Origin of the sequence: Chlorobium phaeovibrioides, from assembly GCF_003968655.1 — a bacterium.
Lineage (GTDB): Bacteria > Bacteroidota > Chlorobiia > Chlorobiales > Chlorobiaceae > Chlorobium > Chlorobium phaeovibrioides.
The window spans coordinates 57,672-111,579 of record NZ_RXYK01000006.1 but is presented as its reverse complement, the minus strand read 5'-3'; the positions used below and the strand labels follow the sequence as shown (position 1 = coordinate 111,579).

Genomic DNA, 53,908 nt, shown 5'->3' with positions numbered 1-53,908 from the left:
CTACTACGGTGTCTACCGTATGTGGGAATGGCTGGTAAAGGACAAAGGCTACAAGGTCAACATCAAGCGGGTCAGACACCTCTGCCGCTTGATGGGGTTGGAGGCCATAGGACCCAAACCGAACACATCGAAACCGCCCCCCCCCATTACTCTCCCAATTAATCTCCTCCAGCTGCGCATCATCCTCCAGCGCAATGCTCCCACTCACCGCCTGCAGCTCCTTCTAAAACATCGCGCGTTCTCCCCCCTGACCCCCGCCCCAGTGATCCGCTGTAATAAATTTTTGTAGTTGAAGCAGATCCTCTGTATATTACAGCAACATCAGGAGTGACCCCAATGCGGGGTCCGCCAACCGAGCCGAAGGCCGCGGTGGCAAGCAGCACAGCAGATGTGCCCGAAAGGGAAAACGCTGAAAACCGCATGATGTTCTTGCGGTTTTTCCATTTTCCGGACTCCTGGTGGCATTTCGCAACCTAAACGGAGACCGTCATGATCACCAGATTACCCAACACCCCCACCGGGGAGGCGCTTCTGAAAAGATGCTCCACGCCTGTAAGAAAATTGACCCCGGAAGAAGTGTCAGCCAAGCTCGGCGGAGGCGTTATTATTTTCGATCCCTACGCGTGGATTTCCCCCCCTGACAAAAAGCCGTTGCCAAAACCCAAGGGTTCGTCGCTGCCGGAGGGGACAAAGGCGAAGAAAAAAGGAGGTGGGAAATGATAGGAGCGATAGCCGGAGATATCATAGGCTCAGTGTATGAACACCGGCCTATCAAGACGAAGGAATTCCCCCTGTTCCATCCCGCATGCCGGTTCACCGACGATACGGTGCTCAGCGTTGCAGTGGCGGAAGCCATCCTGACGGATTGCGATTACCAGAGGGCACTTCTCTCCTTCGGGCGCCGTTACCCCCACGCCGGGTACGGGGAGGATTTTTCAAAATGGCTCCGTTCCAGCAGCCCCTATCCCTACAACAGCTGGGGGAACGGTTCGGCCATGCGGGCGGTGGCGGTAGGGTTTGCGTTCGATACTGAAGACGAGGCGCTCGAGGAGGCCCGCCAAAGTGCCATCGTCACCCACAACCACCCCCAGGGAATAAAGGGAGCGCAGGCAACTGCGCTTGCTGTTCTGATGGCGCGCAAAGGGGAGCAGAAAGAAGTTATCCGTATGAGGATGATGGATCTGTTCCACTATGATCTTTACAGAAGTGTGGATGAAATCAGAAAGGAGTACTCGTTCGACATCTCCTGTCCGGGCACGGTGCCGGAGGCCATCATCTCCGCCCTCGACTCGACGGACTGGGAGGATGCAGTGCGAAGCGCCGTGTCGCTCGGCGGCGACAGCGATACTCTTGCCTGCATAGCCGGAGCGGTAGCAGAGGCGCTCTACGGTGGGGTCCCACAGGATATCCAGAAGAGGGCGCTTGAGATGCTGCCCACAGACCTGAAGGATGTTCTCGTCCGGTTTGCCAGTTGCTCTGAGTTTCCGAAAGGCCGTCCGCTTCTGAATACTGTACTGTATCCCGATCCTGACAGCCTGTACAACCACGCACTGTCATTGTCGTACGAATACGCTATGCAGCGGAGAATGGAAGATGATCTCCTCTCAGTGCAAGGCGAAGAGGGCAGTGTCGGCAGAGAGAGCGAAACAAGTCTGTACTGGAGAGCGGTACGGCTTTTCAAGCAGCTCGTGCCGGCTGCCCGGGGATGGTCTATGGATGAGATTGCTCATAAGCCTGAATGCACCGGGGTGCTTGAGGCGATATGCGAGGAGCTCGGCAGCGGGAGAGACAGGGATTCAAGGGGGTTCGGCCGGAAGGGCGAAGCAGCGGGCCTTGTCGAGTACCTGTTTCTGGAAACACTGTCCGGAATGCTCAGCGGGGACGAGCCGAACCTCGGTGGGTACCATGAGGTGAAGCTGGTCAACGGGAAACTGAAGCTGTTCACCTTCCCTGAAGCAGTCAGGATACACTGGCCGACAAGAGAGGCTCGGTATGGGAAGCGGTTCGGTGAACTCCCTGTGTGGGTCTATGATCTGCATCCCCAATTGCGCATAGATCTTGTCCGTTTCAGTCTTGAAATCAGTCTTGCCCTGCCGGACAGCCTGCCGGAGTTCCTGAAGGGCAATCCCCCGTTCAGGCAGCGGCGCCCTGTCTTCCCTGCACTCGTCGCTTTTGAGGCGGCAACGAGCGGATGTACAGGGAACTGAATGAGGTAAGCATATCAACCGCCCGGCGGGGGTCCTCGTTCAGGGGACGCCCTCATCAATCAATAACAACAAAGAACAGATCATGAAAACAAAGAAAGACAAGACAAAAGACACACCAGCCGTAAACGCCGGTGAAATGACGATCATCACCGCACTCGACATGTACAATGACGGGCTGGAGTCGTTCAGGGAAAAAACGCAGAAGGAGAAGTGGGTGGTTGCCATTGAGGGATACTGGAGGGAGGGCATGTATCATAATGGCTATATCTCCTATTACATCCAGGAGTATGCTCCGGGAAGCTGGGCGATGAAAACAGTCTCACGCAACACCATGCTGGACGATGTCACTGAAGAGGATGTAGAGGAGGGGCGGCTGAACGACGACCAGGCACAGGCACTATGGGACCGTACCCTCGAAGAGGCTCAGAATGACCGCTGCGACGACATCGTGGCCGTTGCCCTGGGGGTAGCTGAGGGAATGCCGATAAAAGAGGTTGCCGAAAAGCTCTACGCTGCTGCAATGCGGGCAGAATGCCCGCATGTGAGGGAAGTCAATGGCGGGCTTATGATGAGCTAATAGAGGCTATTGAAATCATAGCGACCCATTCAATAGCCGCAACCATTATTGGATGGTTACGGAAACAACACACAAGAACACAAATAAAACGCCACATGTCACCATAGATACATCGGCTCACACTGACAGCTTACAAGAGATGACTCACCGCTGGTTAATGGGGTTGAGTGGGAGAGCGGGTATTGTCCTTTACAGAAACAAGAGGCTGTTGCTATCCAGGGAGTGCGAAAACCGGTTAAGGGCTTAGATACTCCCTTTATACCTTTTGCGTGAAGTCACGAAATTGGTGTACCTCAATGCTCGGATCTCAACGGAATAGCTGGCGCCAAGATGTGGGCACCCCCGCCTTAGTGACGACGAAACAGTTACTTAAGCTGCTAATGACGGGGTGACGCTGGATTTGAAAACCGGGGGCCTTAATGCACTCGCCTCCATTGTCGCCGACCAAAACAAAAGGTCGCACCGGCAACGCGGGTGCTGCGAGGGCTCAGTCCCTCTCCTGAAACAACATTTTTGTTGAGCGCCTCTGGCGCAGTGTCAAACATGAGGACTTGTACGCGAAGGGATACGGATCCCCGGCAGAATTACAGCAGGGATTAACGGAGTATTTTGTAGATTACAACAGTGTGCGTTCACATCAGTCTCTGGACTACAGCACTCCGGATGAAGTGTATCGTTCAGGCCAAGGCGGCGGGGCCCACATCATTGACAAGTACCGGCTCAAGAACGAGCCACAGGAAGAGTTAAATGAACAAGAGGGGCAGCGCCTTTCTGCTGCATAAACAGCAGGTTGCCAACTTAAACTCAGGCCCTTTTTGTCTTATAGGACGGGGTCCACTAAAAACTGTTGCGGCGGAGTTGCTGATCGATGTACTGAATGCGAATCAGCGGGGGTCTCGACTGCTTCATGCTGCTATCATTTCTTGATTGGTGAAAATAGTCAGGAAAACGTGATGATCCTGACCCTGCGACAGCTTTTGTCCTACCCTTGATCTTATTATTGAAATAAACCCTTTTCCTCGCTAAAAAAACTGACTGGATCAAAATTTCAATGATGAACAACAACGCGATAACCCTTGAAGCGCTTAAAGCGCTTATTGAGACGACTGAAATGCCGGTAATCCTTCTGGAAGGGCGCCGTTCCATTCCTGAAGAGGAGTATGAGATGGCCGTTGCTGTTGCAGGGTTTCTTGCAGCAAAGTTTCCAAAAGTACGGTTCCGTTCAGGGAACGCTACCGGTTCCGACGAGGCCTTTTCAAAAGGTATTGCAGCCGTTGATTCATCCCGCCTGCAGGTCGTTGCTCCCTACAGAAACCACCGAAAAAAGGCACGATTTGAGGGTGCTGCTTACCAGTATCCTGAGGTGCTTTCACCTGATCAGGTTGAGCAAATCGTAGCCAAAACCATTTTTGCCTCGCCAAAATGCTCATCATTAATGGGGCAGCTTGGGAAAACCGGTCAACTTGCCGCAAAAGCCGACTATTTGCTCCGGGATACGATGAAGGTTGTCGGCTTTTCAGATGAGTTTCCAAAAGCCACTGCTGCACTTTTTTATGTCGATCCGGCCTCGCCAATGGATGGCGGCACAGGTCATACCATTCGTGTCTGCCAGAAAGAAGGCGTTCCAGTGGTGTTTCAGCATGAGTGGGCGCAATGGATATCGTAGATGTTCTTTTCGTAACTTTAATTTTCATTAATACTTATATTATATCGTCATTCTCATAAGTGAGGAAAAGACCGAGGAATATGTATCAAAGAACCGGGGTGCCCTATGTGTTAACATAGATGTCGCGTCCAACAAGGAGGCGACATCTATGTTAACACATAGGGCGCCCTCTACACGCGCCCTCAGGCTGCAGGGAGCATGGGGCGGCCGGCAACCGGTACTCCGGAGCCGGATGCGCCCGATGCGACAGCCTCGCTCGGAGCGCGGAGTGCGGGATCCGGCCTCGGGCGCCAAAAATGCTTCCATCGTCTGAAGAGCTTCGCTGCGGTGCCGGAGCGGAGGACCTGGGGGCGCCAGCCCCAGGTCCGAAGCGGAGGCGGGGTCTTCCCCGCGAAGGGAGGCAGCCTAACGGCTGCCGTCCGGAGCTCTTCTCTGCGGAAGCCGGGCCGCGAAACAGCCCCGGCCCTGAGCTTGCGGGCTCTGTCCGTCTTGATGGAGCCCTGTCCGCCCTGCCGCTTCAGCCAGCCACCTGTCTCATCCGTTAATGCGCGGAAAGGAGGTGCGGCATATCAAGCAGATTTCCTGAACGGTCACTTCGATTTTCTCAGACGAGCGTTCGACGCTGCAACGCATCTAACAATTCAAATACCTTATTGGATATGCCGCACCTTTGGTGAAAATCTTAGCGACAGACTTGTAGTTGAGGTTCTCGCGGACTTGCTTTTCTGCACGACAGCCATCAAAGCCCCAACGAGTTCTTCCTTTTACTTCAACCTCAAACCAGCGATCAATCTTATACACTTCACGCGTTAATCCACGATATGCAGCTATTGCATATTGGGCTTTTTCTTTTCTATTACCAAGAACCCAAGATTTCCTAGTGGCATCGTAAAGCTCGTCTTCCTTCATTTCACGTCGATATAGCTTATTAATATTTATAAGTATTGAAGGAATATCGGTTGATAGTTTTTCAGCATCATATCTTGCAGAAATCTCCTCTACTGTTAAGATCCCATAATCATTTGAATGATGCCCACCTTGAAGGTTTAACAGGTTTTTCCGACCTACAAAGTCTATCAATGAAGCCTCAATTTCAAATGCTACATCCTCCTTAAGGCCATGCCTTAATATGTAGTGTCTTGGTTTTTTTCCAGTATCAATAATTTTTCGGATAGTATCTAACTTTTCAGTTCCGCCATCTGTCTCAATTGCACACTTTAGATGACTAAACACACGATTACCGTTACCTTTTCCGACATAAAAAACATCACCAGTATCTGGGTCTTCAAGAAAGTAAACGTAGTAATCAAGTTTTTCAATAGCTCTTTGGCTAAACATACCTCTCTCCTTTTTTAAGTTATAACCGGCGTGATTTTTGGATGATGTCGCGAAACGGATTTCCAATAAACTACAGCCCGCTTCCGGTTGTTTGATTTGCTGACTGTACATTTTACGAAGTTTCTGCTGCTCTCCCAATACTCTTTTTCTTTCAGCGATAATCCCTGCGGCAAGGTCCTGATGCATCTGTTCCGGGGTCACATATCCGATGCGTGAATGGTAGTGTTCCGTGTTATACCAGCGGAAATACTCCCCGAAAAAGTCCATGACAACTCCTTCATTCAAGTGCGAAAACCTGCCCGGATATACCGGTACCCGCTTGAGACTGCTGAAGAACGACTCGATGTCGGGTAACGGCGGCGCATTGCTACGCCACCGTTACCCGACGCTGAGTCGCTGTTCAAGACGATGAAGTACTAGTGTCACCTATCCGAATGCCTTCAATACGCTTGAAGATGCCCGCCGCTGGATGGGCGACTTCGTGCACTGGTACAACAACACCAAGCACATGCACTCATCGATCGGTTATGTGACACCGCACCAGATGCGATACGGTCATGCAAGTGCGATCTTTGAGCAGCGGAATGCAACCTTACAGCGAGCCAGGGAGCTCAATCCGGAACGCTGGGGAGCAAGGCCTGCAAGAACGTGGGAGATCAACCGGGAAGTGGTGCTGAACCCGGCTGAAAAGTGAATGTTTTTTTTCAAAAAAATGCGACATCTTCGTTGACATTGTCCGCCGCCTTAGCAATTGTAATAAGTCAATGCTCATAAGTCCTCCTCCCTGTCCCTGCGGGACTTCTCCATCTCCTCTTTTTTATCGTACTCCTCCCGTATGGACTCATAGGTCCTGCGAGTAAGTGCCACCGCCGCAATCTGCGAGATATGTTTTCTGAAAAGGGTTTGTCCACTACCGAACATATTGAGAAGCATGGCAGGGGAAGGATTGATGTCTTCGGTATCAAGAACCTCACGGTACTGGATCCTTCCGCTATCCGTAAGGATTAGCCGGCCCTGATAGGAGAAATGTTCGTTAATGTAATTGAACAGCAAACACGCATCCACGGACTTGCCTTCAATAACATTGAAAGAGGTATACAGACGAAAGGTCAGAAGATCGATATCCTTCTTCGCCTCCACATAAATGTCGAATATCTGGTTCTGGATGCCAATGTGTGTTGCTAGACTGCTATCGCCCGTCTCCAGGTCAAGCTCGACATTGTCATCCCATTCAAGCTCTTCCACAAACCCTTCTATTACTTTGACCAGTTCCATGGCAGCCTCCTCCGTGTGTATTCATATCAGTTGATAAGTGGCAGTCATTAGGGCAGAAAAGAATCCATGTAAACCCACTGTCTTTCGTGAGTAATCCACTATCTTTCTTCTGCACCCTCATTTTTCAGCCGCCATACATCAAGGTAACGCCGTATATGGGACAATGGCTGTCCAATGCCGTGGAATTCCACGGGCCGGCTGAACGGCACGGGGTGCTGAAAGGATGCTTTTACTCAAACCCGGAGACCCTCATGGGATATGTCGACAAAAACATGATGGAAGGTGAAGTCCTGTATGCCAGTGGCCGCCTGCACTGGATCATCTTTTCCAAAGCCATCGCGTTCTCTGCTGCAGCGGCCGTCCTGCTGCTCTTCGCACTTGCCCTCCACATGGGCGAAAATCAGGATACAGCGCAAGGGACCTTCACTCTTGGGTTCATCAGTCTCCTTCCGGCAATCTGGTACGGCATTGAGGCCTTGATCCGCCGGCAGTCAACCGAACTTGCCGTCACTTCAAAACGGGTGATCGCAAAGTTCGGGTTCATACGCCGGAGCACTATTGAAATCAACCACAGCAAAGTTGAGAGCTTCCATGTGGACCAGAGCGTGCTTGGCCGTATGCTCGGGTTCGGAACTCTGAACATCAACGGCACGGGTGGCGGCATCACCCCCATACCCAACATCACCGATCCACTGGGGTTCCGCCGTCGGGCAATTGAGGCTATTGACGATTCACAAAAAAGAAGCAGCGCCTGAAGGCGGGTTGGACAGTCTTTGTCCCATACGCTGACGCATATTGTATCCAGAACCCCTTAACACAAGACTGGAGAGGATTATGGGACTGGACATACATGAGCTGCTTACGACAATGGCCGGAGAAAAACCGGAAAACAACACGAGGCGTGACGCGGTCCGCGAGTTGGCGCGCAGCTGGAGCCGTGACCCCGCAATGCTGGAATGGATGGCACAGCGCAGGGAGTTTGAGTGCGAGCCATTTGTAAGAAAGCTGGCGGAACAGGAACTATCCCTCTCGGATGAGGTGATGGGAGGAACCCTGGCATGGCTGATGAGAAGAGCATTTTTTGACGCACAGGAACGGGTACGGCGCGACGCACTCATCGAAATCTTACGGGGGTGGGGGCACCGCCCCAAGGTAAAAACCTGGGTAGTGGCGATGACTGAAGAGGCGGAAAATCTCCATATCCGCGAAACCCTGCTTGAGCATACGATGATGATGGAACATCTGGATAAAAGCACCCGGAAGGCGGCAGAGAAAAAACTGGCATCATCAAAGGCGGAACGCAGACGCCACAGTAACCTTGAAGACGGGATTGGCACAACCGGCACCGCCATCGAAACGGAAAAGGGGGGTACGGCATCCCCTACAGAACTTTTATTCTCGAACAACTGACCATTTCTTGCAATGATCCACTTCCTTCTCACGCCCGACGCACCTTCGGCAATGAAGCTCCGCCGCTCGCTGGCTGAAAGTGGCGCCCTGTCCGGCGTCATCGCCGGAACCTGGCCGGAACTCATGGCGCAGGCCGAAGGCTGCGTCGTCCTCCCCCCTACCGTAACCGACTGGGAGGAAAAACTCAATATGGGGGTATGGAATGTACCCGGTGCGTTCTGGAGGCGCTCGCTTGAAGCCGTACTGGCTGAAGAAAAGAAATCCATCACCGCCCTCATCGGCAGCCACCTCGCCATGCTCCTTGAAGCTGCAGGTACTGCCGGAAGAATAGAAGGGGTTGACCGACTCAGCGCAAACCCGCGCCTCCAGAAGCGCGTGGAAGATCTGGCGGCACTTCATGAAGCGATGGGCCACGCCCTCCCGCCTGCGCTTCAGCCTATAGACCGGATTCTTAAAGCATCACCGGAACGAACCATCCGCCGGATGCGAGTCTACCATGATGAAGGGTGGCTCAGTACCGATCCCTGGCAGAATGCATTGATGGGGCACCTCAACGGGTCAGCCGGCGAAGTGGAGGACCCGCAGCTGAGGAAAGCGCTGGAAAAGAGCGTGGAGGGCAGCCGGGCCCCTTCCGGTTCGTCGCTCAGGGTGATGCAGGAAAAGCTCTTTACTCTCCCCTCCGAAGGCAAAGCACTCCTTGACGGCTCACTGCAGTGGTTGAGGGTCCGTGACGGGGTGCAGGAAATGGAGGTGGCGGCAGGCATGATGCAGGAGGCGGTGAAGCAGAATCCGGGTCTGCACTATGCCGATATGGCGCTCCTCCTGCCGTCCGACATGGCATACTCGCACGCCGCACGGGAGGTGTTTACTGCGGCAGGCATCCCTCTCTCGGGTCTGCGGGATGCATACGACACCCGTGACCTTGGTGGTGAGGCTGTACTGAACCTCCTCTACTGTCTTGAAGATGTCCCTCCTGCCATGGCCATGGCCGCCCTGCTCTCCTCCCCGCTCATGCCGTGGAGTACCGTAGAAGGGAACCGGCTCGCACAGGACGCCATAGATATGAGGAATACCCTGAAACTCTGTGAAGCGCAGGGTGAAAAAGCACACCGGATGCTGGAACTCGTAACAGGCGGCCCTGCCGATGCCGACCATCTTAAAGCGCGCATGAAGGAATTTGCGGGCATGCTGGATGAAGCTGAAGAACTGAAATCTCATCGTGAACGGGCCGGGCAGCTGCGTAAAGCCATTGCGGCAGAGCTTACAGCCAGTGCCGGCCCGGTGAAATGGCAGGAGCTGAGAGACATTGTCCAGATCACCCCGCAGGCTGCACCGGCGCTGCCGGAACCGACGAGGGAGGGAGTCGCGGTCTTTTATGAAGGGCAGGAACCGTGGAGAACAGTCCGGCAGCTTTACGCTGCGGGCTGCTCGGCCGGGCACTTCCCTGAAGCTGCTTCGGCCTCGATCATCTTCACCGATGAAGAGCTTGAAGAGCTGAAAGCGGCTACAGGGATGGATATGGAACGCGCCGCTGTTCGCGGCGAACGGAACCGCAAAAGGTTCCGCCGACAGCTCACTTCCGCCACGGAGGCAGCAGTGTTTCTGGTGCCCGGTCGGGATGCGCAGGGGAAGTCACTGGCACCCTCATCAAGCATCACATTCGCTGAAGCGCTCTTTGAGACAGGCAACGGTCGGGGACTTGTGCTCACCCTTGAAAGCAGCCTTGAATACAACATGGCTGGCGGCCTGCCGGAGAAACCCGGTAAAGAAGGTGTCCCTCCCCGCGAACTGGTACCCGAAGATCTCGACTTCAAGAAGAACCTCCTTGAAATAGGAATGCAGAAGGACGGCACCCTGAAACCAGAGTCGCCGAGCAGGCTCGACACCCTCCTTGTCTCCCCGCTTGCATGGCTGTTCGAGCGGCTTGACATAAAGGCCCGGGAATGGGCACCGGAAAAGCTGGACCCGCTGAAGATGGGAACGGTCGCCCACGCCGTCTTCGAGCACCTGTTCACGCCGGAAGGGATTGCCGGCGCTGAGGGGATAAGAAACCTCCTGCCGGAGCTCTATGACAACGCTGTCAAGAAAACCTGCCCGTTCCTCTTGAGGCGGGAGTGGACGGTTGAACGCGAAAACCTCATGCAGGGCATCCTGAAAGCCGCCCTCGAATGGAGCGAAATACTTGAAGCCATGCAGGCCCGGGTGGTGGAAACCGAAATCAGCCTTGAAGGCACTCTCAGCGGGGTACCGATCCACGGCAACGCCGACCTGCTCCTTAAACTTGACGACAACCGGATGCTGGTGGTGGACTACAAGAAAAGCAGCAGCGGAAGCCGCGAAAAACGGATGAATGCCGGCTGGGACCTCCAGGCCGAACTCTACCGGACCATGATAGAGACCGGAGGGCCCGAGAAAGAGAAAAAGGTCAGCGGGGAAGCTGCGGAAGTACTGGCCCGGTTCAAGAGCGCCGGAGAAATCGGCACACTCTACTACCTCATGAACGACCAGACCGCCCTTGCAGGCACAAAAGGGTGGTTCAACTCAGTCAGCGGGCTCAATGAACTCGGGACAGCAACCTCGAATGCCGCATGGGGCAAAATCCAGGAGCAGCTTGAAGCACTCAAGAAGGGGCTGGTAACGATGAACACCACGGAAGATGAGAAGACATTTAAGAATATTGGAATAACGCCATACGCGATCGAGAACAATCCTCTTGTCAGACTCTTCATGCACAATGAAACAACCCCGACTGAAAAGGAGACCGTCAATGAGTGAGCTGCCGATGCTGACCATCCACCCGGCCGGTGCGGGATCAGGGAAGACCTACAAAATACAGAAAACACTCGGAGAGTGGGTTAAAGAGGGAAAGGTTGCCCCCGAAAAGATTGTTGCGGTGACCTACACCGAAACCGCTGCAGCGGAACTGGTTGGCCGCATACGCGAAGAACTTGTGCAGGAGGGGATGCTCGATGAAGCCTTCAGGCTGGAGAGCGCCTACATATCCACAATCCACGGGTTCGGCAGGCGCATCCTGCAGGAGTTTGCGTTTGATGCGGGCATCTCCCCCACCCTCCGCAAGATCAGCAAGGATGAGGAAACCATGCTTGCCGGAAAGGTGCTTGCCGGATCTCCCTCTGCGGTGGGACTGATGGAAACACTGGAAGAGGACGGGTACGGGTTCAATTTCGGAACGAAAGCAACGGCCGAGGACGGGTTCCGTAAAAGGCTCCTCAACATCACTGATCAGCTCCGTTCACTCAGCGGTGCCACATCCCCTGAATGGCTGGAAGAGCGCACAGGGAAAAAAATTGCGGATGTATATGGGGGAATTGAAGATGCCGAAACCCTTAAAGCCGCCCTGCTGAGGGCTGTTGAAAACACCCTGGAAGCATTTCCCCTCGACATCTCCAACACATACGACTTAAAGGCTGGGCCGAAAAAGAAGGTCTGGAACAACTATCGGCTCTTGAAAAGAGCCTCACGGAGCACCACCCTCGACACCGACTGGAAACTGTGGCATAAGCTGTCCCAACTGCACTTCTACAAAAAAGACGAACCCCTCCCGAAGGACTACAACGACCACATCGTCAAGGTAATCGCAACAGCTGAACGGCTGGTGTATCACCCCGGGCCTCTTGCAGATGCACAGGAGCATGCCGCCAGGCTCTTGAGGGCTGCCGGCGAAACCCTGGCCGGCTACGAAAAAGAAAAGGGGAAACGGGGCCTGCTTGATTTCATGGACATGCTCTCCATATCCTACAGACTCTTCAAGGAACATCCTGAAGTCCTTGCGCTGTTCCGCCGGCGGATGGAGTGCCTGGTCGTGGACGAGTTTCAGGATACCAGCCCCCTGCAGTTCTCGCTTGTCTGGTCGCTGAGGAAAACGGAACCCACAGTACCGGCCATCGTCGTGGGCGATGTGAAGCAGGCAATCATGGGGTTCCAGAATGCCGATGAGCGTCTCTTGGCAGAAATGAGCAATAAGTATCCAACCAGCCCCCTTGAGGGCAACTGGCGCTCTTCACCGGAATTGATGAGGTGGATCAACCAGGTCGGCGGCGCCATGTTCCATGAAGGATACACCGCTCTTGAAGCGAAAGCCGAATTCAGAAGCACCATGAAGCCGCTTGAAATCATAGCCGCAGCGGAACCGCTGAAGGAGGCTGCCTGGGCGTCCTATACCGTCAACAGGATTCAGGAACTGATTGCCACAAAGCAGCAGGTCTGGGACAAGAAACTCAATGTGCACAGGGATATACGCGGTGGAGACATCGCCATCATCTGCTACAAGAACAAGCGCCTCACATTCTATGCGGAAGCACTCCGTAAAGCAGGCATCAGGTGCCGGCTTGAGGAAGAGGGATGGCTGGACTCCCGGATCGTACAGCTTGCATGGCACTGCCTTGCCTATGTGGCCGACCCCGGCGACCGGCATGCCGCGCTGTACCTTGCATCCACGGAACTCGGCACAGGCTCCCTGCAGTCGGCACTCACCGGACTGATGGAGCGCGGAGCGGTGGGAGACCGCATCCTGGAGAAACTTGAGGGCGTTGCTGAAAGACCGAAAGACAGGACCGTGGATGCGATCCTCGACGACATCGTCACAACTCTTGACCTGTATGGCACTATTGCCGGATGGCCAGACGGTGCGGAAGCACGGGCCGACCTGCTGAAACTGCAGGATGAGTGCATTCAGTTCATGACCTCAAGCCGTGAAGCCCTCTCCAGCGGCGGGTACTACGGCTCCGGCATAAAGACATTCCTTGCATGGCTGAAGGCGAAGATGGAAGCGACGGACAGCGCCGGAAGGGAAAACAACACCCGTCCTTCCCCTTCAATCATTGATGAGGAGGCGGTGCAGCTCATGACCTGGCACAAGTCGAAAGGCGGCGAATGGCCGGTTGTTGCAGTCTGCGGCATGGACGACGGCGAGTTCCCCCGCCTGCCCAACACAAAGGTTGATTATGATGACTTCAGCGACCTTGATACAATCATGGATCATGCCTGGGTCAGGATACACCCGAAATTCCACTCAAAAGAAAAAAGCGACACCTTCGTGGAGGATCTCAAGCCGGAATCACACGAAAACTCCAAACGCCTGCTCTATGTGGCACTGACCAGAGCACGCGAAAAAGTCATCCTTGAATGGCCGGAGTACCTGCCAAAAACCAAGGGAAAGTGGCAAGGAACCTACTGGGCAGAATTCTGCCGGGCAGCAAAGGCAGAGGTTACACCTACAGGCATGAGTATAGAGGGAATGGAGTTCAGCTGCCCCGTCTCGACCATCACCCTGAAGACAGGCATTGAGATTGAAGCTGCGAGCACGGAATCTTCCCTTCCCGTGTTCGGCCGGCGGGCTATCAGGCGCAGCACAATGCCGGAAACGCTCACGCCAGAAGCGGTACGGCCATCTTCACTGCATAACGACTCCGGTGCAGCCGGAACACCCCGTGAGGATATCCAGTACGGCAACGGGTTCTCCATCGATATTCCGGGTGTTGACGACCCGATGGAAAAAGGAAAAATCCTGCACCGTGCGTTCGAACTCCTCTCAGGCCATCCGGAACGGGAGGAGCTTCTTGCCGGGGCTTTTGAGGGGCTGCTTGCCCCCGGGCAGCTCAAGCCGGTCTACGAGGCCGTCAGGGCGTTTGATTCGTGGCTCGGCTCCCGGTTCACCGCCATAACGAGGCACGCGGAACTGCCGCTTCTCGCTCTCGACGCATCAGGATCCGTGGTGGCAGGGTTCACCGATCTTGTGGTGGAGACAGAAGACGCGCTCTGGATTGTGGACCATAAGTCCGATCAGGTAAAAACCGACGAACTTCTTGAAGAACGATTCAACATCTATCTGCCGCAGCTCCGCTGTTACGCCGACGCACTGGCTGCAGCAAGGCCCGACAAACCGGTAAAAGGGCTTATGCTGAACTGGGTGAGCTTCGGGAGGGTGAGCGTGGTGCAATACAGCACTAAATAACCGTGTCCGTAAGATATCGATAAAGATTATCCTCAACAGGTTTATCCAACTTAAGGTGTCGTCTATAAACGGATGATTACGAATAATGCCATAGGCGTTGGCGGCCAATTCATTAACGGACGGCGCACCGCCATGTAGAAAGCTCACCCTGAGCGTTCCTGTATTCCGTCATAGCCTTTTTGGAGAATAACGCCGGTGGAATTACCAATCTTTGTGACTGTTGCGCGCATAAAAAGCTCCGTTATGTTATAACACAACGGAGCCTTTGTCAAGAATATTTTTCTTGTCTTGTCCATCGCTCTATGTCAGCAAAGAGAGGGCAGCTATATGCCGCTGAGTACCCGTCCCTTTACTTCACAGGCTTCGCGGACTTCTTCTTCGGTAAAGAGTTCGTCGTTGTCCTGGCAGATGAAGTCGCCGTTGACCACTTCGGGGCATCCGGCCAGCGAGGTGAGGCGGTTGCCGGAGCAGTTGAAGTTTTCTACTTCGGCGGGGGCTCCTACCAGCGAGGTGAGCTCGTTGTTGGCGCAGGAGTAGTTGCCGGTGACAAACGCGGGGCCACCGTCAAGAGAGTTGAGCATGTTGTCGGAACAGTCGAAGCTGGCTGCAACTTCCATGGGGCCGCCCTGCAGGGTGGTGAGCTGGTTGCCGGAGCAGTTGAAGTCGCCGACTATGGGAGGGGATCCAATGAGGGTGCTGAGGAGGTTCCCGGAACAGTTGATGTTGATGTATGCTCCTACAGGTCCGCCTTCAAGCGACTCGAGCATATTGTCGGAGCAGTTGAAGTCCCAGCGGACTTCCTGTGGGGCTCCTTCAAGGGAGGTCAGCCCTTTGCCGGAGCAGTCTATGTTGCCGTCCCCTGCTGTGGGACCCATTGCCTGGGCGAATGTGAGTTGTTCAGTCATGGTTCGTGCTATTTGAATGGGGGAGGTTGGCTGAGCTGCAAGGGTAAGTTACGGGATTGAGGGGACATCCTGAAAAACCAGTATTGCTTTTCCATGGCAGAGGTGGGTGGATTGCTGGTTGCGAAGAAAATCGTTCAATGAGTGTACAGCGTTCCCCCTTGTTCATGTGTGGTAGCGTTTGCGGAGGCCAAGCTTTTCTATGCGGGTGTAGAGGGTTTTGGGATGGATGGAGAGGAGTTCTGCGGCTCCGCCTTTGCCGCTGACGCGGCCTTTTGCCTGGTCGAGGGCGTCGAGAATGAGGGTGCGTTCCATTTCACGGACCTCTTCTTCGAAGATGGCCATGCTCTGTATCCCCTTTGCGGGGTTGGGGCTGAGAGCTGCCAGGTGGCGGCTGCGGGGGGTGAGGATGGTTGAGAAGTCGAGCACGGGGCCGTCAGTGAGGATGACTGCCTGTTCTATGGCGTGGGCAAGTTCGCGGATGTTGCCTTTCCATTGGCGTTCTTTGAGTTCCTGCATGTCGCGCTCACGAATGGGGCGGTTGGGACGGCCGAATTCGCGGGCGAACTTCTGGGCGAAATGGAGGGCGAGCATGGAAATGTCGCCGGTTCTGGCCCTGAGCGGAGGGAGGAAGATGGGGAATGCGTTAAGGCGGAAGAAGAGGTCGGCGCGGAATCGTCCGGCTGCCACCTCTTTCTGCAGGTCGCGGTTGCTTGCGGCTATGACGCGGACATTGACGGGAATGAGCTTGCCGCCTCCGAGGCGTTCGATTTCGCGTTCCTGGAGAACCCGGAGCATTTTTGACTGGAGCTCAAGGGGAAGCTCTCCGATTTCATCAAGGAAAATGGTGCCACCGTCGGCGAGTTCAAATTTACCGATACGCCGGCCAGTGGCGCCTGTGAAGCTGCCTTTTTCGTGACCGAAAAGTTCCGATTCAATCAGGGTGGCGGGGAGTGCGGCGCAGTTGACCCGAACGAGAACCCGTTCATTGCGGGGGGAGAGGGTGTGGATGGCACGGGCGAACAGCTCTTTGCCGGTACCGGTTTCGCCTTGAATCAGAACGGTGGCGTCGGTTGGGGCCACCTGGCTGACCCGCCTCAGAACGGCTGCAAGGGGGGCGCTGGTGCCAATGATTTCTTCAAAGTTATGAACGGCGCGGATTTCTTCCTTGAGGTAGGTGCGTTCCCCCTCCAGCCTCTGGCGGAGAGTGTCAATTTCTTCAAAGGCGAGCAGGTTCTGCAGAGCAAGGGAGAGCTGGGGAATGATGAGGTTGAGGGTAGCGAGTTCCGCCTCTTCAAAGGGTCTCCGGCTGCTGGAGATAATAAGGCCCGCATGGCTTCCGGGTGCGTCCCAGAGCTGTGCGCTGATGATGGTACAGATTCCGTAGCGCTCCTGTACTTCGGCAACAAGCCGCGACTCACGGGCAAGCTGAAGGAATCTGTCGCCGGAGTATACACCCGGATGAGCAATAAGCTCGCGGCTTTCACGCATGGCATCTTCATCTCCTGTGTGGCTCAGGCGCTCCTCCGTACTGACCGAAATGAACCGCCCCTCCTCATCATGCATGAAGTTGTCTGCCAGGCGGGGAGTACCGTCATCACCAAACACCCTTATGCCGAGATAGACGACCGGCAGAAGCTTGCTGATCTGCTCGCAGACGGCAAGAAGCATCTGGCCGCGGTCGCGGATGGTCATCAGGGCGTTGTTGACGGCAAGCTGCATGGCAGTTTCTGCCTCCCTTTGACGGAGTTCATCATAGGCAAGGGCGTTGCTCACAGCCATAGAGATGGGGGAGGTGACGGAAGCAAGCAGGTCGCGTTCTGCCTCACTCCATGCCTTTTCCTCACGCGATACAAAGTTGAGGAACCCGATGACCTCACCACCCGAAAGGAGGGGAGAGAGCACAATCTGGCGCATCCCGGCGTCGTAGAAGATTTTCAGAATCGGATAGGAATCGTTGCCATGGCGGCGCAGCTCGTCGCCGATGCTGACGGTTGCCACGGCTGGCTTTGCGAGAAATGGCTCAAACCATGAGCCGGCAAGTAGCCGTTTCTCGTTTGCGAACCCCTGAGCTATGGGGAAGAGGAACATCTCGAAAAAAACGCTGACATACCGGCGGTCTTTATCAATGGTGACGATGACGGCTGAATCAAACTTGAACATCAGCCTGAGCTTGTCGGTAAGGGTGTGGAAAAGCTCTTGCGGGTCGCGCACGCTTCCGACTGCATCGCTGATGTACTGGGTCAGCCGGCGGGATTCAATGAGGGAGGGATCAGTCATGGGCGGAAGCAAGATCTATTTATTCCGGATTTTCAGGAACACCGTTTACAGAATATTCCGAATATTCCAGACTTTTCATAACAATAAGAATATCAGAAAAAGTATCAACTGCTTTCTAATGAATATGTTATATTAATACTTTGGATGTGGCAGGTATGGCACGGGAATTGCACCGTATCTACTGCACCCTTAACAACGCAGAGGCCATGAAGCTACGATTCACTACGGCACTGATACTGATTGCGGCATTCGCCCTTCCAACGGCGTCTCATGCCGCCACCTTCACCCTCAATAATGCATTGCAGCGGGTTCGGGAGAACAGTCCCCGCCTGCGCCAGGCACGCGAAAACCTCAATGCCGCAGAAGCACGGACTGAAGGGAGCAGAAGCGGCTGGTACCCTCACCTTTCAGCAATTGCCGATTACAGCTATCGCGACCCGATTTCCGAGTACCAGGGGATGAAGTTCATGCCCGCCAACAGCTACAACGCCCGAGTTGGCGCGGAGATGACGCTGCTTGATTTCGGCCGTACAGCCAAGGGCGTCTCCATAGCGCGCTCGAGTGAAAAAGCAGCCGGCCTTTCCCTCTCCCTCACTGAACGGGACCTCGCCTATACAACCATTCAGGTGTTCCATACCATGCTCTTCCTCCGCGAAGCTGTGCTTGTGCAGGAGAAAGAGATTGCCGCGCTTGAGAAAAACCTTGAGTATACGCGGACGCGGTACCGCGAAGGGGTGGCAACACGCTTTGATTTGCTCTCCACAGAGGTTCGGCTGGCCTCGGCTTTGACAAAAAAAACAGATCTGGAGAGCGAGCTGGCCAATCAGTCCATAGCCCTCAGCCGGCTTTGCGGCTTACCTGAAGATGAGCCCGTCGGGGTTGAAGGATCGTTTGCTTCCGTTGAACAGGGAGAGGAGGAATCGTCGTTTGTTGTCTCCGCTCTCGAAAAACGCCTTGAACTGAGGCTTGCCGGGGAACATGAGCGCACGGCCATCAGAAAGACTGAGCTTGCAGAAAGGGCCTGTCTTCCCGTTATCACCGGGAACCTCTCCTGGGGAACCGCCAACGGCTTTCTGCCCGACCTTGAGGAGATGCGCCCGAATACAGCGGCAGGCGTGAGAATGGAGCTCCCGCTTTTTACCGGGTTCGCCATCCGTTCTGAAAAACGCGCAGCACTTGCCATGCAGCGGGCAGCCGGGGCCGAACGGCTCGATACCGACCAGCAGATCCGCCAGGAGGTTCGCCAGTCACTGAACTCCCTGAGGGCCAGCCGCCAGAACATTGCCACCACAACCCTGCAGGTGAAGCAGGCTGAACTTGCCGCAGAGCACGCCCGCACCCGGTACCGCAACGGACTTGCCACTGCGCTTGACCTGCTTGATACAGAGGCCTCGCTTGCCGAGGCGGAACTCTCCAACCTGCAGGCCCGCTACACTTTAGTTATGAACACCTATGCCCTTAAACGGGCGGCGGGAGAACCGCTTGAACCCATTCAGCAACCCGACCAGAAAACACCATGAAACCTCAGGAAAAACGAATACTTGCTCCGGTTGATTTTTCAGCCGACTCGCTCCATACAATACGATACCTTGCCGAGCACCATTCCACAGGAACACGGCTGACCGTGCTTCATGTGGTTCCCGATGAGATGCGGGGTGACGAAGATACGATGCTCAGAGAGCATCTTCTTATGTTCTCGCAATACTCAGGAATCCTTGCGGATTCAGGGTGTGATGTGCGTTTTGCAGTTGCCTATGGCAATCCCGCAAAGATGATTCTGGAGAATGCCCGCAACGGGGGCGCCGGAATGATTGTTCTGGGGTCGCACGGAAGCAGCCGCCTGCTCCGGCTTCTTGTAGGAAGCACAACCGAATCAGTCATGCGCCACTCTCCCTGCCCTGTTCTGGTACTGAAAACGCCGGAACTTGAGACAGAAGAGGACGACTGCCCGGACGAGGAGACGCGCGCAACAATCAACGCATAAGCACCTATGGAAGAAGTACCTGCCGGCAAAGGTTCCGGCTCAAAGCCCCCCGTCAATCCCATGCGGTACCTGGTTCTTGGAATCCTGCTTGCAATAGGGCTTGTGTTTGGGGGAATGAAGCTCTACCACTCTTTTCTCTATGAAGAGACCGACAACGCCCAGATTGAGGGGGACATCTATCCTGTAATTTCCCGCGTGCCGGGCAAGGTTATTGAGGTCATGGCGGAGGACAACGGGAAGGTTGCCCGGGGAGACGCCCTCATCAGGCTCGACTCGCTTGATTTTGTGGTGCGGCGCGACGCTGCCGTGGCTGCACTTGAAAGCGCAAAAGCCTCTGCCGAGGCCGCACGGGCGGCAATAACGGCAGCAAAGGCCAATGAGCGAAAACTCCAGGCCGATCTTCGCCGAAGCCGGAACCTGCAGGAGCAGGATGTTATTTCAAAAGCGGAGCTGGACGCGGTCACTGCGGGAGCAACCGGCTCTTCAGCAGAGCATGCTGGAGCTTCAGGGCAATACCGGGCAGCGCTTGCTTTGGTGAAGGTGCGCGAGGCGGAGCTTCAGAACGCACGCCTGCAGCTTTCCTATACAACCATCACCGCTCCGGCAGATGGCCATGTTGCCAGAAAGAATGTGCAGCCCGGGCAGTTCGTGCAGCCGGGTCAATGGCTCATCGGGCTTGTAGGCAGCAGTGAGCTCTGGGTGGTGGCCAATTTCAAGGAGACGCAGCTCACCAACATACGCCCCGGCCAGAAGGTCGACATCAAGGTTGATGCCTTCCCCGGCAAATCGTTCGAGGGACGCGTGGAGTCAATCTCATCGGGCACCGGCTCAAAGTTCTCCCTTCTCCCCCCCGACAATGCAAGCGGCAACTTCGTGAAGGTTGCCCAGCGGGTACCGGTAAAAATTGTGTTTACGGAAACACCCGAACAGCCTCTTGCCGCAGGAATGAGTGTGGTAGCGGATGTCAGGGTGAAGTGAGGACTCAGCCATGAGCGGAGCAGCTGCAGCCGGGGCATACGAAGGCGGACACACTTACGAAACCGGGTTCCGGAAAACAATCATCACCATTACGGTGATTGTGGCCGCAATGCTGGAGCTGATTGATACCACAATTGTCAATGTGGCAATCAGCCACATCAGCGGCAACCTCGGCGCCAGCATTGAGGATGTTTCGTGGGTTATCATCAGCTACGCAATAGCCAATGTCATTGTCATCCCTCTCTCCGGGTTTCTCGGAAACCTGCTCGGGCGGCGCACCTACTTCATTGGCTCCATCCTTCTCTTTACTTTGGCATCGCTGCTCTGCGGCATAGCCGACAACATCTGGACGCTGGTCTTTTTCCGCTTTATTCAGGGCATAGGGGGCGGGGCGCTTCTGCCCACATCCCAGGCCATTCTCTATGAGACCTTCCGGCCTGAGGAGCGGGGAGCGGCCACAGGCATATTCTCAATGGGCCTTGTGCTCGGCCCCACCATCGGACCGCTTCTCGGAGGATATCTGGTTGATTACCTGAGCTGGGAGTGGTGCTTTTTCGTGAACATTCCTGTGGGGCTTCTGGCCTCGTGGGCTGCCTTCACCTTTATCCGTGAACCGAAGGTATCGCACAAGGTTAAAAAAATCGACTGGGCAGGAATAGGGCTGCTGGCGGTGGGCATCGGGTCTCTGCAGTTCATTCTTGAGCGGGGGGAATCAAAAGACTGGTTCGCAACACCCTACATCACCTGGTTCACCATTATCGCAATTGTCTGCCTTGCTGCTTTTGTGTGGTGGGAGCTGCACACCGAGCACCCGGCGGTGGACCTCAGCGTGCTGGGGCGAAGCAAGAACCTGGCCATTGCTGCTGTGCTCACCTTCATTGTGGGTTACGGCCTTTACGGAACGCTGTTTGTGTTTCCGGTGTTCGTGCAGCAACTTCTGGGCTTCACGGCCGTTCTGACCGGCCTTGTGCTCTTTCCCAGCGCCATGCTGACGGGGGCCATCTCCATGCCGCTGGGCATAGCCCTGCAGAAGGGGGCATCGCCGAAACTGCTGATGGCATTCGGGATGGCGGCCTTCATGCTCTTCAGCTGGGAGCTTGGGCAGCAGACCATGCAGTCGGGGGCTACACAATTTTTCTGGGTGCTGCTGCTTCGGGGGCTTGCTCTCGGGTTCATTTTCATTCCTGTCACCATGCTGGCCGTCACAGGTCTGCACGGGCGCGACATCGGCCAGGCCACGGGGTTGAACAACATGGTGCGCCAGCTCGGAGGCTCGTTCGGCATTGCCATCACCAACACCTACATCGCCAAACGGGTGGCCGCCCACAGGGTGGATCTCATCAGCAGCCTCTCCCCCTTCGACCACGAAGCAGTCCTCCGTCTTGACGCCATCGGCCAAACCATGCAGACAAGTGGAGCACTCTCGCCCGTTGATGCCGGCTATGCAGCAACGCGCGCGCTTGAGGGCACGGTGATGGCCCAGAGCCACCACCTTGCCTACATGGACGCCTTCATGCTGATTGCCGTCCTGTTCCTCTGCTGCCTGCCGCTCCTGTTCTTCATCAGAGAGGAGAAGGGTTCAGGAAAGGGAGCAGGCGGGGGTCATTGACGGCAGGCAGGGCCGGGGAGCGTTTTTCAACCGGATTCTGCCTTGCGGTAGCGGTCGTAGTCGGCGCGGACGCGGGGGCTGTAGAAGATTATGGCGATTGCTGCTATGAGGGTAACGAGGCAGCCGATGCGGATTGCCGGCCCGGTGCCGAACTGCTCTGAGAGCCAGCCGACTTCAAGGTTGCCGATTGGCATAAACCCCATGAAAACCATCATATAGAGGCTCATCACCCTGCCGCGGTACCGGTCGTCAACGGTTCCCTGCAGGGTGGCGCTCATTGTAGCTACTGCTGCCACAAGGCCGAGGCCACAGAGGAAGAGAAAGAAGTAGGCGAGGGGGAGCCAGGAGGTCCAGGTGAAGGCGGCGAGGGAGAGGGAGAAGAGAATGGTGCCGCCGGAGATGAACACCATGCGGTCGATGGTGCGGGAGTACATGGAAACAAAAATGGTGCCCAGTACGGAGCCGAGCCCGGAAACGCCGTAGAGGTAGCCGAGGCCGGTGGCGTCCATCTGGAACGAGCGTTTGGCGATAACCGGCAGCATGGTAACATAGGACCATGCAAAAATGGAAATGATGGCAATAAAGATGACGATGGTGCGGATGATGGGGTGGTTGAGCGAGTAGCGGAGACCCTCGCGGATAGCCTCAATCGGATGAACCCGCTCGCCCTCAGGGGCCAGCATGCCGGCGGAGCGGATGAGGAGCAGGGAAACGATGACGGCCAGAAAGCTGAACCCGTTTGCAATGAAGGCAGCTCCTGTTCCGGCTGCCGCAATGATGAAGCCGGCAATGGCGGGACCTATGACGCGCGAGCCGTTATAGATGGCGGAGTTCATGGCTATGGCAGAGGAGAGATGTTCCCGCTCGACCATCTCGCTGAGAAAGGCTTGAAGGGCGGGCACATTGAGTGCGTTGACGCAGCCGAGAAGGAAGGAGAGGATGAGAATGACGGGCATTGTCACCGTACCTGTGAGAACGAAAATGCCGAGTATGAAGGCCAGCATCATTGCCGCTGTCTGGGTCCAGAGCAGAATGGTACGGCGCGGGTAGCGGTCAACAATAACACCGCCGAAGAGTGAGAGAAAGAGTGTGGGAAGGGTGGAGGCGGCGGCAACAAGACCAACATCGAAAGCCGAATCGGTAAGTTCAAGCACAAGCCAGCCCTGGGCAACCATCTGCATCCAGGTGCCAACCATGGAGACCACCTGGCCGGGGAAATACCGGCGGAAGTTGAGGCTCCCGAAAGCGGGAAAAGCTTCAAGAAGTTTTTTGGAAATGCGGCTTCCCGGGTGCGGGGCGCTACTGTCCTGCATAATCGCCCTCAACTGCGGCGTCACCGGGATCCAGAGACTCAGTCACGCTGTAGTCGTGCCCTACAATCAGGTGTGCCCTGTAGCGGAAGGCGCTGATGTCGTCATGCTCTTTTTCCAGCACCCGCAGGCGGTAGGTGTCATTAGCCTCTTTGCCGCGAAGCGTCTGGTTCTTTTTTGTTTCGCGCCAGGTAAGGTCGATGTAGACGCAGAGGTCTGCATCGCGAATGCCAAGAGCGTAGAGTCCGTCAACAACCAGCACATCGGCTTTGCTGAAGTCGGTGATGAGGCGGTCGATTTCGCCGCTCACAATATCAACGCACGGCATGAGCGACTGGCGGTCGCTGCGGAAATCGGCAATATTGCTTTTGAGCAGGTCCCAGTCGTACTCGCCCACACCCACATTCTCGAAGTTGTCGGCAAGACGCCATGCAAGACGCTCCGAGGGAGGAATCCGGTAATAGTTGTCTGTATGGAGAATCTTGGGGCGGACACCCTCTTTTTTGAGCCGTACGGCAAGGGAGTGGGAGAGTTCGCTCTTTCCGCTGCCCGACTCGCCCGATATGGCCACAATGTACTTGTGCCCGGAATGCTCTTTCTGAAGGGTCTGGAGCTCGATTATGACCCGTTCTGCTATGACGGCCGCTGCCGCTATGTGCTTTTCACTGATAAGTAAAACATCACCCAGCATAGAGAAACTTGTTTTCAGCCCCGAAATACTCCGCCGGTTCTGGAGCGGCGGGCAATGACGGAGGGCGGGTTCAACAGACTGTGAGAATATACGCCTTTTCCATACAATACACAGTCCCCCCCCCGACACTCTCCCTTCCGCCTGCCCGGCAGTCGGCACGGGGAAGTTCACAGCAGCTGCAATGATCCTCCATCAGCTCCCCGCTCCTGTGCCGTTCCTCCCTGCCACATCGTTCTTCTCCGGTCTGCGGGCTCTCATGGGTGCTGCTTTGGCGGCTGCATCGTGAAAACATGACCGATCGTTGTTCGGGTGCCATACCTCTTTGTTCTCTCGTTCAGGTTCTTTTGCCGAAGAGCCGGCAATACTCTGTTTCCGTGTCGCTGTCGGCAGTAGTAACGGTGATGCCGGCGGGAATCGTTCGGTAGAGCGAACTGAAATTTTTAACGCAGGTGGAGGAAGAGAAGAAAATCTCATCAATGAACTCCAGGTCAATACTCTCCTCCTGTTCCTGCTGACCGTGCAGATAAACGCTCAGCGGTGTAACGGTGTTGCCCAGAGCTGAAAGCTCGTTCATCAGGTAACCGTCAACAAGGTTGGAACCGGGAAGGAGCACCTTTTTTCCGGTGATGGCGCGCTCTTTGAGCCGGATGGCAATATCGGAAGGGCTGTCGGGCTCAAGGGCAAGATCGGCTATAATGCCATACTTCTGGAGTTCGGTTGCTGCCGGCCGTCCAAGCGTGCAGATGGTACAGTTTGCCAGATGACGCACATCGCGGTTGAACTCCATCAGGTAGGTGAAAAAATACTTGACGGCAAACCTGTTCGGGAAAAAGAGCACCGGATAGTCGGCAACATTGGAAATGCTCTCCTCGAGCCTGTCGCGGTCGGCCTCATCCACCCGGCGGCAGGGAAAGTTCACAACAAGCCATTCCCTGCTGCTGTAGCGCCTGGGGTCGGCGTCTCCCGTCAGCACTTTCTTCTTCCTGCTGAACCAGTTGTTTTCAATGAACTGGTTGATGTTCTCGCCGATAATGAGGAGGGCGGGAGAGTAGGCCGCGCGCTCTTTTCTGCGGAGCTCCCCCAGAGTTCCCGTCCAGACTCTCTGGTTATAACGGGTGGCATTCTGGACAATGGCAACCTTGGTCTCTTCAGGACGCCCTTTTTTCACAACGGCATCAAGTACCTCGTGCACAGAAGAGGCCACCATGTAGTAAACCAGGGTATCGGCATCGGGCACCTGTATCTTGTTGACGGGATGGCCGGTGCAGAAAGCAACGGACGAGGAGACCTTGCGCATGGTGAGGGGTATTTCACTGTATGCGCTTGCCCCGTGGGCTGCAGTGATGCCGGGAATGATTTCGTAGTCTATCCCATACTTTCTGAGCACATCAATCTCCTCTCCGCCACGGCCGAACACGAAGGGGTCTCCCCCTTTGAGCCTCACAACCGTTTTCCCCTCCAGGGCATGGCGGGCAATCTCCTCGTTGATTGCGTCCTGTTCGAAGTGGTGGCTGTCTTTGCGTTTGCCGGTATAGATTTTCAGGCCACCGAACTGGTCGATGATTGCGCTTGTCACCAGATCGTCATAGAGAATGACATCGGCATCCTGCAGCGCCCGCACAGCCTTCAAGGTGAGGAGTTCAGGGTCGCCGGGGCCGGCTCCGGCTATAAAGACATATCCTTTTTTTGCTGTATCGCTCTTTTTTTTCATGGTGTACTGCTTTAAGCGTTGGTCTTCGTCGGCACTCTTTTTGAGAGAAAGAGCTCTTTTATGGCATTTCTCCACTCAACTGAGCGCCGGGCGTTGCGCCCGTCGGAGGAGACGCTGACGGTCATTCCCTCATGGCGGAACAGGGCGGGAGAGATGAAGTCGGAATCGTTGCGGTTATCGGCTATGTTGCAGAGAATTCCCTTCTTTTGCGCATCATCCAGCACGCGGCGGTTCAGGCCCTCATCGGGAGTGCATGCATAGACAAGAAAAAATCCGTCAAGGTCGGAGGGTTCATAGGTTTTGTTGAGCACCTGCACCCCTGTGCATACAACTTCGTCACTGCATGCGGAGTCAAGCACGGTAACGGCAGTACTGAACTGAAGAACCGCCTGCAGTTTGTGCATGGCAAGCACGCCTCCACCCACAAAGAGAATTTTTTTACCGTCAATACGGATGTTGAGAGGAAGAAAGGTGCTCATAGACCCTCCCGTTCCAGCTGTGCCGAAGCGGTGATTTTGAGCAGAACGGTCATGAGGAGCACTGCACCTGCCCATATCCCGGCAGTCAGAAGAAGTTCCGGCACTGCCGGTGCGTAGCCGGCTGCAGCCGAAGCATCTTTCAGCTGTCCTGCAAGAATAAGCGTCAGACCACTCTGGAGCCAGACGGAGAGCGCCAGAAGAGATCCCAAAGAAGCGGCGGCAATGAATGAACGGCGAAGGGAGGGCACGAGTAACAGCCCGGTTGAGAGGGTGCCGGAAAAAAGCGCAAACCATGAAACCACTGCGAAAGGGGAGTTGCCGTAGAGAAGGGCAAGCGCGGCAGTGTCGGCCGTCATGTTGCCAAGCATGGCCGTTGCGGCGTCCAGCCCCGTAAGGGCAAGGAAGACGAGCCCTGCCCACGCGCCAACAGCGGCAAGCCGTTCCAGCGTTTCCTCTCCGGCCTTGAATCCTGCCAGCTGTTCAGCCGTCACCGCCATCAGCAGCATAATGCCTGCTCCCGCCGCAACCCCCGAGGCCATCAGGCGGGGGGCGAGAAGCGCAGAGGTCCAGAGCTCACTGCCGGGCACAACAGCCAGCGTGAAGGCGGAAATAACCGGAAGGGCAATTCCTGCCGGAATGGCAACCATGACGGCAGAACGAATCCACACCGGGGGCTTCACTCCCTTACGCATTGCCCCAACCTGCGCCCAGCCGACTGTAAGGGTGAGGGCAAGGAAAAGAAGCAGGAGTGGCACCTGCCAGGAGGCGGGAGCGCCGGGCGAAGGGTTCAGGAGCAGCGTCAGAATACGGCGCTGCATGCCGAGGTCGGCAGCAATGAAGAACAGGCTCATGGCCGAAGCCGTAGCGCCGAGAAATGCCGCCAGCGGGGCAAGGGAGGCAAGGAACGAATGTTTCTGAAGCGTCCCGGGCACCAGTATGGCAAGCGAGGCTGCGGCAATGGAGGCAAGAAAGGGCAGCTGTGCATGGTAGAGCCCCCAGATGGCATTGTTGCCCATCCCGGTATGGACGAACCCGTCCGCGCTCTGCAGGGCGGAGGCGTACACGCCCCCTGCCGCCACCACGAGAAGTGCGAGGCTCCATATCCTGTAGTTGCGGCGTCCTTTAAGTGCTTGTTCAATCATGGCGGATCCTTAAATGATATAGAAAACTGAGGGCCTTGTACCGAGTTCCGGCTTCCTCTGCAGCGTTTCGCTGCTTTCAAGGAGCCTGCGGATTTCGGATGAGGGGTCGTTAAGGTTACCGAACGAGATGGCTCCTTCGGGACAGGCCTCTACGCATGAGGGCTTTTTGCCACGCACGAGACGGTCGGAGCAGAAATTGCATTTTTCCACCACGCCGCGCTGACGGGTTGGATACTCAACGGTCGGGTTTTTGAGGGCGGCACGAGGGTCGCTCCAGTTGAAGCTGACCTCCCCGTAAGGGCAACTCTGCATGCAGGAGCGGCAGCCCACGCACCGGTGATAGTCTATGGCCACAATGCCGTCAGTGCGTCGGAAAATGGAGCCGGTCGGGCATGCACGGGCACATGAAGGCTCGGCGCAGTGGTTACAGAGCGCTGGAACAGCCGCTGTGGAGGCGCAGAGGGAACCAAGCAGCTCCCTTCCATTCTCTTTATGCATCCACTCTATCTTTCCTTCAAGGCTGGCAATGTCAGGCACATTATGGGTATGATGGCACGACTCAATGCAGAGGGTGCAGCCCTCAGGGCAGCGCCGTGTGTCGAACAGCATTCCCCAGCGCAGGCCCTCCTCACCCGGCACAGCCGCCCATGCAGCGGAGGTGGTGCGCTCAAACCCTCCTCCAGTCAGTAGGCCGGAAGCTGCCCCCATTCCAGCAAGCAGGCCCATGCCCGCCTTGCGGATAAACTCTCGTCTGTCGTTTTTCATCATGGTGTTTCCAGTGGCGATATATGGCAGTTCCAGCAGTTGGGCTGCGCATTTGCGTAGGCGTGGCAGCTGAAACAGAAGTAACGGTTGGAGCCGTGGCAGGCAAGGCAGGTGGATAGGTTCTTCTGAAGCTTCCTTCCGTCCGCCGTTTCATGCACCGCATCGGGACCTTCATGAGCTGCGGTGTTTTTCCAATCCTCCAGCACCTGCATGTGGTGCGTGTGCATATACTCTTTTGGATAGACGCAGGAGCTGCTGTCCACCGCAGCGGCTTGAGCGGCTTGAGATGCGGGTGCCTCGCCTTCGGTTCCGGCATGGAACGAAAAGAGCAGTGCCATGAGAAGAGCGGCAAGCAGCCCGATGAAAAGAATATGTCTCTTACGCATCGTCATCCTCCCCCTCTTCGGCCACGGCCATCGGGTTCTCCCTCAGGTCTTCGGTTCTGGGTGTTTCTCCCTCCATCACAAGAGCGTTACCAACCAGCTCGTGAAGCCCGTAAACAGCAACACCCGGGTTCCAGTAGCGCATGAGAGGAGGCAGGGTTGCCCGATCAATGGCGCAGATGGTTACCAGTGCGTTGACCTGGTGCTGTTTTTTGACTGTTCTCACTGCGTTGGCTCTTGGAAAACCGCCTCTCATGCGCATTTCCATAAACTCTTCAGCGTTGATGCCGCTTCCTGAGCCGCAGCAGAAGGTTTTTTCCCGGATGGTGTTCTCCGGCATTTCATTGAAGGAGCTGCAGACCGAATTGAGAACGAAACGCGGCTCTTCAAGCATTCCCATCCCGCGCGACACATTGCACGAGTCGTGAAAGGTTGTACGGAGATGGTTGTTGCGGCTCGGGTCGAGCTTCAGCTTTCCGTGCTTGATGAGGTCGGCCGTGAACTCGGCGATATGCACCATTTTGGTTGATGCCGCATTGGTGAACTTTGTGCCGGTAATGGGCGAGACCGGCTCCTCAAGAAAGTCGGCAGGGCCGTTCATGGTGGCCATGTACTGGTGCACCACCCTCCACATGTGGCCGCACTCGCCGCCAAGAATCCATTTTACCTTCAGCCGCTCGGCTTCGTGGTACATTTTGGCGTTCAGCTTCTTCATCATCTCGTTCGTGGTGAAGAGGCCGAAGTTCCCCCCCTCGGAGGCGTAGGTGCTGATGGTGTAGTCGAGCCCTATGTGATGGAACAGCAGCAGGTAGCCCATCATGGTGTAGACTCCAGGGTCGCCGAACACATCGCCTGAGGGTGTGATGAAGAGTATCTCCGCCCCCTTGCGGTTGAAGGTGGGGTTCACCGTTATTCCGGTGAGCTCCTCAATGTCGTCAACCAGCGACATGATGTTCTGCACAAAGGTGTGTGGCTCAATTCCAAGGTGGTTTCCGGTACGGTTGCAGTTGGCTACCGGAGCAAGAATCCAGTTGTTGTTGACGCCAATCAGGTTCAGCAGTTCGCGGGCCACCATGGTAATTTCGGCCGTGTCGATGCCGAGCGGGCAGAACACGCTGCAGCGCCGGCACTCGGTGCACTGATAGAAGTAGGAGTGCCACTCTTTAATGACTTCCGCGGTGAGCTTGCGCGATCCGGAAAATCCTTTGAGGATTTTCTCCACCATGGGAAAGTCGTTCCGGTAAACGGAGCGAAGCAGCTCAGCACGGATGACCGGCATGTTCTTGGGGTCGCCGGTACCGAGAAAGAAGTGGCACTTGTCGGCGCAGGCGCCGCAGCGAACGCAGGCGTCAAGATAGAGCTTCAGCGAACGGAACTTCTTGAGCCTCTCCTTGAGGCCGTCGTGTATGATTTTCTGCCACCCGTCGGGGAGCTGCCAGTCCTCATCGGTGGCGGCCCATTTGCGGGGGTTGGGGAACCCGATCTCTTTGAGGGTTTCGGGTTTGCCGGGAAAACACCAGTTCCCGTCATGGAAATCAACCGGCATCTCCCACCACTCCCTGTCGGCCCGGGCTCCTTTCAAGGGGGTCGGCTTCTCCAGGAACTCTCGTGCGAGCTGGGCTTTTCTTGGTGCGTATTTTGACATGATCAGTCCTTTTCAACCGGAAGGCCGGCTTTTTTCATCTTTTCACGAAACTCGTCCTCGTACTCGGCATAGGTGCGGAACTTCCCGGGCTTGTTCCAGGGATTCCGGTGCAGTTTCTCGCGGCTGTTGTTGGCCAGATTGCGCGTGGGGCTGAGAAATATCGCCCCCGCGTGCATCAGCTTGCTGAAGGGGAAATAGATGGCCAGCATCGAAACAAGAAAAAGGTGGACGAAGAAGAGTGCACCGATTTCACCCGGCGCTTCAAAACTGAAGGAAACAAGACCCATCATGAGTGCCTTGATGGAGAGAATGTCAACCTTTTCGAGGTAGCGCATACCCATGCCGGCCAGAACAATTCCACCTATCAGAAAGAGCGGGAAAAAGTCGGTCTGAAGGGAAATGATGCGCAGCTTCGCATCCCTGATTCTTCGTGCAACAAGAAAGGTAAGGGCAGCGAGCACAATGGCGTCGGTCATGAAAAATGCAGGGAGCGTCAGCTCCAGAAAGCTGTCGGCATGCTCAAGAGCGGCAATGAAGGCCGGAGGCTCAAGAAAGAAAAAGCGTGCATGGCGAAGCCCTATGATGAGAAGCGACCAGTGAAACGCAAGCCCCCCCATCCAGAGCCATTTGCTTGAGGCGTACACCAACTCGGGACCGGTATGGAGTTCGGCTTTGGTGTTGCGGAACAGCGAGCGGAAAAAGAGGACCTCCGAGAGCACCCGGACGGCAGCGCCAAAACGGGTGGAGGGGCTTTCAAGGTGGTTCTGCTTCACCCAGTCGAGCGACTTCTCCTGCCCGCAGGTAGTAACAATCGGGAAGGGAACGGGACGGCGAAGCCAGTCAAACAGACGCCACAGGAAGCCCGCCACGAAAATGAACGCAGCGGCGTAGGGAATGATGACGCCGAACAGATACGACATGTTGGCATAGGTGACTGCCACATAGGGAATAAGGGCAAGCAGGGCCACCATGATGAGAGGTATAAAAACTTTTTTCATGACACTGTGCTCCTCAAAAGCATGTGAAGCTGGCTGCGGGTCTCTTCCACTTTCAGCTGATAGATTTTTTCACGGTTCTCCAGGAACCGGTCGAACGCCTCAAAGGTTATCGCATCGATGCGGGCTTTGAGGGCCCGGGTGTCGGCCGATGCAGGAGCCTTCTCCATAATCAGCTCCCCCAGGAGAGGGAAAAGCGAAAGAGCAACAGAGGGGCGCAGCGGCTGGACGGCAAAAATGCGGGCAATGCTGTTGATTCCTTCCCCGCAGCTCTCCCCGTTCCCGTCAAAATTGTCGAGCACCATACTCATGCCCTCCAGGAGCGCCTCGCCGGTCGGGGTGCCGGAAGCCATTTTCTCAGGAAAAAGAGCGAGAGCGCTCTGGAGCCATTGCTCAAGAATCGCGCTTTTGCGCTCACCAGGTATCTGCTGCCAATTGCTTTTCATGATTCCTCTCTCTTTACACTTTACAGCCAGCTGTTGACCTGATGAGCCTCTACAAGATCGACGAATCCGTCGTAACCGATTCCCTCAACTCCGGGAGCAACGCTGCTGATGCCTCGGGCGTCAAGGTCGGGCTGCAGGGCGAAGACAGGACTTGTTTTCTGCAGTGCGGCAATGGCGTCGGTGAACCGGTTGCCGTTCTGCACGGCGTAAACACCGTTCTCAATGAAGAGAACCGGATCGCCCGGCTGAACAAAACGGATGCACTCTTCCATTGCGGGGCTTTCAAACGGGGATGTATTGATGGTATGCAGCATGATGCTCTCTCAATGTTACTGGGTTTAGGGTAAACTGGCTTCAGTGGTGAATGACGACATCCTGCTCACTCATCCGGCGTCCGATTTCGGCCGAATCGAGCAGTTCCACATCCACAAGAAGATCATCTTCAGTGAGGCCACGCTCTGCAAGCGACACACGGTCCACATAGAGTTTCTCCACATCATAGCCGTCAAGGGCCATAAAGGTTTTGGCGAACCCTTTCATGGAAATGCCTTCGGTGTTCTGGTTCTTTTTCAGGGCATAGACCCCGTCGCCTATGAATGCGATGGAAAGATCCTGCTCGTAGGCCGCCATGATGAGAATCATCTCCAGACCCTCATAGGTGTAAATTGAACCGTGAGGCGCACGGCGCATCACATGCATGATTTTTTTAACATTGTCTTCCATGGTGCTCAGTCTCCAAAGGTTAAGAGGCGGTCGTTTCTGATTGCGATGTCGGTAAGGGTGCCGAGTCCGGTGATTGAGCCCCCTTCAATCATTATGTCGTCGGTTATGCCGCGCCGTTTCGAGGCGGCAATGCAGGCGAGAATCTCCACGCCGTGCTCTTTTGCCATGTTGCTCCAGCGTGCCGCAATGTTGCGGTCGTCCTGGGGCGGATCGGTCAGATTGGTCGCGTTGATGACACCGTCGTTGTAAAGAAACACGGCGTCAACCGTGTGGCCCTTTTTGATGGCAGCCTCGGCAAACTTGTATGCCGTATCGGCCGCCTGATGGTTGTAGGGCCCTTCCTTGAGCAGAATTCCTATGTTCACCTTTTCACTGTTTAGAATGGTTGCTGAAAACGATGAGGCAGTGCGCCCCTCATGCGGCCTTGTTCAGGACGGCATCATAAAGCTTCGTCCAGGTATTCGTGCTGGATGCGAAGGGGGCCTCCTGATATCGGCAGAAATAGAGCGCTCCTGCTGCCAATTCAAGGTCCCCCTGCTTCAGCGCACGAAGCGCCTTGCGTCCCGAAGCAGCGGCATCGGCGCCGGTAAGCTGTACCTGCTTCCAGTAGTTGACTGCCTCCCGGCGGAACACCGCTGTTCGTGGCAGCGCTTCGGCCTCTTTGAGAGAGGGAACGGAAACATTGCGGCTGCCGAAAGCAACCGGCCATCCCGTTTCAGCCCAGCGCTCCGAGGCGTCTATGGCCTGCTGAACAAGCCCGATGAGTTCTTCGTACATGGTTAATCGACTCCCTGATTTTTTGTTGTCACTGGTTCTAGAGGCCTTCGCCCATGCCCATCTGTATGTACCCCGAGGGGCAGACCAGCGAGCAGAGGTGGCAACCAACACATTTTTCATAATCGGTTTCCACAACCTCTCCCTGAGGGTTCTCGCGGTAGCGGATGACGGCCTCCTGCGGACAGAACGAAACGCACTGTTTGCAGTCGAAACAGAGCCCGCAGCTCATGCAGCGCTCAGCTTCGGCCTTGACCTCTTCAGGAGTGAGCGCCTGCAGCAGCTCCTCATGGTTGCCTACTACATTCTCGATCTCCCGGTTGATGCGCTTTGCCCGGGGTGCGGGAAGGAAGTACAGCAGGTCCTGCCGCTGCGCCTTGGCAATGTCCTGACGCACCGGCTCGGGAAGAGCCTCACCCCGGAGGAAAGCGTCAATTGACTCCGCTGCCTTGCGGCCATGGCCCACAGCCGTGGTGATAAGATCTACCTTGATGGCGTCACCGCCACCGAACACATTCTCACGGCCCGGAAGGCGGAAGTAGCGGTCTACCTTCATCCAGCCGGTGCCGTTCGAGACCGCTTCAAAACCGCTCAAGTCGGCACTCTGCCCGATTGCGGCAACCACCATGTCGCCCTCTATCTCAAAGGTTTCACCGGTGGAACGGTAGCGGAGGAAGGGGATGGGAGAGTTCCAGCCATCTTCGCCTTTCTCTTTTTTCTCCATTTTCGAACAGCAGAGAGCGCGGACACCCTCACCACTTTTCAGAACCTCAACCGTTCCGCTCTGGTAATGCACTGTTGCGCCTTCACGGACAGCGTCGTCGAACTCGTTCTCAAAACATGCCATCTCTTCACGCGGCACGGCGGAGACCAGAACGGCCCGGGAGCCAAGACGAAGAGCGAGACGGGCTACATCCATGGCCACATTGCCGTCACCGATGACAATAACTTTTTTGCCGACCGGGATGTCGTCGCCGAGAACCTCGTAGTTGCGCAGAAAGTCAATGGCGTTGGTCACTCCCTGTGTTCCCTCGAATCCGGGAACAGGCATGGAGCGGCCAACCTGTGCGCCGATGCCAACAAAAACAGCGTCGAACTCTTTTTCAAGCTGCTCGAGCGTAACATCCACGCCAACCCTCACTCCCATGCGGGTTTCAATGCCGAGATCTGTAATGCGTTTGATTTCGGCTTCAAGAACAGCGCGATCGACCCGGTAACCCATAATGCCGTAGAGGACCATGCCCCCAAGCTTCTGGTTCCCATCAATTATGGTAACCGCGTGTCCCTTGCGGCGCAGCTGGTAGGCTGCCGACAGCCCTGCCGGACCGCCGCCGATGACCGCAACGCGCTTTCCTGTGTCGGGGCCTGCTGCGGGAAGCCTCAGCCCCTCTTTGATTCCGTAATCACCAAGTGCCTGCTCAAGTGCGTTGATGGCAACGCTCCCGTCATGGTACTGGCGGTTGCAGCCGTTCTGGCATGGGTGGGGGCAGATTCTGCCCATGACCGCCGGAAACGGGTTTCGGTCGACAATGGTTTCCCAGGCTGCTTTCCAGGGATCGTCCGTTTTGTCGACCCCGTTGAGGAAGCGCTGGTAGCCACGGATGTCTTCGCCTGCCGGGCATTCTGACGAGCAGGGCGGTGTCTGGCGAACATACACCGGGCACTTGTGGCTGTGATCTCCAAATGCAACAATCTTGCCGTCCCCCGTCTCTTCACTGTAAGCGGGGAACTGGTAGTTTGTTGCGAAATCGAGAATTGGATTGGATTCTCCCATCATTGATATCTCCTTTGGCTAAAAGCGGACATGAGCCGACTGGTTGAAGGTGGTTCTCGCATGACGGTAGCTGTCAATCATATCCTCGTCAAAGGTGAGCCCTGTTTCTTCAAAGAAACGCTTCCACCCGATACGGTTGATCCACTCGCCGACACGCTCCCAGGGGCGGCCGCCAGCTTTGTAAGCAGTCAGGATACGGCCAACCGCATCAGTCACTTCCGGCCAGCGGGGAGGGTTGTTGGGCAGGTTGTGGGCAACAATGCTCATGGTCGAGGGTTTTGAGCGGGCGTTGCTGTTCTTTCCGCCAACCCAGATAGCAAACTTGGAGTGCTCGGGATGATTTATTTCCATTGCCGGGCAGGCACCGAAGCATGCTCCGCAGCAGATGCACTTGGCCTCGTCCACCATCAGTGAGCGCTTTCCGTTGACCACTGTCGGGCGGATGGCGGCAACCGGGCAGCGGGCAACCGCTTTGGGAAGCTCGCAGATCATCGACAGGTGATCGTGATTGATGCGGGGAGGACGGGTATGCTTCACCACAACGGCAATATCGGCCTGGCCACCGCAGTTGATGGAGCAGCAGGAGGTGGAGAGTCGCACCTTGTTGGGCATCTCCATATGCTTGAACTCGTTGTAGAGCGTGTCCATCATCGACTTCACCACACCCGACGCATCGGTTGCGGGAATGTCGCAATGGAGCCACCCCTGGGTGTGCGATACCGACGACACGCAGTTACCGGCGCCGCCTACAGGGAAGCCCATGGCCTCAAGGTCGCGGATCATCGGCTCTACATTCTCACCGTTCGGAGTAAGAAACTCAACATTGTTGCGGACGGTAAAACGGAGGTGTCCGTCACAGTAGCGGTCGGCAATGTCGCAGAGCTGGCGCACCATGTCCACAGTATCCTGACGGGGTGTTCCTGCGCGGACAGTGAAAAGGGTGTCGCCGCTCTCGCCAACATGCTTCAGCACACCGGGACGGGGAATTTCATGATACTTCCATTTACCGTAGTTGTTTATCACCACCGGGTGGAGCGCCTCTTTGTAGGTGTGGGGGCCCGACTCTATGGTCTTCCATGTTCTTTCAGGACTGCTCATAATGTTCATTCAGTTTTGCATGGTTGATGCAAGTGCCTGCGATGGCTCACGCCAGCTCAGTACTTTGCCTTGAAATAGGGATTATCGCGGGGTCTGGATACCTGATTGATGTCCACATCAAGCCCGACGCCGTCCAGGAACTGCCGAAGACCGACGCGCTCAATGGTTTCGCCGATCCGCTCGTGGTCAAGACCATTGTCATCCCACCAGTCGATAATCTCCTCTACCAGCTCCATGAACTTTTCGCGATCCTCTTCTGTCTCCATTTTCATGAAAGGAATGATCAGGGAACCCATGTTCACGCCAACTTTCAGGGTGTTCTTTCCGCCCATAAGCAGCGATATCCCCCGTTCTTTTCCCGGAGAGAGCGCCTTGGGCATTGCATTCAGGCAGTGCATACAGCGCACACAGTCGCGGGTATCAATCTTCATGCCGCCATCTTCAAGCGAAATGGCCCGTGTGGGGCAGAGGTTGATGACCTGGTTGACCAGCGCGTCGACGCCCTTCTCTTCAATCCACTCTTTCACTGCCACCTCGTCCACCTGGATGGCATCTTTCCATGTACCGATGACGGCAAGGTCGGAACGCATGATGGCATTGGTGCAGTCGTTCGGGCAGCCTGAGAACTTGAACTTGATTTTATAGTTCCATTCGGGGCGGTGAAGCTGGCCCACAAAGTGGCGGAGCGCATGGAGATGGAGCTCAAGGTTGTCATAACAGGCCTGCTCGCAGCGGGCCGGACCGGCGCATGAAACTGCCGTACGCATTCCTGCGCCTGCGCCACCAAGATCCCATCCTTTTTCGTTCAGCTTGTCGAAGCACTCCTGCACATTGGCCTCATCAATGCCCTGCAGCATAATGTCGCCGGTCTGGCCATGCAGGGTCAGCATACCGCTGCCGTACTCTTCCCAGATGTCGCACAGTTCGCGAAGCATTGCTGTATTGTAATGCAGCCCCGGAGGCGGCTGAATCCGCATGGTGTGGAACTCCGCAGCCTCGGGAATTTTATCCTTGATCATCGAGTAACGGGTAATAACGCCGGCTCCGTAGCCGTCAACCGTCACAAGCCCACCCTTCCAGTAACCCATCTTGGTATTGTATGAATACTCAAGCTGGTCCATGACGCCACGAAGCATCGGTTTTTTCGTTCTCTCGGCAAGAGTCTTGAAGCCAGAGACAAAACTTGGCCAGGGGCCTTTTTCCAGTTCGTCAAGCATCGGCGTCGGGTTCAGAAACTTCTCACCACACCCGCCATTTGAGTGGCTGCATCCATGCGAACCGCATGCTGATGCCCCTTTGTTTTCTTCCATTGTTTCTCCTGTTGATTCTTCAGAAAATTTCGGCCCACCGGCCCTGCTACAGTCTCTTACACACAACCGGTCGGCTTCGGCAGCCCGGCAACCTTACAGGCCTGAAGCGCAGGGCCTTTAGGGAACAGTCCGTAGAGGAACTCGCTCGCCTCTTTCTTGTCCATACCCTTTTCGGCGGCAATCGCCTTGGTAAGAACCTTTACAGCCGGGGCAATCTGGTACTCGTCGTAGTAGTTGCGAAGGAACTTCACCAGCGACCAATGCTCGTCGCTCATCTCAATTTCTTCACCTTCGGCAAGCTGGCCGGCAATCTCTTCAGTCCAATCTTCAAGATTGACCAGGTAGCCGTTCTCATCTGTCTCGATGGTGGTGCCGTTGATAACTATTCCCATGATGATCTCCTCTTTGAATGTTTGTTGATGATGAAAAACAATATCACTGACTTCTTAATATAACCATATAGTTATATAAATAACCATAGGAATTCTTTTTTCCAAATGCGGTCGTAAAGTTTTTTTGTTTTATGCCCCAGCAGTGCGGTACGCGGCGGCGGCTGAGACGAATGCAGGGGCCCAGCCGGGGGAAGCAACTGCGTGGAGATGGGCGTATGAGGCAAAAACATTCCGCTGGATGATGCCGTCAGTTCTGCCCGTGGTACCCTTGCCGCGGTGGACTGTAAACTGCCACAGGGGGTTGCCGGAAATGGCAGTTGTGGACGAGTAATGGAATTCATGGGCCTTGACCCGTTCTCCTTTTGTGAACCAGGGGGAGCCGGTGGTGCTTTCAAGCTCAAGGTAGCCATGCCCTGCGGGGCGATCGGTAAACCCTATGTCAAAGGGAAGCACACCGGCCATGGGAAATGATTCCCCCCGGTACAATGCTTCCCGGGAGAGGTAAATGAGTCCCCCGCATTCGGCGTAAAGTGGCATGCCGGATTCAGCGGCACTGCGGACGCCTTGCATGAGAGAATGGTTTGCTGTGAGCTCGCGGAAAAAAGATTCCGGAAAGCCACCACCAATGTAGAGCGCGTCAATTGCGGGGAGTTCGGCAGCGGCAAGGGAGTCGATGAAAACAAGCTCTGCTCCCTGGTGTTCGAGTGCTTCAAGGTTGTCGGGGTAATAAAAGCTGAATGCCGCGTCGCGGAACACGCCGATTCTGGCTTTGGGATTGGCCGATCTCTGCCGCGGGCAGCAGGCGAGTCGCGGAGCCATGTGTGGCGCACTGAAAAAGAGACGGGTTATTGCCTCCATGTCGCAGCAGGCGGCAACTGTGGCAGCGGCATTGCGGATGAATTCTCCCGCCGTCGCGGTTTCTGCCACAGTGGTAAGGCCAAGATGGCGTTCGGGTATAGTGAGCAAGCGGTCAATGGGAATTGAGCCAAGGACCTCAATCCCGCAGTACTGTTCAATGGCCCGCCTCTGTTTTTCCGCCTGGCGCTCGCTGCGCACACGGTTGAGCACAACTCCCGCTATGGTTACAGAGGGAGGCATGGCCTGCATCCCCATTACCGTTGCGGCGGCACCCCGTCCTGCATCATGCCCGTCCACAACGAGAAGCACCGGAGTCTGGAGAATTTCTGCAAGTCCGGCGCTGCTGTCGGAGCCATCCAGCGACATTCCATCATGCAGGCCGTGGTTCCCCTCAATGAGAGAGAGTGAGGCTTCCGATATGCCGCTGTGGCGGATAAAGGAGCTGCGGCACCCGTCAGGGCCCATCATCCATGGATCGAGATTATAACACTCATTGCCTGTTGCCAGGCGGTGCCATGCAGGGTCAATGTAATCGGGCCCTTTCTTGAAACTGTTCACCTGCCACCCGGAGGCGGAAAGGTTGGCGGCAATGCCGATGGCGAGGGTTGTTTTACCCGAGCTTTTTGCTGGAGCTGAAACCATCAGCCTCGGTATGCCGGCACTCTCCTCCTCTTTCATGCTCGTTGCCCTTTTGGGGTTCTACTTCTTTTTAATGTAGAAGGTATGCGTACCTGACGCCTCTTCATGCTCAACCACCTCGTTGCCGGTGCGGTTTGCCCAGGACGCCATATCGCTGACTGAACCCGGATCGGTCGCCGTCATCTTCAGTACTTCTCCGCTCTGCATGCCGTCAATAGCCTTTTTGGTTTTGAGAATCGGCAGGGGGCAGTTCAGTCCCTTGCAGTCAAGTTCTACGCTGCTTGCAATTGTGCTCATGGTTGTTCTCCTTCTGGTTATTGAATTGTTGTTATGAACATTATTCTTTTGGTTTTTTCTGCTCCTCGCGCACCCGTGAGAGAAAAAAGCTGTCGGCTTCTTCAGCCTCTACCTGCCTGCCGCTGCCGTCAACCAACTTCTCTTCATAGTCGTTCCAGCCGCGAAGACCGGTTTTGAGTGACAGAACACGGCTGTAACCCATTCTCTGCATTACCTCAGCGGCAAAAACGCTGCGGTGCCCGGAACGGCAGACCACAACAATTTCGCGATCGCGCGCCCGGACCAACTCCGGACAGGTGTCGTCAAAATCCCACTCGCAGGCAGCCTCAAGCACACCCCGCGCCACATGAAGGGAACCGGGAATATGCATGGCGAGGAACTCGGCCGGCTCACGCACATCAAGCAGCAAAAGCTCCGGGTTCTCTTGAAGGCGCTCAACAAGATCCCAGGGCATGAGTTCCTGAACACGCTGAAGAGCCGCCTTGAGAAGGTCCGATACGGTAAGCATAGAATCGTGGGTTTGGGGCATCAGACAAACAGTGAGATGTCGGCATCGGCTGCGTACTCAAGGAATGTTGCCGCACCGCCGTACTCGACGCCATCAATGAACTCCTCTTTTGAGAAACCGAACACCTCCATGGTCATCTGGCATGCAATGAAACGCACACCCGACTCCTGGCACATTTCACGGAGCTGCTCGACGGTTGCTACGCCCTTCTTCTTGAAGGTCTCTTTCATGAGCGAGGTTGCCATGTTGTCAAAACCCGGCATGTTGCCGGAAATGATGTTGGGAACCGGCCAGTTGAATGCCTGAAAGCCGGGGCTGCCGAAAGGCATTTTCATCGGCATGGCAGGATTGGTGTGCGGAGCAACTTTGGCGTCAATCTCCTTTTTGAGCAGTGGCAGACCGTAAAAGGTAAAGAAGACAACTGCTTCCATATCCATGGCCGCAGCGGTAGACGCGAGGATGAAGGGAGGATAGGCCCAGTCGAGGGTTCCCTGTGAAGCGATGATTGCCAGTTTTTTTGTTTCAGCCATGGTGGTTCTCCAGTGTTGGACCTTGCTTGGGATTAAATAACTATATAACCGAGTAATTATATAGATGATAATAAAAGAGGGAGTAACTACCAAACAAAACGGCGGATTTTTTTACGCCGGGCTGCTTATCGCACAAGCACGCCTGTTGCGGCAACAAGCAGAATCAGGACCTGAAGAATGGCTATGACACCAAAGACAGGTCGTTTTTCACGGAAAAAAGCAGGGGCGGTCACCAAGAGGCAGACAACGGGAATCATGCAGATGAGGATGATGGCAAAATAGCTGAGAGCATCTCCGCGCCAGAAACTTTCCATGCCCGACATGAACGACCAGCCGAGAGGAGCGTCGAGCTTTTCCTGCATGAGCGAGGCCCTCAGATGCCAGTTGGCGGCAATGTCGGCAATCGATACCTTCCGGGGAAGCAGCTGGAAGATGTAGGCTGCATAACTCCCGGTGAGAAAGAGTATGGCGAAGTGAGAGAGCTTATCGAGCACACCGGCGTATGCAAGCTGCTCTTTATGGACATGCGGTTTGTCGGCCGGCTCCTGTTTCATATCCCGAATCCTTTGAAGAGTGAACGAATGCCGGCTACCGCAAGCATGGAAACCACAATGATGCGGACTGAGGAGGTATTGACCCTTGTGAGCAGTTTGGCCCCGATTTTGGAACCAAGCATCATGCCGGCAATGGAGGGAACTGCAATAAGCGGAAGCATTGCCCCCTTGAACATGTAGACCCATGCGGCTGCAGCTCCGTTGATGGAGAGCACGAGGCCGCTGGTGGCGACGGAGACTTTCAGCGGGACCCCCATGAGGAGGTTGAACACCGGTACATTGGCAAACCCTGCGCCAAGGCCGAACATGCCGCCGATGAAGCCTATCATGAGAAAGAAGATCAGGCTGAGAGGGGTGCGGTGCACCTGCCATGAAACATCTTTTTTGATGGACTCCTCATAATAGATGCCCGAAATGTGCAGTGCCTTTGAGAGGGCATCGGGCACCTTCACTTCCGGATACCCTGATTTACCTGAAAGGAACATGATGGTGGCAATGACAACAATGACTATGCCGAGCAGGAGCTGCACAGTTTGCGCCGGAAGGGCCAGACCTGCCATGGCGCCGGCAATGGAGCTGAGGGAACCGACGAGGGCCATGGGGAGGCCGAGCTTGAGATCGGCCAGCCCTTTACGCATCAGGGGAGCTCCGGCTGAAATGGCTCCCGAAAGGGCGACCATCAGCCCCGCCCCCCTTACAAAGTCAAGGTGGAAGGGGAAAAAGCTGCTGACAATGGGGACAAAGAGCACCCCGCCGCCAACACCAGCAAGCACTGCAAAAATCCCAAGAACAAATGAGAAAACAAACAGCAGCAGCACCCACACCCACCATGCCGCCTCAATTGCGCTCTGCGGCTCAGCTGCAAGCAGGGTTCCGGGTAACAGCAGGAAGAGCACCGCAATGCCTGCCGCAGCAGAGGCCACGGCCCGAAAGGCTTTGGAGGGAGGCGTAACAGGCATTATATCACTCCTCATTGTTCAGATAGAAGGTTTTTTCGTCGGGACGGAAGGGGCGGTTCAGCCAGAGAGGACGCCGAAGCCCCCCGGGGCCCGGAGCGGGACGCGTCATGGCCAGCCACTCTTTGTAGACTGCATGGGAGCGGTCGGTATCAACAAACACATCGCCATACCCGTCTCCTTCGTGAGCCAGCTCAAGACGAACCTTCTGGTGCCAGCAGTGCATGCCGCTGATCGGATCGGGGTGAACCGGGAAGGTGATGTTCTGGTGCACACCGCCATCCGACCAGAAAATTCTGGCCGTATCAGGATCGTCGCTTTTGTGCGCCTGAATAGTTTCTTTTGTGCGCATCTTCCACTTCCCTTTCCCCTCTTTGGTAATGCCTACCGTATTGGCCGCCCAGCGGTTGCAGGAGGCGTCCTGGTCACGGCGCCACCGGCCCACATGATGCGAGCATGCCAGCACACCGGGACGGATGCCTTCGGTAACCAATGCATGATTGACAAAGAATCCGATGTCGGTGTTGACGCGGATGAGAGCACCGTTTTCAATACCGAGCGAGGCGGCATCGTCCACATTGATCCATACCGGGTTGCGGTGGGCTATTTCAGCCAGCCACTTGGCGTTGCCGGAACGGGAGTGGATGAGCACGGGAAGGCGGAAGGTCGGCATGAGCACGAACTCACCTTTTTTGTGGTCCATCGTTTCCTCGTGAATATGGCTTTTGATGTAGCCGGGAAGACGGTATTCAGGCCATTTCCAGTCGACCATGGTCTGCGAGTAGTACTCCTGCTTGCGCGACGGTGTCGGGAACCCTCCGCAGGCCCGGCCCTTCACCTCAACGCCCACAGCCTTGCCATCTTTTGTGATGAGGCCACTTTGGGCATCGACCGATGAACCCTCAAGGTCCGAGGAGGCAGGAGGGCGGCTGTTGACATCGTATACCTTGCTTTCCAGCTCAAAGGCACCGAACTTCTGCATGTATTCAAGGGCGCCGAGCCCTTCTTTTGCGGCCGCTTCCGGAAGCCCCGGGGTGCGCTCGAAAATGTAGCGGTAATATTCGCTGATGGTGATTTTCTCACCCGGACGGTAGGGCGACTCGCAGTACTGGCGGATGCCAAGGCTGCCGTCGGGGTCGATGCGCCAGGTCAGCTCAATCCAGAACTCATCTTCCTCCCATACCTCCCCGGGATTTGCCTCCCAGGTGTGGGTAACCGGCTGGCCCATTTTTTCACGGGCAACACGGAGCACAGGCTGACGGAACGCAATCCATTTGCCGGCATGGGTTTCGTAGCTGATGATGTCGTGCCGTTCTGGCGAGTGGCCCATCGGGAGCACATAGTCGGCAAAGTATGCAGTTTCGCTCCATGTCGGGGTCAGGGCTGCGTGCAGGCCGATTTTTGACTCATCCTCAAGTGCCTCAATCCAGGAGAAGCCGTCAGGGTATGTCCATACCGGGTTGAATACCCTTGTGAAGTAGACATCAAGTTTTCCTCTCCCCTCTTTCAGAAAGTGGGGAAGAAGGAAGCTCATCTCGAAATGGGCAAGGGGGTATTCGTTCGGCAGGTGCAGCTCGTTCCAGTGGGTCTGGGGTTTGGGATGGGCATGGACTGCAGGCTTGAACTTGTTCCAGGCGCTCGGCGAAGTACCGCCCGGCGTTCCGACACTGCCGGTGAGTACATTGAGGAAGTGCAGGGTTCGCGATACTGCCCATCCGCCAAGGTTACCGCTGCTGGCGCTGCGCCACACATGGGTGGAGAACTGCGTTCCGGCTGCGCCGATCTGGCGGGCCACATCAATAATGGTTGCCGCCGGCACGCCACTCTCTTTTTCGGCATATTCCGGCGTGTACTCTTGATACTCTTTTGAGAGAGCTTCAATGAACTGCTCGAATGTCGCCTCCTTGCCGGAGTATTCATTGGCCAGATACTCTTTCCAGTTGACCCAGTTTTCAAGATAGTCGCGGTTGTAGAGCCCCTCGTCTATGATGACCTTCGCCATGGCAAGCATTACGGCCGGCTCTGTGCCGGGATAGGTCGGCAGCCAGTAGTCCGACATGCTGGCGGTGTTGGATAGACGCGGGTCGAGCACAGCAAGCTTCGCCCCCTTCATGCGTGCTTCAATGATACGCTGCGAGTGGGGGTTGAAGTAATGACCCGACTCAAGGTGGGCGCTGACAAGAAGAATGAACCTGGCATTGGCGTGGTCGGGGGATGGGCGGTCAAACCCTTCCCAGATGGCGTAGCCAAACCGTGCACCTGAGGAGCATACATTGGTGTGGCTGTTGTGACCATCAACATTCCAGGCCTTGAACACCCACTCCATGAACCCGTCATGGCCGGGACGGCCGACATGGTAGGAAATTTCATTGTTGCGTCCCTCCATAATGGCTTTGCGCATCCGGCCGGAAATATCATCAAGAACGCTGTCCCAGCTGACCCGCTGCCAGTTCCCGGCGCCCCTCTCGCCGACCCTCTTCATGGGGTAGAGCACCCGGTCCTGATCTTCAACCTGATTGAGGGTTGCGGGGCCTTTGGCACAGTTGCGGCCGCGGCTTGCAGGATGGTAGGGGTTGCCCACCAGCTTGCGGATTTTCATGGTCTTTTTGTCAACATAGGCAAGGAGGCCGCATCCCGCCTCACAGTTGAAACATGCCGTCGGAATCAGCATATATTCGTTTGCCTTCCGCTCGGGCCAGCTTTTCGAATCGTACTCTACCCAGCTGTCCCATTTCTCGGGAGGAGGGCAGGCCACTGCAACTCCCTCGGAAGGAAGGCCTGCAACAGGGGACTTTTCATCGGCATGCAGATCAGCAATGACTCCGAGCTTTTCAGCAAGACTTTCTATCACTGTAGGCTTATGCTTGTAACTCATGGTGTGCTCCGCTTGGGGTGTTTAACTTAATGAGATTGACTGTGGGGCCTGAACCCATACTTTTTCTGTATAGAACACTCCTGCAAGAGCGCCGATTGCGGCTGCGCCTATCAGGAGAGGACCTGGTGAAACAATGAGCACCAGAAGGGGAAGCAGGTTACCGAGAACCACGCTGCCGAGCCAGAACTGACCTTTCAGTGCCCCCTGCGTTATGGCTTCAGCCGACCGCTCAGCATTGAGTGAGGGGTGGCGGCCGTAGAGTTCAGTCCACATGACAAGAAGATGAAGGCTGAATGCTGCTGTGAGCACAATGCGCAAGAGGGAGAGAGATGCTGCATCAAGACCTATGAAGGCTGAGAGCAAAGCCATTGCTGAACCACCCGCAATCACCGAATTGAGAAGCATGTGCAGTGAGAGCATCGGGCTCTGCCAGAAGTCGCGCCCTTTGGCCGAACCGAACAGGAATGCAGTGTAGACCGCGGTAAGAAGCGCAAGCGCCGCCCCGCCCCAAAGCCCTGCCATAACAAGCAAAGGAAGCTGCAGATACATTCCCGCTGCCCAGAGCGCCAGAAAAGCGCCATAAGCCGTAATGGTCAACCCGCCGCGAACCAGCCAGGAGCTGAACTGCGGACGGAGCATGACTGAGGCAAACCGGTCAGGGCGGTCAAGATCCTTGACCAGAAAGCCGCCAGTCAGCGAGAGGAAGAGCAGCGAAACCGCCCAGAGAGCCCACTGCATCGGTTCCGGCAGCATCATGCCCGGCAGAAGCGAGAAGACAAAAAGCATAAGGAAGGCACCCGCAGAGACCGCCTTCGACCAGACATAGGCCGGAACCTCCCAACCCCAGACCGATCCCTTCGATGGAGCGTCATACACACGGCGAGCTGTGGCTGCAGGCGCCTTTCCTCCATGATGCTCCACTGCGGGCTCGGGGGAATGAAAGTGACCACCCTCAACTGCGTGCTTTGCAAAATGGCCTACCCCGCGCGACTGGGCGCTCCACATATAGCTTTCAGATTCAGACGCCTGCAGGGGGTCGAGCGAAGCGCCGTCACCGTTGATGTAGAAAACATTGGGACTGGTCCCTTTCTCAGGCTTGCGGACCACGGTACGCTCTTTGGCAAGTAGCATGGAAATTTCACTATGCGGATCATCCAGATCGCCCGACACAATCGCCTGCTGAGGGCAGATGACGGCACATGCCGGCTTCATGCCAATCTCAACCCGGTGCGAGCAGTAGCTGCACTTGGCAGTTGTGCCGCTTTCGGGATCAATGTAGACTGCGTTGTAGGGGCAGGCCTGAGCACAGGCCTTGCAGCCGATGCAGCGGCGGGAATCGAAATCCACAATACCATCATCGCGCTTGTGCAATGCCTCAACCGGACAGATATCCACACAGGGAGGCTCCTCGCAGTGATTGCACCGCAGGACGGTAAAATACCGCCGGGTATCAGGGAATGACCCCTTTTCAACATATTTTACCCAGGTGCGGTTGACGCCAAGCGGCACCTGGTTTTCGGACTTGCAGGCAACTGAGCATGCGTGGCATCCGATACATTTGCGTCCGTCAATAACAAATCCGTAATTCATGAACTGCGATGTTCTAATGATTGATAAGGCGCCTTCCCGCCGTCGGGACCGGAGAACATACATATCTATATAACCAATTAGTTATATAATAACATAACCAGAGAATAATCCAAAATCTATCAGACCTGAAAAGGGTTTTTCTTGCAATGAACGCCCACACTCAGGAAGCCGGGCTTTGCAGATTAATGGGGTTTTGCTGATATTGACGGCTCAACAGGTTTATTTCCTTGCACTAAAACCCTCTCAGCCATGAGCGCACATACTTACAAGAAACTTGAGATCGTAGGATCATCCGCAACCAGCATTGAAGACGCAATCAACAACGCAGTTGCAAAAGCAGCCGAATCCGTCCGCAGCATCCGCTGGGTCGAGGTTCTTGAAACCCGCTGCCATGTTGAAGACCAGAAAGTCGCCTACTTCCAGGTCACCGTCAAAATCGGCTTCACGCTCGACTGAGGCCTTTTTTTAGCTTTCAATGCAAAAGGCACCCGGGAGGGTGCCTTTTGCATTTCATGATTCAATTCCGGGCAGCTCTCATCAGAGATTGTGGACAAAATTCAGGGACCAGTTTGACTGGCTATGGCTGATAACCATACCCTCACCGTTGGTTTCAGTGACCTTCGGTGCCCAGCTGTATGCCATGCCCATGCGGGCATCGTCCGTCAGGCGGTAGCCGAATCCACAGGTGTAGTGGTTCTTGATGATGGCCGGAAAGAGCGGATGGAGATACTCGTCAGGCACGGGGTTGGTGGAGAAACTCGCGCCACCGCGCAAAGCCAGCCTATCCGTCGCCTTGTACTCAACACCCACTGAATAGACAGTCTGATCTTTCCAATCCTGCTTCATGCTCATGTCGAGCGTCTCGCCCGCATAGTCGCCGTTATCAGCAGTATTGTCAGCAATAAACGAGGTAGAGAACTTATCCATGACGGTCGACCAGTCAACAAACTTCACATCAGCCGCAACCATCAGCTTATCAGTCGGACGCAAAGCCAAACCAGCGGCAAAGGTTGCCGGCCATTCAAAATCGTTGACCTTGATTTTACCCGATACATCCTGCGTTCCAGCAGTATTGACGACTGTAAGCTTTGCATTGCTTGATTCCAGATCAGACATCATCGTCTGCGAATGGTAGGTACCACCTATGGTGAGCAGCTTACTGACCTTATGGGTGAAGCCAAGCTTGAAGCCCGTACCGTACCCGACAGCCTTGCCGATGAAGGGGGTACCGTTCGAGAAGTCGTACCGAACATAGTCAAGCGTATCCGCCATCACTGTCGGGAGCATTGAGCCGCCTGTCTCCATCATCCCGAAATGCATGCCGTCCATGTCCATCTGCAGATCCATGCTGGCCCAGACGAAGTCAGCAGAGGCGCCGATGGTGGTATTGTCGGTAAGGTTATAGGAAATCGGGAACATCAGCCGTCCCACGCCGACCTCGGAGCGGATGTCCTTGCCGCTCAACATTGTTCGCACTTCTTCATCGTCATATCCTCCCTGAAAGAGCGGAGAATCATTTCCATAATCGGTGCCCATCCCGCCCTGTGAAAGCAGCGCTGCCCCCCAGGTGATGTCGCCATCTTTACGGATATAGGAGAGGGATGGCATATAGAAGGCCGTCGCGCTTGAGTGGTCACTCATGGCGCCATAATCGGACTGCACTTCAGGATGCAGACCCCGGATGCCGATACCTATCTCCTCGGTGCCCTCTTTCATCATTCCGAGGGTAGCGGGGTTGTTCATGACAGCTGAATTGCCGGTATCATAAGCCATGCCCGTACCACCCATCGCGTGCGATTTAGCGCCGTAGCCTTCAAGGTTCATGCCGTTTGTAGCAAGAGCCGTAGACGCACCGGTGAGCGAGAGCGCAATCACTGCGCCCGAAAGTGTTTTTCGTAACATACCGAAACTGATTTGTGGTTGTGTGATTCTGTAAAAACAATATAACGATACAGTTATATTATATCATAACAATCGTTAATAACCAAAAACAAAACATAAAGCCCCCTACAGAGTTGGGGAAGAGTTGGGGACACTCATGACTGAGTGTACTAATTAGTACACTCAGTCATGAGTGTCCCCAACTTTTTCCCGATTTTTACTCCGCCTTTTTTTGAATGAATGAAAGAAGGGCGCCTTGCGGGCGCCCTTCTTTGTTGTGTTGCTGTTCTTCTTAGTTCTCGCCGGAGAAGCGCTCGGGGGCCATGGCCCAATGAGCCGGGGAGAGCCAGAGGGTTGAGAGCATGAGCTCGCGGATGTGCGGGAACTCTTTGGGAAGACGATCGTAAATCTTCTCGAAGAGCTCTTCGTGCGAGAGCAGCTCTTTCTTCCAGGCCTCGCTGTCAACCTCCATCAGCTTGGAGAACTTCTCGGGAGTCACGGACTCAAGGCCACTCCAGTTGAGGGCGTCGTACTTCGGCATCCAGCCAAGCGGGCTTTCTACAGCTTTGGCACGGCCGCGGACGCGGCCGACAATCCACTGGAGCACGCGCATGTTCTCGCCGAATCCCGGCCAGAGGAACTTGCCGTTCTCATCCTTGCGGAACCAGTTGACACCAAAGATACGCGGCGGCTCCTGAATGGTGCGGCCGACATGGAGCCAATGGTTGAAGTAGTCGCCCATGTGGTATCCACAGAAAGGAAGCATGGCGAAAGGATCGCGGCGAACCTGGCCGATGGTGCCAGCTGCTGCTGCGGTCTTTTCGGAGCCCATGGTGGCGGCAAGGTAGACACCGAAGTTCCAGTTTGCGGACTGGTAGACAAGGGGCACGGTATCCTGACGGCGGCCGCCGAAGATGAAGGCGCTGATCGGCACACCTTTCGGGTCTTCCCAGTCGGCGTCAAGCGAGGGGCAGTTGCTGGCCATTGAGGTGAAGCGGGCATTCGGATGCGATGAAGGCCTGCCGCAACCGGGGGTCCAGGGGTTGCCCTGCCAGTCGGTAAGCTCTGCAGGCGGAGTGTCGGTCATCTCTTCCCACCAGATATCGCCTTCCGGAGTCATGGCAACATTGGTGAAGATGCTGTCACGGGAAAGGGATGCCATGGCGTTCGGGTTCGACTTCATGGAAGTGCCGGGAGCCACACCAAAGAAGCCGTACTCGGGGTTGATGGCATGGAGACGGCCATCTTCACCGGGTTTGATCCAGGCAATGTCGTCACCAATGGTGGTCACCTTCCAGCCGTCGCAGGCTGCAGGCGGAATGAGCATGGCGAAGTTGGTCTTTCCGCAGGCACTCGGGAATGCTGCGCCGACATAGGTTTTTTCACCGTCAGGAGACTCGACGCCGAGAATGAGCATATGCTCTGCAAGCCAGCCTTCGTCGCGGGCCATGGAAGAGGCGATGCGAAGAGCAAAGCACTTCTTGCCGAGCAGGGCATTTCCACCGTAACCGCTGCCGAAAGACATGATGGAGCGCTCTTCGGGGAAGTGAACGATATATTTGGTGTCATTGCAGGGCCATGGCACATCCTGCTGTCCGGGCTCGAGAGGAGCTCCGACAGAGTGAAGGCAGGGGACGAACTCGCCGGCTGTGCCGATGAGATCAAGCACTTTGCGTCCCATGCGGGTCATGATGCGCATGTTGGTGACAACATAGGGGGAGTCGGTAATTTCAACGCCGATATGGGCGATGTGTGAACCGAGGGGTCCCATGCTGAAGGGGATGACATAGAGTGTACGACCTTTCATGCAGCCGTTGTATAGTCCGCGAAGAGTCTCTTTCATCTCTTTGGGTGCGACCCAGTTGTTGGTCGGGCCGGCATCCTGACGACGGATGCTGCAGATGTAGGTTCTATCCTCAACCCTTGCAACATCGCTGGGGTCGGAACGGCAGAGGTAGCTGTTGGGACGAAGCTCCTCGTTGAGTTTTATGAATGTTCCGCTCTCAACCATCTGCTGGCAGAGCGTGTCGTACTCTTTCTGGGATCCGTCACACCAGTAAACGGAGTCCGGCTGGCAGAGGTCAGCTGTCTCCTGCACCCACTGGAGAAGCTTCTGGTTTTTGACAAAATCGGGGGCATTGATCTGCATGGCGCTCATAGTTTAATCTTTATCGTTTATCTGCGGGTTACAAAAAAAAACACCCAAAGGCGCAATCTGCCGTCGGTGGATGCGGATGAAAAAGTCATAGGGAGGCTGGAATCATTTTGCCGTTTTTGGTTTTCCAAGCGCCTCGTCAATCATTACCTTAAATGCCTCACGGCTTCTGGCACCGGCAAACACATGGGTAACGCGTCCGGATGCATTGACTACAAATGATGTCGGAATGGAGCGAAGTCCTCCGGAAACAAGCGGCGAGAAAGCAGAGGCAACTGAGCCGTTGTCGACGACAACCGGATAACTGATGCCGCTGCGGCGGACAAATTCACGGATGCTGGGCTCACTGTCGCTGACGGCGATGCCGACAAAGGTGAATCCTTTTGATGTGTAGGCTTTCTGGAGCTCAACCATGTCAGGAATTTCAGCCCGGCAGGGGGGGCACCATGATGCAAAGAAGTTGACGATATAGGTCTTTCCGGCAAGATTTGCGGAACTGACTGTACGACCGTCAAGGGCGGTTGCGGAGAAAGCCGGCACTTTCAGAGAAGAAGCTGCCGGTGAGGCGGCTGAAAGTGCTGGGGAATAAAGGGAAACAATCAAAAGGGCTGCCAGAGAGAGCAGAGCTGTGCGGCGTATCATCGTAAACATCGTCATTGACCTTGGCATGGATATCAGTTGTAACAATTATATCATCAATATATCAATTCTCCTTTTTTTTCTATAGCTCGAAACAGCGCCTTTATTAATCTTTGTGAATCTTTAACAAAAAAATTATATTTCGTCCTGTTTTTCAGGGGACACTTAGGCCACCTTAGCTCAGCCGGTAGAGCAACTGTTTCGTAAATAGTAGGTCGTGGGTTCGATTCCCTCAGGTGGCTCCCACCTCCCTGCGGTCGTTAAATGACCGGAGCGAAGGAGATTGCCGAAAGTTAGATTTCATAGACTGCACTTTAAATCCTATCCATACTGTCACTATGCAAGAAGGCAAGATTTCCCAGATCATCGGCCCAGTTGTTGATGTTGATTTCCCCGAAGGACAGCTGCCGGCGATCCTTGACGCACTGAGCATTGCAAAACCTGACGGAACGAAAATCGTTCTTGAGACACAGCAGCACCTCGGTGAAGAGCGTGTCCGCACAGTGGCAATGGAGAGCACGGATGGTCTCATCAGAGGAATGGCTGTCGAGAACACGGGCAGGCCGATACAGGCTCCGGTAGGCGAAGGCGTGCTGGGAAGAATGCTCAATGTTGTAGGAGATCCCATCGACGGCCTCGGCCCTGTTGATGCAAAGAAAACCTATTCGATCCACCGTTCCGCTCCGAAGTTTGAAGATCTCTCCACCAAGGCAGAGATGTTCGAGACCGGAATCAAGGTCATTGATCTTCTTGAGCCGTATTCACGCGGCGGAAAAACAGGCCTCTTCGGTGGCGCCGGTGTAGGAAAGACCGTGCTCATCATGGAGCTCATCAACAACATTGCAAAACAGCAGTCGGGGTACAGTGTATTTGCCGGCGTAGGCGAGCGGACCCGTGAAGGAAACGATCTCTGGCATGAAATGATGGAGTCGGGCGTCATTGACAAGACCGCTCTCGTGTTCGGCCAGATGAACGAGCCTCCCGGAGCCCGCGCACGCGTTGCTCTTACCGGCCTCAGCATTGCGGAGTACTTCCGTGACGAGGAGAACCGCGATGTGCTGCTCTTCATTGACAATATCTTCCGCTTTACCCAGGCAGGTTCTGAGGTGTCGGCACTTCTCGGCCGTATGCCGAGTGCTGTGGGCTACCAGCCGACTCTGGCCACTGAAATGGGTGAACTTCAGGACAGGATTACCTCAACAAAGAACGGTTCAGTCACCTCTGTACAGGCCATCTATGTGCCTGCAGATGACCTTACCGATCCGGCTCCGGCAACGGCCTTTGCCCACCTTGATGCAACAACGGTGCTTTCCCGTTCCATTGCAGAGCTTGGCATCTACCCTGCTGTTGACCCGCTTGACTCCACATCCCGCATCCTTGATCCGAACATTGTAGGCGATGATCATTACGACACAGCTCAGGCTGTGAAGATGATTCTCCAGCGCTACAAGGATCTTCAGGACATCATCGCCATTCTCGGTATGGACGAACTGAGCGACGAGGACAAGCTTGTTGTTTCAAGGGCAAGAAAGGTTCAGCGTTTCCTTTCGCAGCCATTCTTTGTTGCAGAGGCCTTCACCGGACTTTCAGGAAAGTATGTAAAGCTTGAAGAGACCATCAAGGGCTTCAAGGAGATCATAGCCGGCAAGCACGACAACCTGCCGGAAAATGCATTCTACCTTGTCGGTACTATTGAAGAGGCAATCGAAAAAGCGAAAACCCTGTAATCTGAACCATCACTATGGCACAATCTGATAAAGGGTTTGAGTTGGATATCGTCACCCCCCAGAAACTGCATTTTTCCGGACAGGTCACAAGTGTTACCGCTCCGGGCCTTGACGGGCTCTTTCAGGTGATGAAAAACCACGCGCCTCTTCTTGCTGCCCTGAAAAAAGGCCCGGTAAGACTGGCGCTCGGAGATAAAACAGAAAAAAGCTTCTCCATCAAGGATGGCTTTTTTGAGGTGAGCGGCAACAAGGCGATTCTTCTCACTGAAACCATTTCCTGATTCCCCGCAGTGTGAATCAAACATGTCCGGGGATGCATCCCACGATACCCAAAGCCCTTGAAAAGGGCGACACCATAGCTCTGGTATCCCCGGCATCACACTCAGCACACCCCCAGAGGATAGGGCTGGCAACAGCATATCTTGAATCCAAAGGCTACAGGGTGCAGCACGCACCGCATCTCAACCGGATAGACACCGATCCGGCAAGAGCAGATGGCGAAAAACTTGAGGACCTTCACAAGCTTTTCAGTGACCCCGTTGTTCGCGCCATAGTCTGCCTGCGTGGAGGGGCCGGATCATCCAGGCTTCTGGGTCAGCTTGATTACAGCCTCATAGCAGCAAACCCCAAAATTCTTGTGGGCTATTCCGACATTACGGCCTTGTCGCTTGGCATTTTTGCCAAAACAGGCCTGATCGGGTTTTCCGGGCCTATGGCGGCAACTGAGCTCTGGCAGCCGACCCTTTACACGGAAGAGCATTTCTGGGGAATACTGACAGACCCGGAGTATGCAGGATCGCTACAGAACCATCCATCTCACCATTCAACCTGCATTAAGCCGGGAAGGGCCGAAGGGCCGCT

General features: G+C 55.4%; 53 protein-coding genes, 1 tRNA gene, 2 pseudogenes and 1 riboswitch (1 of these 57 running past the window's edge). Of the genes and pseudogenes, 22 read left to right on the top strand and 34 right to left on the bottom strand.

Annotation, left to right across the window (positions count from 1 at the left end):
• The 7 genes and pseudogenes from EKD02_RS05720 to EKD02_RS05690 form a co-directional block, all read left to right on the top strand.
• Nucleotides 1–289: helix-turn-helix domain-containing protein (locus tag EKD02_RS05720; RefSeq protein ID WP_148102965.1), on the top strand; the 289-nt coding region annotated here is incomplete at its 5' end.
• A gap of 24 nt (nucleotides 290–313) precedes the next feature.
• A riboswitch (SAM-I-IV-variant riboswitch) is annotated at nucleotides 314–419 on the top strand.
• A gap of 70 nt (nucleotides 420–489) precedes the next feature.
• Complete coding sequence (locus EKD02_RS05715) at nucleotides 490–720, top strand: hypothetical protein (protein ID WP_126384433.1); 231 nt, start codon at nucleotides 490–492, stop codon at nucleotides 718–720.
• The gene (locus tag EKD02_RS05710) at nucleotides 717–2,207 is read left to right on the top strand and encodes an ADP-ribosylglycohydrolase family protein (RefSeq protein WP_126384430.1); all 1,491 of its coding nucleotides are present in this window, start codon (nucleotides 717–719) and stop codon (nucleotides 2,205–2,207) included. The genes EKD02_RS05715 and EKD02_RS05710 overlap by 4 nt, the downstream gene beginning before the upstream one ends.
• Before the next feature lie 82 nt (nucleotides 2,208–2,289).
• On the top strand, nucleotides 2,290–2,784 hold the full coding sequence (locus EKD02_RS05705) for a hypothetical protein (RefSeq protein ID WP_126384427.1): 495 nt from the start codon (nucleotides 2,290–2,292) through the stop codon (nucleotides 2,782–2,784).
• Nucleotides 2,785–3,287: 503 nt separating this feature from the next.
• Nucleotides 3,288–3,566: pseudogene (locus EKD02_RS05700) on the top strand (integrase core domain-containing protein); the annotation flags it as partial.
• Between the two features lie 269 nt (nucleotides 3,567–3,835).
• Nucleotides 3,836–4,450 carry a hypothetical protein gene (locus EKD02_RS05695; protein WP_126384421.1) on the top strand — a complete coding sequence of 205 codons (615 nt, stop codon included), beginning with the start codon at nucleotides 3,836–3,838 and terminating at the stop codon, nucleotides 4,448–4,450.
• Nucleotides 4,451–4,746: 296 nt separating this feature from the next.
• Nucleotides 4,747–4,995 carry a hypothetical protein gene (locus EKD02_RS05690; RefSeq protein ID WP_126384418.1) on the top strand — a complete coding sequence of 83 codons (249 nt, stop codon included), beginning with the start codon at nucleotides 4,747–4,749 and terminating at the stop codon, nucleotides 4,993–4,995.
• Between the two features lie 88 nt (nucleotides 4,996–5,083).
• Here the strand turns inward: EKD02_RS05690 and EKD02_RS05685 are convergent, their stop codons facing one another.
• Nucleotides 5,084–6,055, bottom strand: a complete 972-nt coding sequence (locus EKD02_RS05685) for an LEM-3-like GIY-YIG domain-containing protein (protein ID WP_126384415.1) — start codon at nucleotides 6,053–6,055, stop codon at nucleotides 5,084–5,086.
• Here EKD02_RS05685 and EKD02_RS10010 point away from each other — a divergent pair.
• A complete protein-coding gene (locus tag EKD02_RS10010) occupies nucleotides 6,054–6,200 on the top strand; it encodes a hypothetical protein (protein ID WP_185805701.1) in 147 nt (48 codons plus the stop codon). The genes EKD02_RS05685 and EKD02_RS10010 overlap by 2 nt on opposite strands.
• A 27-nt stretch (nucleotides 6,201–6,227) precedes the next feature.
• A pseudogene (locus EKD02_RS05680) lies at nucleotides 6,228–6,482 on the top strand (hypothetical protein); the annotation flags it as partial.
• A 74-nt stretch (nucleotides 6,483–6,556) separates the two neighbouring features.
• On the opposite strand, the gene EKD02_RS05675 reads toward EKD02_RS05680, so the two are convergent.
• Nucleotides 6,557–7,063, bottom strand: coding sequence for a type III secretion system chaperone family protein (locus EKD02_RS05675; protein WP_126384409.1), 507 nt, complete (start codon nucleotides 7,061–7,063; stop codon nucleotides 6,557–6,559).
• Between the two features lie 155 nt (nucleotides 7,064–7,218).
• Here EKD02_RS05675 and EKD02_RS05670 point away from each other — a divergent pair, with 155 nt between their 5' ends.
• The 4 genes from EKD02_RS05670 to EKD02_RS05655 all read left to right on the top strand — a co-directional run bounded on the left by EKD02_RS05670 (nucleotide 7,219) and on the right by EKD02_RS05655 (nucleotide 14,447).
• Nucleotides 7,219–7,818: a PH domain-containing protein gene (locus tag EKD02_RS05670; protein ID WP_244924407.1), complete on the top strand. Its 600-nt coding sequence runs from the start codon at nucleotides 7,219–7,221 to the stop codon at nucleotides 7,816–7,818.
• 79 nt (nucleotides 7,819–7,897) lie between these two features.
• Complete coding sequence (locus EKD02_RS05665) at nucleotides 7,898–8,473, top strand: hypothetical protein (protein WP_126384406.1); 576 nt, start codon at nucleotides 7,898–7,900, stop codon at nucleotides 8,471–8,473.
• Nucleotides 8,474–8,485: 12 nt separating this feature from the next.
• Complete coding sequence (locus EKD02_RS05660) at nucleotides 8,486–11,248, top strand: PD-(D/E)XK nuclease family protein (RefSeq protein ID WP_126384403.1); 2,763 nt, start codon at nucleotides 8,486–8,488, stop codon at nucleotides 11,246–11,248.
• Nucleotides 11,241–14,447 carry a UvrD-helicase domain-containing protein gene (locus tag EKD02_RS05655; protein ID WP_185805700.1) on the top strand — a complete coding sequence of 1,069 codons (3,207 nt, stop codon included), beginning with the start codon at nucleotides 11,241–11,243 and terminating at the stop codon, nucleotides 14,445–14,447. Before EKD02_RS05660 ends, EKD02_RS05655 begins: the two co-directional genes overlap by 8 nt.
• Before the next feature lie 323 nt (nucleotides 14,448–14,770).
• Here EKD02_RS05655 and EKD02_RS05650 read toward each other — a convergent pair whose 3' ends face one another.
• Both EKD02_RS05650 and EKD02_RS05645 read right to left on the bottom strand, forming a co-directional pair.
• Complete coding sequence (locus EKD02_RS05650) at nucleotides 14,771–15,352, bottom strand: hypothetical protein (protein ID WP_126384397.1); 582 nt, start codon at nucleotides 15,350–15,352, stop codon at nucleotides 14,771–14,773.
• A gap of 162 nt (nucleotides 15,353–15,514) precedes the next feature.
• A complete protein-coding gene (locus tag EKD02_RS05645) occupies nucleotides 15,515–17,629 on the bottom strand; it encodes a sigma-54-dependent Fis family transcriptional regulator (RefSeq protein ID WP_126341710.1) in 2,115 nt (704 codons plus the stop codon).
• A gap of 155 nt (nucleotides 17,630–17,784) precedes the next feature.
• On the opposite strand from EKD02_RS05645, the gene EKD02_RS05640 reads away from it, so the two are divergent.
• From EKD02_RS05640 to EKD02_RS05625, 4 genes are read left to right on the top strand one after another with little or no spacing between them, the layout of a single operon-like run.
• Nucleotides 17,785–19,149 (top strand): TolC family protein, encoded by a 1,365-nt coding sequence (locus EKD02_RS05640; protein ID WP_126384394.1) that lies wholly within the window; start codon nucleotides 17,785–17,787, stop codon nucleotides 19,147–19,149.
• A complete protein-coding gene (locus EKD02_RS05635) occupies nucleotides 19,146–19,613 on the top strand; it encodes a universal stress protein (RefSeq protein WP_126341708.1) in 468 nt (155 codons plus the stop codon). The genes EKD02_RS05640 and EKD02_RS05635 overlap by 4 nt, the downstream gene beginning before the upstream one ends.
• A 6-nt stretch (nucleotides 19,614–19,619) precedes the next feature.
• Complete coding sequence (locus EKD02_RS05630) at nucleotides 19,620–20,591, top strand: HlyD family secretion protein (RefSeq protein ID WP_126384391.1); 972 nt, start codon at nucleotides 19,620–19,622, stop codon at nucleotides 20,589–20,591.
• Nucleotides 20,592–20,601: 10 nt separating this feature from the next.
• Nucleotides 20,602–22,200 carry a DHA2 family efflux MFS transporter permease subunit gene (locus EKD02_RS05625; RefSeq protein ID WP_126384388.1) on the top strand — a complete coding sequence of 533 codons (1,599 nt, stop codon included), beginning with the start codon at nucleotides 20,602–20,604 and terminating at the stop codon, nucleotides 22,198–22,200.
• A 26-nt stretch (nucleotides 22,201–22,226) separates the two neighbouring features.
• Here the strand turns inward: EKD02_RS05625 and EKD02_RS05620 are convergent, their stop codons facing one another.
• The 27 genes from EKD02_RS05620 to EKD02_RS05490 all read right to left on the bottom strand — a co-directional run bounded on the left by EKD02_RS05620 (nucleotide 22,227) and on the right by EKD02_RS05490 (nucleotide 46,645).
• Nucleotides 22,227–23,513, bottom strand: coding sequence for an MFS transporter (locus EKD02_RS05620; protein ID WP_126341705.1), 1,287 nt, complete (start codon nucleotides 23,511–23,513; stop codon nucleotides 22,227–22,229).
• Entirely contained in the window at nucleotides 23,500–24,201 is a 702-nt protein-coding gene (locus EKD02_RS05615; RefSeq protein WP_126341732.1) for a uridine kinase family protein, read from the bottom strand. Before EKD02_RS05615 ends, EKD02_RS05620 begins: the two co-directional genes overlap by 14 nt.
• A 70-nt stretch (nucleotides 24,202–24,271) precedes the next feature.
• A complete protein-coding gene (locus EKD02_RS05610) occupies nucleotides 24,272–24,517 on the bottom strand; it encodes a hypothetical protein (protein WP_126384385.1) in 246 nt (81 codons plus the stop codon).
• An 18-nt stretch (nucleotides 24,518–24,535) separates the two neighbouring features.
• Nucleotides 24,536–25,912 (bottom strand): uroporphyrinogen-III C-methyltransferase, encoded by a 1,377-nt coding sequence (gene cobA / locus EKD02_RS05605; protein ID WP_126384382.1) that lies wholly within the window; start codon nucleotides 25,910–25,912, stop codon nucleotides 24,536–24,538.
• 11 nt (nucleotides 25,913–25,923) lie between these two features.
• Entirely contained in the window at nucleotides 25,924–26,391 is a 468-nt protein-coding gene (locus EKD02_RS05600; protein ID WP_126341704.1) for a precorrin-2 dehydrogenase/sirohydrochlorin ferrochelatase family protein, read from the bottom strand.
• Nucleotides 26,388–27,533: an NrfD/PsrC family molybdoenzyme membrane anchor subunit gene (nrfD, locus tag EKD02_RS05595; RefSeq protein ID WP_126384379.1), complete on the bottom strand. Its 1,146-nt coding sequence runs from the start codon at nucleotides 27,531–27,533 to the stop codon at nucleotides 26,388–26,390. The genes EKD02_RS05600 and nrfD overlap by 4 nt, the downstream gene beginning before the upstream one ends.
• 9 nt (nucleotides 27,534–27,542) lie before the next feature.
• On the bottom strand, nucleotides 27,543–28,301 hold the full coding sequence (dsrO, locus tag EKD02_RS05590; protein WP_126384376.1) for a sulfate reduction electron transfer complex DsrMKJOP subunit DsrO: 759 nt from the start codon (nucleotides 28,299–28,301) through the stop codon (nucleotides 27,543–27,545).
• Nucleotides 28,298–28,684, bottom strand: coding sequence for a hypothetical protein (locus EKD02_RS05585; RefSeq protein ID WP_126341701.1), 387 nt, complete (start codon nucleotides 28,682–28,684; stop codon nucleotides 28,298–28,300). The genes dsrO and EKD02_RS05585 overlap by 4 nt, the downstream gene beginning before the upstream one ends.
• Nucleotides 28,677–30,326, bottom strand: a complete 1,650-nt coding sequence (gene dsrK / locus EKD02_RS05580; RefSeq protein WP_160460198.1) for a sulfate reduction electron transfer complex DsrMKJOP subunit DsrK — start codon at nucleotides 30,324–30,326, stop codon at nucleotides 28,677–28,679. Before dsrK ends, EKD02_RS05585 begins: the two co-directional genes overlap by 8 nt.
• Nucleotides 30,327–30,328: 2 nt before the next feature.
• Nucleotides 30,329–31,324 (bottom strand): sulfate reduction electron transfer complex DsrMKJOP subunit DsrM, encoded by a 996-nt coding sequence (gene dsrM / locus EKD02_RS05575; protein ID WP_126341699.1) that lies wholly within the window; start codon nucleotides 31,322–31,324, stop codon nucleotides 30,329–30,331.
• Nucleotides 31,321–31,767, bottom strand: a complete 447-nt coding sequence (locus EKD02_RS05570; protein ID WP_011889307.1) for an RsbRD N-terminal domain-containing protein — start codon at nucleotides 31,765–31,767, stop codon at nucleotides 31,321–31,323. Before EKD02_RS05570 ends, dsrM begins: the two co-directional genes overlap by 4 nt.
• Nucleotides 31,768–31,787: 20 nt before the next feature.
• On the bottom strand, nucleotides 31,788–32,081 hold the full coding sequence (gene tusB, locus EKD02_RS05565; RefSeq protein ID WP_126341698.1) for a sulfurtransferase complex subunit TusB: 294 nt from the start codon (nucleotides 32,079–32,081) through the stop codon (nucleotides 31,788–31,790).
• A 40-nt stretch (nucleotides 32,082–32,121) separates the two neighbouring features.
• Complete coding sequence (gene tusC / locus EKD02_RS05560) at nucleotides 32,122–32,490, bottom strand: sulfurtransferase complex subunit TusC (protein WP_011889305.1); 369 nt, start codon at nucleotides 32,488–32,490, stop codon at nucleotides 32,122–32,124.
• 5 nt (nucleotides 32,491–32,495) lie between these two features.
• A complete protein-coding gene (tusD, locus tag EKD02_RS05555; RefSeq protein WP_011889304.1) occupies nucleotides 32,496–32,855 on the bottom strand; it encodes a sulfurtransferase complex subunit TusD in 360 nt (119 codons plus the stop codon).
• A gap of 49 nt (nucleotides 32,856–32,904) precedes the next feature.
• A complete protein-coding gene (locus EKD02_RS05550) occupies nucleotides 32,905–33,267 on the bottom strand; it encodes a hypothetical protein (protein WP_126341697.1) in 363 nt (120 codons plus the stop codon).
• A 37-nt stretch (nucleotides 33,268–33,304) separates the two neighbouring features.
• Nucleotides 33,305–35,041 (bottom strand): NAD(P)-binding protein, encoded by a 1,737-nt coding sequence (locus EKD02_RS05545; RefSeq protein WP_126384373.1) that lies wholly within the window; start codon nucleotides 35,039–35,041, stop codon nucleotides 33,305–33,307.
• A 15-nt stretch (nucleotides 35,042–35,056) separates the two neighbouring features.
• Complete coding sequence (gene dsrB, locus EKD02_RS05540; protein WP_041469939.1) at nucleotides 35,057–36,136, bottom strand: dissimilatory-type sulfite reductase subunit beta; 1,080 nt, start codon at nucleotides 36,134–36,136, stop codon at nucleotides 35,057–35,059.
• A 56-nt stretch (nucleotides 36,137–36,192) separates the two neighbouring features.
• Nucleotides 36,193–37,446 (bottom strand): dissimilatory-type sulfite reductase subunit alpha, encoded by a 1,254-nt coding sequence (gene dsrA, locus EKD02_RS05535; protein WP_126384370.1) that lies wholly within the window; start codon nucleotides 37,444–37,446, stop codon nucleotides 36,193–36,195.
• Nucleotides 37,447–37,502: 56 nt separating this feature from the next.
• Entirely contained in the window at nucleotides 37,503–37,838 is a 336-nt protein-coding gene (locus EKD02_RS05530; RefSeq protein WP_011889299.1) for a TusE/DsrC/DsvC family sulfur relay protein, read from the bottom strand.
• A gap of 129 nt (nucleotides 37,839–37,967) precedes the next feature.
• On the bottom strand, nucleotides 37,968–39,374 hold the full coding sequence (locus tag EKD02_RS05525; RefSeq protein ID WP_126384368.1) for a cobyrinic acid a,c-diamide synthase CobB: 1,407 nt from the start codon (nucleotides 39,372–39,374) through the stop codon (nucleotides 37,968–37,970).
• Between the two features lie 21 nt (nucleotides 39,375–39,395).
• A complete protein-coding gene (locus EKD02_RS05520) occupies nucleotides 39,396–39,632 on the bottom strand; it encodes a sulfurtransferase TusA family protein (protein WP_011889297.1) in 237 nt (78 codons plus the stop codon).
• A gap of 40 nt (nucleotides 39,633–39,672) precedes the next feature.
• Nucleotides 39,673–40,140 carry a rhodanese-like domain-containing protein gene (locus EKD02_RS05515; protein ID WP_185805702.1) on the bottom strand — a complete coding sequence of 156 codons (468 nt, stop codon included), beginning with the start codon at nucleotides 40,138–40,140 and terminating at the stop codon, nucleotides 39,673–39,675.
• A gap of 20 nt (nucleotides 40,141–40,160) precedes the next feature.
• Nucleotides 40,161–40,670: a sulfur carrier protein DsrE2 gene (gene dsrE2, locus EKD02_RS05510; protein ID WP_011889295.1), complete on the bottom strand. Its 510-nt coding sequence runs from the start codon at nucleotides 40,668–40,670 to the stop codon at nucleotides 40,161–40,163.
• Between the two features lie 125 nt (nucleotides 40,671–40,795).
• On the bottom strand, nucleotides 40,796–41,224 hold the full coding sequence (locus EKD02_RS05505) for a hypothetical protein (RefSeq protein WP_126341694.1): 429 nt from the start codon (nucleotides 41,222–41,224) through the stop codon (nucleotides 40,796–40,798).
• A complete protein-coding gene (locus EKD02_RS05500) occupies nucleotides 41,221–42,183 on the bottom strand; it encodes a sulfite exporter TauE/SafE family protein (RefSeq protein WP_126341693.1) in 963 nt (320 codons plus the stop codon). Before EKD02_RS05500 ends, EKD02_RS05505 begins: the two co-directional genes overlap by 4 nt.
• Before the next feature lie 4 nt (nucleotides 42,184–42,187).
• Entirely contained in the window at nucleotides 42,188–45,055 is a 2,868-nt protein-coding gene (locus tag EKD02_RS05495) for a molybdopterin-dependent oxidoreductase (protein WP_126384365.1), read from the bottom strand.
• Between the two features lie 21 nt (nucleotides 45,056–45,076).
• A complete protein-coding gene (locus EKD02_RS05490) occupies nucleotides 45,077–46,645 on the bottom strand; it encodes a 4Fe-4S dicluster domain-containing protein (RefSeq protein WP_126384362.1) in 1,569 nt (522 codons plus the stop codon).
• Nucleotides 46,646–46,894: 249 nt separating this feature from the next.
• Here EKD02_RS05490 and EKD02_RS05485 point away from each other — a divergent pair, with 249 nt between their 5' ends.
• A complete protein-coding gene (locus EKD02_RS05485) occupies nucleotides 46,895–47,101 on the top strand; it encodes a dodecin (protein ID WP_011889291.1) in 207 nt (68 codons plus the stop codon).
• 81 nt (nucleotides 47,102–47,182) lie between these two features.
• Here EKD02_RS05485 and EKD02_RS05480 read toward each other — a convergent pair whose 3' ends face one another.
• From EKD02_RS05480 to EKD02_RS05470, 3 genes are all read right to left on the bottom strand, one after another.
• On the bottom strand, nucleotides 47,183–48,547 hold the full coding sequence (locus EKD02_RS05480; RefSeq protein WP_126384359.1) for an OmpP1/FadL family transporter: 1,365 nt from the start codon (nucleotides 48,545–48,547) through the stop codon (nucleotides 47,183–47,185).
• Between the two features lie 271 nt (nucleotides 48,548–48,818).
• Complete coding sequence (locus tag EKD02_RS05475) at nucleotides 48,819–50,684, bottom strand: phosphoenolpyruvate carboxykinase (GTP) (RefSeq protein ID WP_126341688.1); 1,866 nt, start codon at nucleotides 50,682–50,684, stop codon at nucleotides 48,819–48,821.
• A 102-nt stretch (nucleotides 50,685–50,786) separates the two neighbouring features.
• Nucleotides 50,787–51,338, bottom strand: a complete 552-nt coding sequence (locus EKD02_RS05470; RefSeq protein ID WP_244924406.1) for a TlpA family protein disulfide reductase — start codon at nucleotides 51,336–51,338, stop codon at nucleotides 50,787–50,789.
• Nucleotides 51,339–51,489: 151 nt separating this feature from the next.
• Between EKD02_RS05470 and EKD02_RS05465 the strand changes: the two genes are divergently transcribed.
• The 4 genes from EKD02_RS05465 to EKD02_RS05450 form a co-directional block, all read left to right on the top strand.
• Nucleotides 51,490–51,562, top strand: a tRNA-Thr gene (locus EKD02_RS05465).
• A gap of 96 nt (nucleotides 51,563–51,658) precedes the next feature.
• A complete protein-coding gene (atpD, locus tag EKD02_RS05460) occupies nucleotides 51,659–53,047 on the top strand; it encodes a F0F1 ATP synthase subunit beta (RefSeq protein ID WP_126341687.1) in 1,389 nt (462 codons plus the stop codon).
• Between the two features lie 14 nt (nucleotides 53,048–53,061).
• The gene (locus EKD02_RS05455; protein WP_011889286.1) at nucleotides 53,062–53,328 is read left to right on the top strand and encodes a F0F1 ATP synthase subunit delta/epsilon; all 267 of its coding nucleotides are present in this window, start codon (nucleotides 53,062–53,064) and stop codon (nucleotides 53,326–53,328) included.
• 32 nt (nucleotides 53,329–53,360) lie between these two features.
• Nucleotides 53,361–53,908: the 5' portion of a S66 peptidase family protein gene (locus EKD02_RS05450; protein ID WP_011889285.1), read on the top strand. Its footprint extends 409 nt past the window's final position; 548 of the gene's 957 nt are visible here — the first part of the coding sequence; it begins with the start codon at nucleotides 53,361–53,363; its stop codon lies beyond the right edge, outside the window.

What these genes read in the sequence shown, in the direction of transcription:
- EKD02_RS05715 (WP_126384433.1), top strand. Translation starts at nt 490, where the DNA reads ATGATCACCAGATTACCCAACACCCCCACCGGGGAGGCGCTTCTGAAA.
- EKD02_RS05710 (WP_126384430.1), top strand. Translation starts at nt 717, where the DNA reads ATGATAGGAGCGATAGCCGGAGATATCATAGGCTCAGTGTATGAACAC.
- EKD02_RS05705 (WP_126384427.1), top strand. Translation starts at nt 2,290, where the DNA reads ATGAAAACAAAGAAAGACAAGACAAAAGACACACCAGCCGTAAACGCC.
- EKD02_RS05695 (WP_126384421.1), top strand. Translation starts at nt 3,836, where the DNA reads ATGATGAACAACAACGCGATAACCCTTGAAGCGCTTAAAGCGCTTATT.
- EKD02_RS05690 (WP_126384418.1), top strand. Translation starts at nt 4,747, where the DNA reads ATGCTTCCATCGTCTGAAGAGCTTCGCTGCGGTGCCGGAGCGGAGGAC.
- EKD02_RS10010 (WP_185805701.1), top strand. Translation starts at nt 6,054, where the DNA reads ATGACAACTCCTTCATTCAAGTGCGAAAACCTGCCCGGATATACCGGT.
- EKD02_RS05685 (WP_126384415.1), bottom strand. Translation starts at nt 6,055, where the DNA reads ATGGACTTTTTCGGGGAGTATTTCCGCTGGTATAACACGGAACACTAC.
- EKD02_RS05675 (WP_126384409.1), bottom strand. Translation starts at nt 7,063, where the DNA reads ATGGAACTGGTCAAAGTAATAGAAGGGTTTGTGGAAGAGCTTGAATGG.
- EKD02_RS05670 (WP_244924407.1), top strand. Translation starts at nt 7,219, where the DNA reads ATGGGACAATGGCTGTCCAATGCCGTGGAATTCCACGGGCCGGCTGAA.
- EKD02_RS05665 (WP_126384406.1), top strand. Translation starts at nt 7,898, where the DNA reads ATGGGACTGGACATACATGAGCTGCTTACGACAATGGCCGGAGAAAAA.
- EKD02_RS05660 (WP_126384403.1), top strand. Translation starts at nt 8,486, where the DNA reads ATGATCCACTTCCTTCTCACGCCCGACGCACCTTCGGCAATGAAGCTC.
- EKD02_RS05655 (WP_185805700.1), top strand. Translation starts at nt 11,241, where the DNA reads ATGAGTGAGCTGCCGATGCTGACCATCCACCCGGCCGGTGCGGGATCA.
- EKD02_RS05650 (WP_126384397.1), bottom strand. Translation starts at nt 15,352, where the DNA reads ATGACTGAACAACTCACATTCGCCCAGGCAATGGGTCCCACAGCAGGG.
- EKD02_RS05645 (WP_126341710.1), bottom strand. Translation starts at nt 17,629, where the DNA reads ATGACTGATCCCTCCCTCATTGAATCCCGCCGGCTGACCCAGTACATC.
- EKD02_RS05640 (WP_126384394.1), top strand. Translation starts at nt 17,785, where the DNA reads ATGGCACGGGAATTGCACCGTATCTACTGCACCCTTAACAACGCAGAG.
- EKD02_RS05635 (WP_126341708.1), top strand. Translation starts at nt 19,146, where the DNA reads ATGAAACCTCAGGAAAAACGAATACTTGCTCCGGTTGATTTTTCAGCC.
- EKD02_RS05630 (WP_126384391.1), top strand. Translation starts at nt 19,620, where the DNA reads ATGGAAGAAGTACCTGCCGGCAAAGGTTCCGGCTCAAAGCCCCCCGTC.
- EKD02_RS05625 (WP_126384388.1), top strand. Translation starts at nt 20,602, where the DNA reads ATGAGCGGAGCAGCTGCAGCCGGGGCATACGAAGGCGGACACACTTAC.
- EKD02_RS05620 (WP_126341705.1), bottom strand. Translation starts at nt 23,513, where the DNA reads ATGCAGGACAGTAGCGCCCCGCACCCGGGAAGCCGCATTTCCAAAAAA.
- EKD02_RS05615 (WP_126341732.1), bottom strand. Translation starts at nt 24,201, where the DNA reads ATGCTGGGTGATGTTTTACTTATCAGTGAAAAGCACATAGCGGCAGCG.
- EKD02_RS05610 (WP_126384385.1), bottom strand. Translation starts at nt 24,517, where the DNA reads ATGGCACCCGAACAACGATCGGTCATGTTTTCACGATGCAGCCGCCAA.
- cobA (WP_126384382.1), bottom strand. Translation starts at nt 25,912, where the DNA reads ATGAAAAAAAAGAGCGATACAGCAAAAAAAGGATATGTCTTTATAGCC.
- EKD02_RS05600 (WP_126341704.1), bottom strand. Translation starts at nt 26,391, where the DNA reads ATGAGCACCTTTCTTCCTCTCAACATCCGTATTGACGGTAAAAAAATT.
- nrfD (WP_126384379.1), bottom strand. Translation starts at nt 27,533, where the DNA reads ATGATTGAACAAGCACTTAAAGGACGCCGCAACTACAGGATATGGAGC.
- dsrO (WP_126384376.1), bottom strand. Translation starts at nt 28,301, where the DNA reads ATGATGAAAAACGACAGACGAGAGTTTATCCGCAAGGCGGGCATGGGC.
- EKD02_RS05585 (WP_126341701.1), bottom strand. Translation starts at nt 28,684, where the DNA reads ATGCGTAAGAGACATATTCTTTTCATCGGGCTGCTTGCCGCTCTTCTC.
- dsrK (WP_160460198.1), bottom strand. Translation starts at nt 30,326, where the DNA reads ATGTCAAAATACGCACCAAGAAAAGCCCAGCTCGCACGAGAGTTCCTG.
- dsrM (WP_126341699.1), bottom strand. Translation starts at nt 31,324, where the DNA reads ATGAAAAAAGTTTTTATACCTCTCATCATGGTGGCCCTGCTTGCCCTT.
- EKD02_RS05570 (WP_011889307.1), bottom strand. Translation starts at nt 31,767, where the DNA reads ATGAAAAGCAATTGGCAGCAGATACCTGGTGAGCGCAAAAGCGCGATT.
- tusB (WP_126341698.1), bottom strand. Translation starts at nt 32,081, where the DNA reads ATGCTGCATACCATCAATACATCCCCGTTTGAAAGCCCCGCAATGGAA.
- tusC (WP_011889305.1), bottom strand. Translation starts at nt 32,490, where the DNA reads ATGGAAGACAATGTTAAAAAAATCATGCATGTGATGCGCCGTGCGCCT.
- EKD02_RS05550 (WP_126341697.1), bottom strand. Translation starts at nt 33,267, where the DNA reads ATGTACGAAGAACTCATCGGGCTTGTTCAGCAGGCCATAGACGCCTCG.
- EKD02_RS05545 (WP_126384373.1), bottom strand. Translation starts at nt 35,041, where the DNA reads ATGATGGGAGAATCCAATCCAATTCTCGATTTCGCAACAAACTACCAG.
- dsrB (WP_041469939.1), bottom strand. Translation starts at nt 36,136, where the DNA reads ATGAGCAGTCCTGAAAGAACATGGAAGACCATAGAGTCGGGCCCCCAC.
- dsrA (WP_126384370.1), bottom strand. Translation starts at nt 37,446, where the DNA reads ATGGAAGAAAACAAAGGGGCATCAGCATGCGGTTCGCATGGATGCAGC.
- EKD02_RS05530 (WP_011889299.1), bottom strand. Translation starts at nt 37,838, where the DNA reads ATGGGAATAGTTATCAACGGCACCACCATCGAGACAGATGAGAACGGC.
- EKD02_RS05525 (WP_126384368.1), bottom strand. Translation starts at nt 39,374, where the DNA reads ATGAAAGAGGAGGAGAGTGCCGGCATACCGAGGCTGATGGTTTCAGCT.
- EKD02_RS05520 (WP_011889297.1), bottom strand. Translation starts at nt 39,632, where the DNA reads ATGAGCACAATTGCAAGCAGCGTAGAACTTGACTGCAAGGGACTGAAC.
- EKD02_RS05515 (WP_185805702.1), bottom strand. Translation starts at nt 40,140, where the DNA reads ATGCTTACCGTATCGGACCTTCTCAAGGCGGCTCTTCAGCGTGTTCAG.
- dsrE2 (WP_011889295.1), bottom strand. Translation starts at nt 40,670, where the DNA reads ATGGCTGAAACAAAAAAACTGGCAATCATCGCTTCACAGGGAACCCTC.
- EKD02_RS05505 (WP_126341694.1), bottom strand. Translation starts at nt 41,224, where the DNA reads ATGAAACAGGAGCCGGCCGACAAACCGCATGTCCATAAAGAGCAGCTT.
- EKD02_RS05500 (WP_126341693.1), bottom strand. Translation starts at nt 42,183, where the DNA reads ATGCCTGTTACGCCTCCCTCCAAAGCCTTTCGGGCCGTGGCCTCTGCT.
- EKD02_RS05495 (WP_126384365.1), bottom strand. Translation starts at nt 45,055, where the DNA reads ATGAGTTACAAGCATAAGCCTACAGTGATAGAAAGTCTTGCTGAAAAG.
- EKD02_RS05490 (WP_126384362.1), bottom strand. Translation starts at nt 46,645, where the DNA reads ATGAATTACGGATTTGTTATTGACGGACGCAAATGTATCGGATGCCAC.
- EKD02_RS05485 (WP_011889291.1), top strand. Translation starts at nt 46,895, where the DNA reads ATGAGCGCACATACTTACAAGAAACTTGAGATCGTAGGATCATCCGCA.
- EKD02_RS05480 (WP_126384359.1), bottom strand. Translation starts at nt 48,547, where the DNA reads ATGTTACGAAAAACACTTTCGGGCGCAGTGATTGCGCTCTCGCTCACC.
- EKD02_RS05475 (WP_126341688.1), bottom strand. Translation starts at nt 50,684, where the DNA reads ATGAGCGCCATGCAGATCAATGCCCCCGATTTTGTCAAAAACCAGAAG.
- EKD02_RS05470 (WP_244924406.1), bottom strand. Translation starts at nt 51,338, where the DNA reads ATGACGATGTTTACGATGATACGCCGCACAGCTCTGCTCTCTCTGGCA.
- atpD (WP_126341687.1), top strand. Translation starts at nt 51,659, where the DNA reads ATGCAAGAAGGCAAGATTTCCCAGATCATCGGCCCAGTTGTTGATGTT.
- EKD02_RS05455 (WP_011889286.1), top strand. Translation starts at nt 53,062, where the DNA reads ATGGCACAATCTGATAAAGGGTTTGAGTTGGATATCGTCACCCCCCAG.